At 55.3% G+C, this 57,671-nt stretch carries 53 protein-coding genes (2 of these 53 only partly in view); 37 read left to right on the top strand and 16 right to left on the bottom strand.

The features are described from left to right. On the top strand, positions 1-656 hold the 3' portion of the coding sequence (gene sucD, locus HNQ65_RS02820; RefSeq protein WP_184337953.1) for a succinate--CoA ligase subunit alpha. It extends 253 nt beyond the left edge of the window; only the last 656 of its 909 coding nucleotides appear in the window; its start codon lies beyond the left edge, outside the window; it ends in the stop codon at positions 654-656. 313 nt (positions 657-969) lie between these two features. Here sucD and HNQ65_RS02815 read toward each other — a convergent pair whose 3' ends face one another. The 14 genes from HNQ65_RS02815 to HNQ65_RS02750 form a co-directional block, all read right to left on the bottom strand. After that, positions 970-1,347 (bottom strand): rhodanese-like domain-containing protein, encoded by a 378-nt coding sequence (locus HNQ65_RS02815; protein WP_184337952.1) that lies wholly within the window; start codon positions 1,345-1,347, stop codon positions 970-972. Between the two features lie 315 nt (positions 1,348-1,662). After that, positions 1,663-3,108, bottom strand: coding sequence for a cardiolipin synthase (cls, locus tag HNQ65_RS02810; protein ID WP_184337951.1), 1,446 nt, complete (start codon positions 3,106-3,108; stop codon positions 1,663-1,665). A gap of 120 nt (positions 3,109-3,228) precedes the next feature. Continuing rightward, positions 3,229-4,857, bottom strand: coding sequence for a PrsW family glutamic-type intramembrane protease (locus tag HNQ65_RS02805; protein WP_184337950.1), 1,629 nt, complete (start codon positions 4,855-4,857; stop codon positions 3,229-3,231). A 20-nt stretch (positions 4,858-4,877) separates the two neighbouring features. Then, positions 4,878-5,198 carry a hypothetical protein gene (locus tag HNQ65_RS02800; RefSeq protein ID WP_184337949.1) on the bottom strand — a complete coding sequence of 107 codons (321 nt, stop codon included), beginning with the start codon at positions 5,196-5,198 and terminating at the stop codon, positions 4,878-4,880. 34 nt (positions 5,199-5,232) lie between these two features. Further along, the gene (locus HNQ65_RS02795) at positions 5,233-5,706 is read right to left on the bottom strand and encodes a GNAT family N-acetyltransferase (protein ID WP_184337948.1); all 474 of its coding nucleotides are present in this window, start codon (positions 5,704-5,706) and stop codon (positions 5,233-5,235) included. A 145-nt stretch (positions 5,707-5,851) separates the two neighbouring features. Then, complete coding sequence (locus HNQ65_RS02790; protein ID WP_184337947.1) at positions 5,852-6,028, bottom strand: PEP-CTERM sorting domain-containing protein; 177 nt, start codon at positions 6,026-6,028, stop codon at positions 5,852-5,854. Positions 6,029-6,136: 108 nt separating this feature from the next. Beyond that, positions 6,137-7,033 (bottom strand): PrsW family glutamic-type intramembrane protease, encoded by an 897-nt coding sequence (locus HNQ65_RS02785; RefSeq protein ID WP_184337946.1) that lies wholly within the window; start codon positions 7,031-7,033, stop codon positions 6,137-6,139. A 36-nt stretch (positions 7,034-7,069) separates the two neighbouring features. Continuing rightward, positions 7,070-7,645 carry a DUF4112 domain-containing protein gene (locus tag HNQ65_RS02780; protein ID WP_184337945.1) on the bottom strand — a complete coding sequence of 192 codons (576 nt, stop codon included), beginning with the start codon at positions 7,643-7,645 and terminating at the stop codon, positions 7,070-7,072. A 151-nt stretch (positions 7,646-7,796) separates the two neighbouring features. Continuing rightward, positions 7,797-9,602, bottom strand: a complete 1,806-nt coding sequence (gene rho, locus HNQ65_RS02775) for a transcription termination factor Rho (protein WP_184337944.1) — start codon at positions 9,600-9,602, stop codon at positions 7,797-7,799. A 19-nt stretch (positions 9,603-9,621) separates the two neighbouring features. Further along, positions 9,622-10,371 carry a YebC/PmpR family DNA-binding transcriptional regulator gene (locus HNQ65_RS02770; protein ID WP_184337943.1) on the bottom strand — a complete coding sequence of 250 codons (750 nt, stop codon included), beginning with the start codon at positions 10,369-10,371 and terminating at the stop codon, positions 9,622-9,624. A gap of 377 nt (positions 10,372-10,748) precedes the next feature. Further along, positions 10,749-13,373, bottom strand: coding sequence for a tetratricopeptide repeat protein (locus tag HNQ65_RS02765; RefSeq protein ID WP_184337942.1), 2,625 nt, complete (start codon positions 13,371-13,373; stop codon positions 10,749-10,751). A gap of 54 nt (positions 13,374-13,427) precedes the next feature. After that, complete coding sequence (locus HNQ65_RS02760; protein WP_184337941.1) at positions 13,428-13,847, bottom strand: CBS domain-containing protein; 420 nt, start codon at positions 13,845-13,847, stop codon at positions 13,428-13,430. An 88-nt stretch (positions 13,848-13,935) separates the two neighbouring features. Next, positions 13,936-14,748, bottom strand: a complete 813-nt coding sequence (locus tag HNQ65_RS02755) for a PP2C family protein-serine/threonine phosphatase (protein WP_184337940.1) — start codon at positions 14,746-14,748, stop codon at positions 13,936-13,938. Next, complete coding sequence (locus HNQ65_RS02750; RefSeq protein WP_184337939.1) at positions 14,745-15,146, bottom strand: BUD32 family EKC/KEOPS complex subunit; 402 nt, start codon at positions 15,144-15,146, stop codon at positions 14,745-14,747. The genes HNQ65_RS02755 and HNQ65_RS02750 overlap by 4 nt, the downstream gene beginning before the upstream one ends. 214 nt (positions 15,147-15,360) lie before the next feature. Here HNQ65_RS02750 and HNQ65_RS02745 point away from each other — a divergent pair, with 214 nt between their 5' ends. The 5 genes from HNQ65_RS02745 (at position 15,361) to HNQ65_RS02725 (ending at position 21,917) form a co-directional block, all read left to right on the top strand. Beyond that, a complete protein-coding gene (locus HNQ65_RS02745) occupies positions 15,361-16,377 on the top strand; it encodes a glutamine synthetase beta-grasp domain-containing protein (RefSeq protein ID WP_184337938.1) in 1,017 nt (338 codons plus the stop codon). A 144-nt stretch (positions 16,378-16,521) separates the two neighbouring features. Then, positions 16,522-17,559 carry an Mrp/NBP35 family ATP-binding protein gene (locus HNQ65_RS02740; protein WP_184337937.1) on the top strand — a complete coding sequence of 346 codons (1,038 nt, stop codon included), beginning with the start codon at positions 16,522-16,524 and terminating at the stop codon, positions 17,557-17,559. Positions 17,560-17,746: 187 nt separating this feature from the next. Then, positions 17,747-18,286 carry an RNA polymerase sigma factor gene (locus HNQ65_RS02735; RefSeq protein WP_184337936.1) on the top strand — a complete coding sequence of 180 codons (540 nt, stop codon included), beginning with the start codon at positions 17,747-17,749 and terminating at the stop codon, positions 18,284-18,286. 23 nt (positions 18,287-18,309) lie between these two features. Next, positions 18,310-21,423 carry a vWA domain-containing protein gene (locus tag HNQ65_RS26495; RefSeq protein ID WP_221306021.1) on the top strand — a complete coding sequence of 1,038 codons (3,114 nt, stop codon included), beginning with the start codon at positions 18,310-18,312 and terminating at the stop codon, positions 21,421-21,423. A 113-nt stretch (positions 21,424-21,536) separates the two neighbouring features. After that, entirely contained in the window at positions 21,537-21,917 is a 381-nt protein-coding gene (locus tag HNQ65_RS02725) for a RidA family protein (protein WP_184337935.1), read from the top strand. 55 nt (positions 21,918-21,972) lie between these two features. Here HNQ65_RS02725 and HNQ65_RS02720 read toward each other — a convergent pair whose 3' ends face one another. Further along, positions 21,973-23,646, bottom strand: a complete 1,674-nt coding sequence (locus HNQ65_RS02720) for a formylglycine-generating enzyme family protein (RefSeq protein WP_184337934.1) — start codon at positions 23,644-23,646, stop codon at positions 21,973-21,975. A 134-nt stretch (positions 23,647-23,780) separates the two neighbouring features. Here HNQ65_RS02720 and HNQ65_RS02715 point away from each other — a divergent pair, with 134 nt between their 5' ends. From HNQ65_RS02715 to HNQ65_RS02675, 9 genes are read left to right on the top strand one after another with little or no spacing between them, the layout of a single operon-like run. Further along, a complete protein-coding gene (locus HNQ65_RS02715) occupies positions 23,781-24,533 on the top strand; it encodes a WcaF family extracellular polysaccharide biosynthesis acetyltransferase (protein ID WP_221306020.1) in 753 nt (250 codons plus the stop codon). Next, complete coding sequence (rfbA, locus tag HNQ65_RS02710) at positions 24,530-25,417, top strand: glucose-1-phosphate thymidylyltransferase RfbA (protein ID WP_184337933.1); 888 nt, start codon at positions 24,530-24,532, stop codon at positions 25,415-25,417. The genes HNQ65_RS02715 and rfbA overlap by 4 nt, the downstream gene beginning before the upstream one ends. After that, complete coding sequence (gene rfbB / locus HNQ65_RS02705; RefSeq protein WP_184337932.1) at positions 25,414-26,445, top strand: dTDP-glucose 4,6-dehydratase; 1,032 nt, start codon at positions 25,414-25,416, stop codon at positions 26,443-26,445. The genes rfbA and rfbB overlap by 4 nt, the downstream gene beginning before the upstream one ends. Then, entirely contained in the window at positions 26,445-27,272 is an 828-nt protein-coding gene (locus tag HNQ65_RS02700; RefSeq protein ID WP_184337931.1) for an ABC transporter permease, read from the top strand. The genes rfbB and HNQ65_RS02700 overlap by 1 nt, the downstream gene beginning before the upstream one ends. Before the next feature lie 11 nt (positions 27,273-27,283). Further along, complete coding sequence (locus HNQ65_RS02695; RefSeq protein ID WP_343076543.1) at positions 27,284-28,327, top strand: glycosyltransferase family 4 protein; 1,044 nt, start codon at positions 27,284-27,286, stop codon at positions 28,325-28,327. Further along, positions 28,324-29,580: an ABC transporter ATP-binding protein gene (locus HNQ65_RS02690; protein ID WP_184337929.1), complete on the top strand. Its 1,257-nt coding sequence runs from the start codon at positions 28,324-28,326 to the stop codon at positions 29,578-29,580. The genes HNQ65_RS02695 and HNQ65_RS02690 overlap by 4 nt, the downstream gene beginning before the upstream one ends. Before the next feature lie 11 nt (positions 29,581-29,591). Further along, positions 29,592-30,533 carry an FkbM family methyltransferase gene (locus HNQ65_RS02685; protein ID WP_221306019.1) on the top strand — a complete coding sequence of 314 codons (942 nt, stop codon included), beginning with the start codon at positions 29,592-29,594 and terminating at the stop codon, positions 30,531-30,533. Beyond that, entirely contained in the window at positions 30,530-31,510 is a 981-nt protein-coding gene (locus HNQ65_RS26940; protein WP_221306018.1) for a glycosyltransferase family 9 protein, read from the top strand. The genes HNQ65_RS02685 and HNQ65_RS26940 overlap by 4 nt, the downstream gene beginning before the upstream one ends. A 57-nt stretch (positions 31,511-31,567) precedes the next feature. Next, positions 31,568-32,722: a glycosyltransferase family 4 protein gene (locus HNQ65_RS02675; RefSeq protein WP_184337926.1), complete on the top strand. Its 1,155-nt coding sequence runs from the start codon at positions 31,568-31,570 to the stop codon at positions 32,720-32,722. Here the strand turns inward: HNQ65_RS02675 and HNQ65_RS02670 are convergent. After that, positions 32,719-33,447, bottom strand: a complete 729-nt coding sequence (locus HNQ65_RS02670; protein ID WP_184337925.1) for a glycosyltransferase family 25 protein — start codon at positions 33,445-33,447, stop codon at positions 32,719-32,721. The two genes, HNQ65_RS02675 and HNQ65_RS02670, sit on opposite strands and share 4 nt — an antisense overlap. A 104-nt stretch (positions 33,448-33,551) precedes the next feature. Between HNQ65_RS02670 and HNQ65_RS02665 the strand changes: the two genes are divergently transcribed. The 22 genes from HNQ65_RS02665 to HNQ65_RS02560 all read left to right on the top strand — a co-directional run. Continuing rightward, positions 33,552-34,340 (top strand): glycosyltransferase family 2 protein, encoded by a 789-nt coding sequence (locus tag HNQ65_RS02665; protein WP_184337924.1) that lies wholly within the window; start codon positions 33,552-33,554, stop codon positions 34,338-34,340. Positions 34,341-34,348: 8 nt separating this feature from the next. Then, on the top strand, positions 34,349-35,647 hold the full coding sequence (locus tag HNQ65_RS02660) for a polysaccharide biosynthesis protein (protein ID WP_184337923.1): 1,299 nt from the start codon (positions 34,349-34,351) through the stop codon (positions 35,645-35,647). A gap of 39 nt (positions 35,648-35,686) precedes the next feature. Next, entirely contained in the window at positions 35,687-36,475 is a 789-nt protein-coding gene (locus HNQ65_RS02655; protein ID WP_184337922.1) for an FkbM family methyltransferase, read from the top strand. Between the two features lie 35 nt (positions 36,476-36,510). Beyond that, positions 36,511-37,392, top strand: a complete 882-nt coding sequence (locus HNQ65_RS02650) for an FkbM family methyltransferase (protein WP_184337921.1) — start codon at positions 36,511-36,513, stop codon at positions 37,390-37,392. Beyond that, positions 37,392-38,588, top strand: a complete 1,197-nt coding sequence (locus tag HNQ65_RS02645) for a glycosyltransferase family protein (RefSeq protein WP_184337920.1) — start codon at positions 37,392-37,394, stop codon at positions 38,586-38,588. Before HNQ65_RS02650 ends, HNQ65_RS02645 begins: the two co-directional genes overlap by 1 nt. 4 nt (positions 38,589-38,592) lie before the next feature. Continuing rightward, positions 38,593-39,528: a hypothetical protein gene (locus HNQ65_RS02640; protein WP_184337919.1), complete on the top strand. Its 936-nt coding sequence runs from the start codon at positions 38,593-38,595 to the stop codon at positions 39,526-39,528. 25 nt (positions 39,529-39,553) lie between these two features. Then, complete coding sequence (locus HNQ65_RS02635) at positions 39,554-40,390, top strand: methyltransferase domain-containing protein (RefSeq protein WP_184337918.1); 837 nt, start codon at positions 39,554-39,556, stop codon at positions 40,388-40,390. A gap of 24 nt (positions 40,391-40,414) precedes the next feature. Beyond that, entirely contained in the window at positions 40,415-41,440 is a 1,026-nt protein-coding gene (locus HNQ65_RS02630) for an exostosin domain-containing protein (protein WP_184337917.1), read from the top strand. Then, a complete protein-coding gene (locus HNQ65_RS02625) occupies positions 41,437-42,327 on the top strand; it encodes a hypothetical protein (protein ID WP_184337916.1) in 891 nt (296 codons plus the stop codon). The genes HNQ65_RS02630 and HNQ65_RS02625 overlap by 4 nt, the downstream gene beginning before the upstream one ends. A 172-nt stretch (positions 42,328-42,499) precedes the next feature. Then, a complete protein-coding gene (locus HNQ65_RS02620; protein WP_184337915.1) occupies positions 42,500-43,147 on the top strand; it encodes an FkbM family methyltransferase in 648 nt (215 codons plus the stop codon). Between the two features lie 135 nt (positions 43,148-43,282). Further along, positions 43,283-44,296 (top strand): hypothetical protein, encoded by a 1,014-nt coding sequence (locus tag HNQ65_RS02615; RefSeq protein ID WP_184337914.1) that lies wholly within the window; start codon positions 43,283-43,285, stop codon positions 44,294-44,296. 7 nt (positions 44,297-44,303) lie between these two features. Further along, positions 44,304-45,491, top strand: a complete 1,188-nt coding sequence (locus tag HNQ65_RS02610; protein ID WP_184337913.1) for a glycosyltransferase family 4 protein — start codon at positions 44,304-44,306, stop codon at positions 45,489-45,491. After that, the gene (locus HNQ65_RS02605; RefSeq protein WP_184337912.1) at positions 45,488-46,561 is read left to right on the top strand and encodes a glycosyltransferase family 4 protein; all 1,074 of its coding nucleotides are present in this window, start codon (positions 45,488-45,490) and stop codon (positions 46,559-46,561) included. The genes HNQ65_RS02610 and HNQ65_RS02605 overlap by 4 nt, the downstream gene beginning before the upstream one ends. Before the next feature lie 331 nt (positions 46,562-46,892). Next, the gene (locus HNQ65_RS02600) at positions 46,893-47,579 is read left to right on the top strand and encodes an FkbM family methyltransferase (protein WP_184337911.1); all 687 of its coding nucleotides are present in this window, start codon (positions 46,893-46,895) and stop codon (positions 47,577-47,579) included. Positions 47,580-47,949: 370 nt separating this feature from the next. Then, complete coding sequence (locus HNQ65_RS02595; RefSeq protein ID WP_184337910.1) at positions 47,950-49,422, top strand: hypothetical protein; 1,473 nt, start codon at positions 47,950-47,952, stop codon at positions 49,420-49,422. 6 nt (positions 49,423-49,428) lie between these two features. Next, the gene (locus HNQ65_RS02590) at positions 49,429-50,325 is read left to right on the top strand and encodes a glycosyltransferase family 2 protein (RefSeq protein WP_281382049.1); all 897 of its coding nucleotides are present in this window, start codon (positions 49,429-49,431) and stop codon (positions 50,323-50,325) included. Beyond that, on the top strand, positions 50,315-52,618 hold the full coding sequence (locus HNQ65_RS02585; RefSeq protein WP_184337908.1) for a glycosyltransferase: 2,304 nt from the start codon (positions 50,315-50,317) through the stop codon (positions 52,616-52,618). Before HNQ65_RS02590 ends, HNQ65_RS02585 begins: the two co-directional genes overlap by 11 nt. A 13-nt stretch (positions 52,619-52,631) precedes the next feature. Next, positions 52,632-54,449: an asparagine synthase (glutamine-hydrolyzing) gene (gene asnB / locus HNQ65_RS02580; protein ID WP_184337907.1), complete on the top strand. Its 1,818-nt coding sequence runs from the start codon at positions 52,632-52,634 to the stop codon at positions 54,447-54,449. Between the two features lie 6 nt (positions 54,450-54,455). Next, a complete protein-coding gene (locus tag HNQ65_RS02575; RefSeq protein ID WP_184337906.1) occupies positions 54,456-55,646 on the top strand; it encodes a glycosyltransferase in 1,191 nt (396 codons plus the stop codon). A 25-nt stretch (positions 55,647-55,671) separates the two neighbouring features. Next, entirely contained in the window at positions 55,672-56,679 is a 1,008-nt protein-coding gene (gene gmd, locus HNQ65_RS02570) for a GDP-mannose 4,6-dehydratase (protein WP_184337905.1), read from the top strand. A 6-nt stretch (positions 56,680-56,685) separates the two neighbouring features. After that, positions 56,686-57,621 (top strand): GDP-L-fucose synthase family protein, encoded by a 936-nt coding sequence (locus HNQ65_RS02565; protein WP_184337904.1) that lies wholly within the window; start codon positions 56,686-56,688, stop codon positions 57,619-57,621. A gap of 3 nt (positions 57,622-57,624) precedes the next feature. Beyond that, positions 57,625-57,671 carry the 5' end (the start) of a glycosyltransferase family 4 protein gene (locus HNQ65_RS02560; protein ID WP_184337903.1) on the top strand. Its footprint extends 1,171 nt past the window's final position, so only the first 47 of its 1,218 coding nucleotides appear in the window; it begins with the start codon at positions 57,625-57,627; its stop codon lies off the right edge, out of view.

Below are 57,671 nucleotides of genomic sequence, written 5' to 3'. Positions count from 1 at the left end.
CCATTCTCGAAGGCGTGGATGCCGGTCTGGATCTCGTGGTGGCCATTACCGAAGGCATTCCTGTGAATGACATGATCAAGGTCAAGGCCGCCATGAAGGGCAGCAAGACCCGCCTGATTGGCCCCAACTGCCCTGGTCTTGTGACCCCTGGTCACGGTGAGAAATCCCACGGCGGCTGCCGCATCGGCATCGCTCCAGGGTACATCCACAAGCGTGGCAACGTGGGCGTGGTCAGCCGCTCCGGCACCCTGACCTATGAGGCGGTGTGGCAGCTTACGACCCGTGGCTATGGCCAGAGCACTTGTGTGGGCATCGGTGGCGACCCCGTGAATGGCACCAACCACCTCGACGTGCTGAAGATGTTCAACGACGATCCGGAAACCGAAGCGATCATCATGATCGGCGAAATCGGCGGCAACGCCGAGGTGGAAGCCGGACGCTGGGCCAAGGACAACTGCAAGAAGCCCATCGCCGCCTTCATCGCCGGAGCCACCGCTCCTGCCGGACGCCGCATGGGCCACGCTGGTGCCATCATCGGCGGGGCGGACGACACTGCCGCAGCCAAGAAGCGCATCCTTGCTGAGTGCGGCATCGCCGTTTCCGATTCTCCTGCCGACATGGCCACCACGCTGCTGAAGCGCTGGGGCAAGCTGTAAGCTCTGTTGGATATCTCAGCGGTCTGAAGCTGAGTCTGCACCTTTTGGCCGGCATCTGTCTGGCATCGTGGGACGAGTGTGGCGATAGCCCGCTCGTCTTTTCGTTTCCACGTAGGAGTCCAGGCCCTCGTAAACAGTCGGTTTGGAGGCAGGCTAGGCGGGAACACGAACCGCCTTCGAGGCCAAACAAGCCCAGCCTGCACAAACACCTTGGTGTACTCATCCGGCGAAAGATCGCACCATTAGGTGCATAAAAAACCGGGTGGCAGATTGTGGCCTGCGCACCCGGTGGGGTAAGTCGAGGAAGAGAGAATTACTTCTCCAGAGATTCCTTGGCAGCCTTCCAGCCGGAGATGCCGGCGGAGAGATGCTTCACGTTGGTATAGCCGAGCTTGTTGGCAGCGTTGGCGGCAGCTTTGTAGGCGCTGCAGGCAGGGCCGCCGCAGTAGGCCACCACGAGGGCGTTTTTGTCAGCGGGGAGCAGGCTGGCGAGGCTGTTGCCCTGGGTGGCGAAGTCGATGGCGGTGGGCACATGGCCGGCCTTGTAGGAGGCGGCGCCGTTCACGTCGATGACGGTCACCTTCTTTTCAGCGATGGCCTGCTTGAGGTCGGCGATGCTGATGTCCGGGAACTCGGCGGCGAAACCGGCGGTGGCGGCGAGGGCGACAACAAGAGCGATGAGTTTCTTCATGATGGTATCTTGGATGGTTAGAGTTGGAGGGTGCGCTTTAAATCTGTGCGCGTCAGAGGCTCCGTCTTCCGGAGCAAAGGGGGGGAATGGTCTAGGGTACGGTACAGGGTCTGGATGAGATGCGAAGGCGGTCCGCTTTATTCCCGAAAAAAGAACTTTTTACATAGCTGACGACCAAGGCTCCGCAATGTGGGCGGTGATGGCTGAAAATGATCTGTGGCTCTGGGGGCATTTGGCGATGGGGCGGCTGCGTCGGTCGGGCAGTCTTACAACGCTCTTAAATACGGACGGCTTTGCCAAAATATGCAAAAGTTCTCACAAGAGCGGGATGAAGAGCCGGGCAAAGCCATTGCGCAGGCGCTGGGAGACAGGGGTGGCGTCCAGCATGTCCTGGGTGATCTCGCGGCTGTGTGCCAGCTTGGCGTCCATTTCTTCAGCGAGACGGCGGCAGAGTTCGGCATCATGGCAGGCCAGATTGAATTCGAAGTTGAGGCGCAGGCTACGAGGGTCCCAGTTGGTGGAGCCGAGGAAGGACCAGACGCCATCCACCAGGAAGATCTTGGAGTGGTCAAAGGGGGCTGGGGATTCGTAGATGCGGCAGCCGACGGCGAGCAACTCGGGGTAGAGCGTCTGCGAGGCCCAGCCAACGAAGGGGATGTTGTTGGCTCCGGGGGTGAGGATGGTCACCTTCACTCCACGAACGGCGCACAGCCGGAGAGCGGCCATGAGAACCATATTGGGCAGGAAGTAGGGGGTTATGATCTTGACCTCCTCCCGGGCTGCATTGAGCGCGGCAAAAAACGCGGCAGGCATCACCTCCAGGTCCTCGTCCGGGCCGTCCACGATGCCCAAGGCGCTGGTGTTGCCGGTGGCATTCAGCTCGGGGAACCACAAGGGGCCCTCAAGCTGCTCCAGGGTGCAAAAGGCCCAGTCCTCGGCAAAGACGCGCTGGATCTGCGCCACACAGGGGCCGGTGACTTCGAAGTGTAGATCGTGCACGGGATGTGATGGCTGGCGAGAGACCATGTTTCCCTCCCGGATATTCATGCCGCCGGTGAAGGCGGTACGGCCGTCAACCACGAGGATTTTGCGGTGGTTGCGCAGGTTCATGGTGATCAGGCGCAGGATGAGGCGGCTGGGCATGAAGCGCCGCACGGTGACGCCGGCTTTTTCGAGAGCCTCGATGACGGGAGGCCATGAGTAGCGGGTGCCGGCATCGTCCACCATCACACGCACCTGCACACCGCGCTTTACGGCTGCTGACAGGGCTTCCACAAATTCTGCGCCGATGCCCGTGGCCTCGAAGATGTAACTGGCCAGGGTGATGCTCTGCTGTGCGCTGCGTATGACCTCCAGCATGCGCGGCATGGCCTCGTCTCCATTGCGGAGGATTTCGAGGTGGTTTCCGAGTGTGAGACTGAAGCGCGAGATGCGGTCCAGCGTGCGTGCGAGCTGCTGGTGCTCCTGCATGGTGCAGCTGCCCGAGTCTGTGATGGGCAGCGGATACTCTGGGACGGGATCGTGCCAGGGCTCGTGCATGCCACTGCGATAGCGCCGGCCGCTGCGGCGGAGGATGTTAATGCCAAGAAAAAGGTAGAGAAGCGGGCTGAAGAGGGGCTCCACCACGATGAGCGCCGTCCAAAATGCTGCCGAGCGATAGTCCCGATGCCGCAGCAGCAGGTGCCCCAGAGCCAGCAGTGCGCCGATGATGGAGACGAGCGCCAGTGTGTCCGTCCAGAAGGTGTGCAGAAACCAGCTCATGATATGGCCACCAGCATGCGTGGAGTGTTGCGAAGGGTCAAGTGTGCCAAAAGCGGCTCTTTATTTCCACAGGGTCTGCTGCGTGAGGAGGGGCATTCCAGCTCTCAATGATGCTGTGGATCATGTATTTTCAAACCGCCTCCAGTAGAGCAGAGCAATGGGGACCATGCTCAGGCATTCCTGCCCGGCGGCGGCCACGCCACCCATGGTGCGTGTGCTCCAAGCCCCGAGTACGAAGGAAATGGCGATCAGCACGGCAGAGCCCAGCGTGAAAACTGACAGAGGTGAGATCGTGCGCCGGGAGGGGTGCGTCTCAGTGCATAGCAGGTCGATGAAGCGTGCGGCACTGAGCACCAGCACGACGATGGAAAGCCAGCGGATGTCCGGGCTCTCGCTACCGGAGAGGTAGTCGTACCCGCCGTGCGCGGCCACGGCCAGCAGGAAGGTCATGATGAACTCCTCTGCATGCGCAAAGCGTGTGAGCAGCATGTGGTAGAGGCTGTGCGCACAGATGCCGGTGAGGGAGATGTGGAGGAAATTGGCGGAGAGAAAGCGGGTCCAGGCCACGCTGCCACCGAAGTCCTGGTAGTAGCCGATGTTTTCCTCCAGAGAAAAGCCCAGGCCAATAAAGGCTCCCGTCAGCAGCGCGAGCCCGGGCGTGCGCCGCCATAGCAGCCATGGCAGAAAAAGGGAGAAGAGCAGCAGCTTGCAGCCTTCTTCACGCAGTCCCACACCCGTGAGGTAGTAAAGCAGGTCATGAGGAAAGGGGGCCTCAGCTGTCATGCCCTGCACAAATTCCTGATAGGCCAGTATGGTGAGCGTGGGCCACACGCTCAGGATGCCTGCAGTGAGCGCACCCATGGGGCGCAGCCAGCGCCAGGGCTCGGGCTCGGTGTGCTGCACCAAGATAAAATACCAAAGCGCCGCTGCAAAAAAAGCCAGTGCCAGCATGCCGTAGGGGATCTCGTTCAGGCGCTGCCGCAGCAGACCCCGCCACTGCAGCCACACATCTCCCAGCAGGGAGCCTGCGTGGTGCTGCAGCCACGGGTGGCACTCCTCGATCCACCCCGGCTGTGCGGCGATGGCGCGAAGCAGGGGCAGATCCCGCTGGGTGATGGCGAGGCGCAGGGCCTCTTCCCGCGCGCTAGCTGCATCCACAAAGTGGAATCCTTCCTCATAGAAGGCATGCGCGGCACCCGGCAGGTCGTGCAGACGTTTTTTGGTGCTGCCAAGAAGCTCGGCAGCCAGCATTAACGGCGGTTTGGATGCGGCCTGTTGCGTCAGCGTCCGCAGCGCCTCCGCATCCCCGGCCAGCGTTGCGGCCAGAAAGCTGCGGAAGAGGCCCGCCGGAGAATCCGTGCTGGCATGCAACTGAATCAGATGCGCCAGCTCATAGCCGCCGAGCATGCCCGTCTGGCTGAAGGTCTGGTAGGCAGTGACGTCGCCCTCGTCCGTGAGGGCTGGGAGCTGGTCCAGAAGCAGCCGCAGCCAGCGGGCAAAGGCCCGTGGTTGCGGCGCGCCTTCCTGGCGCAGGTAGTTAAATTCTTCCTGCAACTGGCTCAACTCCGGCGTGATGGCGTGCACAGCGGGCGTCTTGCCCTGTGGCATGCTGCCGACCACGATGACACATGCGATGATGACGCCGCTGGCGATGATGCCCGCCGCCGTGCGCAGAAGGAACTGACGATCTCGTGAGAGGCGGTGGGTGCTGGCGCGCCAGCCGTGGTGCCAGGGGGGCTCTTCGCTCATGCAGCAAGGGGGGCGGGGGCTCAGGAGTCCGCTTTTTTCCACCAGTCCGGAGACTGCTCCCAAGGGGCACGTGTGTCCGGCTCCTGCTCCTGAGCGGTGGTCTGACGCTCCTGGGAGGCTGCTGCCTCCTCTTCTTCCAGCTCCATGAGCAGCTGCATGTGGGGCTCCGGCTTGGTGGTGCGCCGCCAGATGAGCCAAGCCCACATGGCAAAAGCCCCCAGCAGGAAGAACAGAGTGCCCAGTGTGAAGAGGACAAACCAGTCTGAGGCCTCCGCCCACTCCCTGGGGATCTTCATGGTGCCACCTTCAGGCCTGGAAAAGAAGGGGTTGAGCGAGTGCATGAAGGATAACTGCGGCCTGCGTGGCTGCGAGGATTCAATTTTCGTTAAAAACCAGCCGCATCGGGATCATCTTGGAGAACTGGAACCCGTGCTGCTGGAAGAAGGACTGTGAATCTGCACTGATGCGGTCTGTCAGCAGCGTGATACGGCGGAAGCGCTTTTCCCGGGCAAACTCGATGGCGTGCTCCAGCAGCCGCCCGCCATAGCCCTGGCGGCGGTGCTCCGGGTGAACGATCACGTCTTCCATGATGAGCACCAGCCCACCTTCGGCGGTACTGATGGTGAAAAGCAGGTTGATCATGCCTATCACCTTGTGGTCGGTGCGAAGCACGAAGATACGCCCACGGTTTGGCTGCTCCAGGATGAGGCGAAGGCCGTGTTCCTGCTTGGAGCGGTCTGGCTTGAAGTCCTCCTCCTCGCTGAACAACGCCATCAACAGCTCCACCAGCTGGGGGAGGTCTTCAATGGTGGCGGGCTCAATGTGGGGTTCGGTGTCAGCTTCAGGCATGACCTTCAGAATAACGGGCCAGCGACCAATGGCAATTCATACAATGGGCTCGTTTTCCCTTGAGTTTTCTTCAGCAGCAAGAAAAAGCCGCATTGCATTTTGGTTCATGCAATGCGGCCAGAACAGACAGGGAAGCCTTTTTGGATTAACGGCGACGGCGGGCAGCAAGACCCACGCAGCCCATGAGGAGCAGCATGGCGTGTGAAGGCTCGGGGACAGCAGCATAGAGGTTCATGCTAGCGTCCGGGGCGATGCCGGTGGCTTCAGCCGCAGAAGCTGCCGAAGCGATGGCAAGTGTGGCGAGGGTGAGGATGTATTTCATGAGTGAAGGTTAGGGGGGAGACATGATTCCAATTCATGCCGATTTAATAATTTTATGAAAATCTTGATGCGAAGGCAATAAAAAATAAAGAATATCCTTATCTTTATGTCATGCTTTCCGCTTTAGACGTGAAATTGGAGCCATGACGATGGCGGTGGCAGTCACTACTGGAAGAAAAAGCAGGCATTCCCTAGCACAGATCCAGAGGGCTTCCGAAGTGCCCCAGCGCTGCCAGGTGATGCCCAGCGAGAGGGTGTACTGGATGGCGGCTCCCAGAATGAACCACAGTGCGACACGTGGCTGCATGGAGCTGGTGGGTTGCAAGTGCTGATAGGTGCGAAAAAAGCTGACTATCAAGGCGATAACCACAGCCTGAGACAGCCAGGAGGTGCCGCCCGCCCTCAACCATGCCCAGGTGCTGGCAGGGGCCCAGTCATAGAGTCCGTGTGCTACGACCACGCAAAAAAAGACAGTCCAGAACCAGGCCCATGGCCGCGAGTGGAGGCGGGCTGCCATGAACGCCGCTCCACAGAGGGCGGTGGCCGTCATGTGCAGCGCCGTGGTGGAAAAAACGCGACCCACCAGCAAAGTGGGTTCCGCATGGCCGCCGAAAAACCAGCGATTTTCCGCCGTGGCAAAGCCTAGGCCTACCAAGGCTGCTGTGAGCAAGGAGCTGCGCGGAATAGCTGGTTTTGGGGACAGCCAGAGCAAGCATGGGATGGCGAAGAGGAGCTTGAACAGTTCCTCGCGCAGCCCCACATCCTGAATGAAAAGCATGAGGGTGCGTCCGCCAGAGAGCTGCTGCAGGGCCGGGGCCAGAGCAGGGTGCACGGTGACAAGATACCAGCCGACCGCACGGAAGCTGCACCACCCTGCCGCCAGTGGGAGCAGCGGCCAAAGCCAGCGCCAAGGAGCGCGGCCAGGGTAACCCAGCAGAACGAGTACTCCGTACCAGATGGTCAGGCCTGAGAGTGTGGCGGCATTTTGATAGAGCATGTCACTCATACTAGAGTGCAGTGGAGCCGCCGCCAATCCAGTTCATCAGCGCATGCCCAAGGCATGCAGCACCGCCTGCACAGCTGAGTAAAAGAGCCAGGCATAGAAAGCCCAGCCGACGATGATGAACGTGGCGACCATGCCTGCCAAAATGAGCAGGCCGAGGTAAAAACGCAGCGTGCTGCGTTCCACCTTCGCACTATGGCCAGCCTGCCAGGTGTGCAGCAGGTGGAGGTTGCGCGAATTGGATTTGAAAAAGATGGAGGCCAGCGCACCAGCGCCAGGGATGAGGCCGAGGAGGAAGTTTGCCCCCATGTTGAGCGTCATGCGCAAAAAGACGGGAATGGAGACGCCACTGCGCAATGCCTCGATGAGGATGATGAGCCCCGCGCCTGATGCCACGGTGTCTCCCACGCCAGGAAACAGGGCCAGAATGGGGTCCAGCCCTATCCGCACATTGGTGCCGGGCAGGCGCAGGAGTTCATCGAGATACTTTGCCAGGATCCTTGCTGTCGCACGGTCGCCGGGATCGGCGCTGGCTGCGAGCTTTGCCGCGATGGGATTGATCTGCGCAGGCGGCAGAACCTCGTCCACTTTGAGATCAGGCGTCGGGGCAGGCATGCGTACTGGATACGGGTTGCACGCCTGGGTGACAACTGGAAGAGAGGACTGGAATTGGAATCAGGGTGCGCGCCAAGAAAGGGCGGAAGCCCGAACGGTAAACGCAGAACCTGACTGATCGAAGCTGATGATGAAAGGCAGAGGGGCCTGCCTAGCCCTTGCTGGGCAGGTCCACGAGCATCTGTGCGTTGTTGGGGTAGCGCTCCAGCAAGGAGATCACACGCTGGATGGCTTCCACGGGCTTGTGCCCGGCCAGGCCACGGCGCAGCATGTGGATTTTGTCCAACTGGAAGGGCTGCAGCAGCAGTTCTTCACGACGCGTGCCAGATTTGAAGATGTTCACGGCAGGGTAGATGTACTGCTCGGCGATCTTGCGGTCCAGAACCAGCTCCATGTTGCCGGTGCCCTTGAACTCCTGGAAGATCACATCGTCCTGACGGCCGCCGGTTTCGACCAGCGCGGTGCCGAGGATGGTGAGGGAGCCCGCGGTGCGCGTATTGCGCGCAGCGGCAAAGAGGCGGCGGGGGATCTCGAGCGCGCCCACAGCCAGACCACCGCTGCCGGTGGCACCGCCCTTGGCGATGTTGTTGAAGGCACGGGCCATGCGGGTGATGGAGTCCATGAGCATGAAGACGTGCTCTCCGCACTCCACGAGGCGCTTGGCGCGCTCGATGGCAAAGGAGGAGATGCGTGTGTGGCTCTTTACGTCCTGATCGTTGTTGCTGGCGAAGATTTCCGCATTGGGCAGGACGCGTTTGAACTCGGTCACTTCTTCAGGGCGCTCGTCCACCAGCAGGATCATGAGGTGCGTGCCGGGATGATTCTGGAGCACAGCTTCGGCGATGTGCTGCATGATGGTGGTCTTGCCAGCGCGTGGCGGAGCCACGATGAGGCCGCGCTGGCCGCGACCCACTGGCGTCATCATGTCGATGACACGGGTGGTCAGGCGGTCCTTCACCGTCTCAAGCTGGTAGCGCTTGTTGGGGTTTACCGCCTTGAGTTCTTCGAAGAGCGGCAGCTCGCGCATGGCCATGGGGTCACGGCCATTGACCTCGGTCACTTCTGTGATCTGCGGGCCGCGCGCGCCCTTGCACTGCACGCCGGAGACCTGCATGCCTTCGCGGAGGCCGTATTTGCGGATGAATTCAGGGGCGATGAAGGCATCCTGCGGATGCTGGGCGAAGGAGAGTTCGCGACGACGCAGGAAGCCGTATCCCTTGGGGGACATTTCCAGAATGCCGTTGGCAGGCTCGGGCGGGCCGAGTGGCAGCGGGGGCTCGGGCTCGTAGTGCTGGCCACCGTGGGACTGAGGGCTGCCGCCATTGCCATTCGGAGCGCCGTGGTCACGGCCGGAACGGCGCTGGGAATCGCGCTCGGCGCGGCGCTGCTTCCAGCGTTCAAACTTGGCCTTGCGGCGTTCTTTGGCCGTCATGGGACGCGGCTGGCCGTTTGCGTCCAGGACAGTGTAGCGGGAGAGTCCGTTGTTTTCAGCGCCAGGGGTTCCGGGCGTCGTGCCAGCGCCAGCTTCTTCAGCCTCGTCGTCATCGGCATCCGCCTCTGAAGCATTTTCAGCTGCTGCAGGTGCGACGGCGGCCTGAGGCACAGGTGCAGCGGCCACGGGGGCAGGGGCTGGAGCAGGTGCGGCAGGAGCTTCGGCAACGATGGCAGGCTCAGGGGCTGTTTCGACTATTGCAGGTGCGGCGGCTGCGGGCGCCGCCTCCAGGAGGTTCAGCTCGGGTGCTTCTGCATCAGCCGTCTTTTTCCGTGGGGTCTTGCGTGCCACCTTGGCCTTGGCTTTTACGGCGGGCGTTTTTTCTTCCTGCACTTCCTCCACTGCGGGCGCCGCTTTGACTTTGGCGGTTTTCTTTGCAGCGGTCTTTTTGACGGCTGCTTTTTTGGCCGGAGCTTTGCGCTTGGGCTTGGGGGCTTCGAGCTCGGCGATGTTTTCTTCAGACATAAGCGGGATGGAAAGGGGATTAATCGAGCTGATCGGCAATTGAGTCGTCGATTTCAAAATTGGCGTGCACGTTCTGCGTGTCGTCGTAGTCGTCGAGAACGTCGTAGAGGTTGACGAGTGCCTTGGCGGTGGCCACGTCGCTGATGGTGATGGTGGTCTGCGGCTGCTGGATGAGCTTCTGAGAGCGTGAGTTGAGCCCTTTTTCGCGCAGAGCACCTGCCACCTGGAAAAGCTGGTCTGTGGCGGTATAGACGACCCAGTCGTCGCCGTCTTCCTGGATGTCCTCGGCTCCTGCTTCCAGGGCGGCTTCCATGATCTGATCCTCAGTGCCTGCAGCTTTGTCGAGGCGGATTTCTCCAAGGCGCGCAAAGAGGTAGGCCACGCTGCCAGAGTCCGCCAGAGTGCCCTGATTTTTGGAAAGCAGGACGCGGATGTCGTTGAAGCTGCGGTTGCGGTTGTCGGTGACGACTTCGATCATCATGGCGACACCGCCTGGGGCATAGGCTTCGTAAACGACTTCCTCGATCTGAGCTCCGCCCAGCTCTCCGGTGCCTTTTTTGATGGCGCGGTCGATGTTGTCGTTGGGCATGTTGGCCGCGCGAGCCGCCAGGATGGCGCTGCGCAGGCGTGCGTTCATGTCAGGGCTGCCGCCGCCATGCTTGGCTGCGAGGGTGATTTCCTTGGCCAGCTTGCTGAAGGCATTGCCGCGCTTGGCATCCGTGATGGCTTTGCCACGCTTGATTTTGGACCATTTATTGTGGCCTGCCATGATGAGAACGATGTCGGTTGGGAATGCAACGGAAGGTGTGCGGCCATGTGCCGACCTACCGTGCGGTGGGGTTTGGGAAATGTGGGGGGCGGGGGGGAGAGCGGCATCGCCGCGATGTGTACCGGAAGGAATGACGGCCACGCAGCAGCTGCGGGGTCGCGTTTCAGCAGCACCAGGCTGGGAAACTTCGGCAATCCTGCCGGGAACAACACCAAGTGTTCACCAAGTTGAGAGAACTTGGAACGGAGGAGAGTGTGCGAGATGCCGGGCCAGGATGCAAGATGTTTTTCACAGGCGGGGCTAAAGAATGCTGTAGCAGCACATACGCCCGGACTCTCCGTGGCAGCAGGGAAGGTTCCTTTTTAACGCAGCTTTCCCTACCTTGATTTTTTCTTCGTGCCTTTGCTCCCTCCTTTGTCGGACGCTGATGTGGGAGCGGGTTTGTCTGCAGGAGGTGATTCCATTTTCAGCACCTTGGGAGGTGTGGGAGCGGGGCCTTCCCAGAGGAAATGCTCCAGGCGGATCTTGGTAGCACGATCACGCGCCTCGCTGGAGCGGTCTCCCGGGCGCTGGGCTATCTGCTCTGCCAGACGTGCGGCTGCGTCCCACTGGCGGGTGGCTTCGAGCAGGTCCACGCCAAAGAAGCCTGCTTTTGAAAACCAGATGTAGTCAGCCGGACTGGCGGGCGGTGTCATCTCTGCGGCGCGCAGGACATTGTAGCAGGCTTCCAGCGCCTCAGTGTCGCGACGGGCATCATGATGCACGGATGCGAGGGTGAATCCGGCGCGGGCCTTCCACATGAAGGACAGTGAATGATCTGCGAGGAAGGCATCCAGCAGATCGGCGGCTGCGTCCAGGCGAGCAGGTTCGGTCTTGCCCAGCAGGAGCAGGAGTTCGGCCTTTTCACACTGCGTTGTGAGGCGCTGCTCATGGTCCAGTGCTTTCATGGCCAGCACCTGATCCAGGGCGGTGAGGGCGGCCAGATGATTGCCCTGCAAGCGCTCGGAGAGCGCCTGCTGACGGCGTGCGGCCACAGCCAGCGGTCCATTTTTCTGAGCCAGTTCATCCCAGATCTCCAGAGCTCGCGCACGACCTTCGACGCTCATGACTGATGTGGCGGACATGGCGGCGAAGTAAAGGGCGGTATCTGCGTGCGCAGTCTCCGGATACTCCTTGGCGATGATCTCAAACTCCGTGCGTGCGTTGGCGTAATCCTCCAGGCGGTAGTAGGCTCCGGCGATCTTCATGCGCACCTCTGGAAGGAGGGGGCTTTTGGGCCAGGCTTTGATGAAATCTGCGGCATCAGCCACCAGTGATTTGAGCTCTCCCGAGGCATCCTTGATCCAAAGGCGGGTGTAACCGATGCGCTCACGCTGCGCAGGAGAGAGCTCGGCGGCGGTGGTGGCATTGTCGAGCGCCTTGCCTGCTTCATCTATGCGTGGCGGAGCGGAGAGCAGCAACCATTCTGCCAGCGCGATACAGCCATCCGCGAAGCGCTGGTGTTTTGGATAAGTGCGGATGAAGGCACGCAGGGCCTTCTCGGTCTCGGGGCTGCGCCTTGAGGCGAGGTAGAGGGCTTTTTCCAGTTCCAGCGTGGCTGCGGAATCTCCGGTGTCCTTGCCAGCGGAGCCATTGGTCACGACCTCCAGCTGGCCCAGCAGGCTCTGGTAGAGTGCGGAGTCGCCTGCGGAGACGGCGGCTACAGCAGCATTAAAAAGTGCGCGCCTGCGCTCGGTGAGGGTGGCGGCCACATTGGCGGCGCTTTGGAAAATTTCCATCGCCTGCTTTGCCTCGCCGCGCCTGAAGAGAATGCCGCCTACGGCAAAATCAACCGGTACCGGGGCGCCGCCAAACTGCCTGCGCCAGGCATCTGCAAGCGCCAGCACCCGGTCATCCGTGTGGTGGCTGGCGTAGAGCTCCATGGCCAGATGCATCGCTTCGCGGTAGCGTGGATGAGAAGGATTCATCTGCAGCAGGGCCTCGAGCATGCCAAGGGTCTCGTCATCCCGCTTCTGAGCGGCCAGCCATTGGGCGGTCAGGTAGAGGGCATGCCCGCGAAACTCCGCCGTGGCGGCTGCCAGCACCGGTGGTGGATCCGGCTGCTGCTGGGCGGTGTTGCCAGAGGAGACCCAGCGAAGCACCAGCTCTGGCAGCGTGGCTTGAGAAGAGGTGGCCTGGTGGATGCGGTTGAGCAGATCAAAGGCCTCCGTCCACAGACTGGTGTCTGCGGTGGTATCGAGAAATTTGAGCAACAGCTCCTGGGCCTCTGCTGCGTGGTTTTGGCGCAGCAGGGCCTCCATCTGGAGCAGTGTGGCGGCCTGATGCATGTGCTCTCCGCCAGCCTGGGAATTTCTCACCGATTCAAGGATTTGCTCTGCCTGCGTGATTTGCCCGCTCTGCAGCAGTGCGCGTGCGCGGAGGAATCGTGCGGGGGCACTCTCGTCTTTTGACGAAAGGCCGGCAGGCGCCCTGTTTTCGTCGAGGTCGATTTCGCTGAGGAGCAGCCGAGCGCGGGATTGCAGTGCGGAGTCTGATGATGTCAGCAAGGCCGAGGCCACGCTGCGTGCCTCGGCGTTTTCCCCCATCGAGGCCAGTATCTGGGCCAGAAGCAAATCGCTGCGGGGATGTCTGGCTGAAGCGCCCTCCTCGGACAAGGCGGTGCGTGCAGCAGTCAGATCTCCGATCAAGGCAAGCGCCTGTCCGCGCCAGAAGAGCTCATGATCGAGGTCGTAGGCATCTGCTAGTGCCAGAACGCGGGCACCATCATCGGCACGCGTCCATGCCTCGGCGGCAAATGTAGCCAGCTCGCGCGTTTCCACACGGGTCCAGCCTTTTTGCTTGAGCAGGCGCTCAGCTTTGACCCCTGCCACACCGGGCAGTCCGTCTGCCAGAGCCTGATGTGCCGAGAGGTATTCGGAAGTCTCCGACAGCCCCGCCGCGCTGAGTGCGGCAGGAAGAGCGAGGATGGCTGCGGTGATGAATAGACTCCGAGGCGTAGGCATGCTGCGGCGACCCTATCTCAGCATTGGGCGCACGGCAAAGAAGAATGCTGCGCCTCAGAACTGATCGAGCAGATACTTGATGATGTCCGTAGAGGTCACGATGCCGACGAGTTTGCTGCCAGAGACAATCGGGACGGAGTGGAAGCTGCCGCCTGCGAGGATCTCCGCCGCCTCACGAACGGTGCCGGTTTCCGCCAGAGTGACAGGGTTTTTCTGCATGATCTGCTCCAGGGAAAGGGTGTGGTCCAGCGTGGCGTCCACGGTGCGCTCGTCAGTGTGGAAGGCATCGCCAAAGCTGACGCGCAGGATGTCGCTCCAAGTGATGATTCCGACGAGCTGGTCGCCGCTGACGACGGGGATATGATGGACGCCGTGCTGGCGGACGAGGGCGCGCACCTTGGAGATCGGGTCACCGTGGTGTGCGGTGACCACGTTGCGGGACATGATGTGGGAGATGGGATCGTTGCGTTTCATGGTTGGTCATGAAACATGCAGCCGATGCCCGGGCGCTGCTCCGCGCCGTTTGGGGATGGGTGGCCGGATGTTGTGCGGTGATGGATGATCAGAGGATTTCCACCACAACCGCACTGGCATTGTCCCGGCCGGATTCTGTCACGGCATAGTCCACGATGGCCTTGGCATCGTGCTGCGCCAGCATGTCTCCCAGGCGATGGTCCCAGATGCCATCGATCACGCCGTCTGTGCAGAAGAGGAAGCGGTCGCCGCGCTCATACTGCACGGAGCCCACCTGCGGCTCCAGGTTTTGGCTGCCAGCACCGAGCACCTGCGTGAGCACGCTCTTGCGAGGATGGGTGCGTGCCTGCCGTTCGTTGATCTCGCCCTTGCGCATGAGCCAGCCCACGTAGGTGTGGTCATGCGTCAGCTGCTTCATTTGTCCGCCTTTGGGCAGCCAGTAGATGCGGCTGTCCCCCACATGGGCAAAGTGCATCCAGCCCGGGGTGAACCAGCCGAGGCTGAGGGTGGCCCCCATGCCACGGCACTCTTCGTAGTGGCGACCCAGATGGAGAAGGTCTTTTTGGATGGAGTGGAAGAGCTCGATGAGCACATCGCCATAGCCCACGGTCATGTGCTGTGCAGACTGCTTGAAGCTCTTGGGCAGAAGCCGGGTGATCTTTTCAGCCGCGATCTTGCTGGCAAATTCTCCGGATTTTGCGCCGCCCATGCCATCGCTCACGGCGAAGACAAAGTCTCCGGTGTCCAGGTGGGATTCGCCGATTTTGCCCAGGTAACGCATCTCGCGGGCATCGAAATTGAGAGCCAGGAAGGTGTCCTCATTGTTTTGACGTACACGGCCGGGGTGGGTCATTCCGGACCAGTGAATGTGTGAAGCTGTTGCAGGTTGGGTGTCGCTCATGCGGCAGGAGGCGGAGACGGGGCGTCGAGAATGGTGGCGAGTTCGAAGTCGATGAGGCAGAACCGGCCGTCGCTATGGCGATAGGTCACGTTTCTGGTGAAGGGATCCTCATGGCGCACCCCGTAGTCACGTTCCAGGCTGCCGAAGAGATCCTTGAGCTTGGCCTCGCTGATACGCTCGACCACCGAGCCGCAGTTTGTCGTTACGAGATAGAGCTGGTCCGGGTGGGCCTCCAGCACTCGTGGTACATACTCGCAGCCGCGTTCCTCCAGCACCTTGAGCACCTTCACCTCGTTGGCGAAGCGGTCCGCGGCATTGGAGCCGCGGAAATATTTGTGCACACGGCCGTCGTAGCCGATGCGGACGAGGGCGCGCTGGGTGTTTTTGGCTTCTTGCATGGTGCGGAGTACTCTTGGGTGCATGCACCCGGGGTGCAAGTGTCTTCAGGTGGTGGATAAGAGAGGCTAGATAGGGCCGTCACTAGGAGGATAAAAATGCAAGATGTGGAAAATTTGTCTCGCGTCTGGCATGGGAAGTGCTCTTTTCGAGGCCGCCAGTGCTCGGGGCGGTTTTACCGCCTCTTTAATTGGCGAAAAACACACACAAGCAACCATGGCCAAATACAAACTCGAATACATCTGGCTGGACGGTTATCAGCCGGTCCGCAACCTCCGCAGCAAGACCCAGCTCAAAGATTTTGCCAGCTTCCCCAAGCTGGAAGAGCTTCCCGATTGGGGCTTTGACGGTTCTTCCACCCAACAGGCCCCTGGCGGCAGCTCTGACTGCGTGCTGAAGCCTGTGGCCGTGTATCCTGACAGCAGCCGCAAGAACGGTGTGCTCGTCATGTGCGAAGTTTACAATGCCGACGGCACCCCTCACTCCTCCAACGACCGTGCCACGATCCTTGACGATCCGGACGCCTGGTTTGGTTTCGAGCAGGAATATTTCCTCTACCAGGACGGTCGCCCCCTTGGCTTCCCTGAGAACGGCTATCCCGCCCCCCAAGGCCCCTACTATACGGGTGTGGGCTACAAGAACGTTGGCGACATCGCCCGTCAGATCGTCGAAGAACACCTTGACCTCTGCCTTGACGCAGGGATCAATCACGAAGGCATCAACGCCGAAGTGGCCAAGGGTCAGTGGGAATTCCAGATTTTCGGCAAGGGCTCCAAGACCGCTGCCGACCAAGTGTGGGTGGCCCGCTACCTGCTGAACCGCCTGTGCGAAAAGTATTGCGTGGACGTCGAGTACCACTGCAAGCCTCTGGGCGCCACCGACTGGAACGGCTCCGGCATGCACGCCAACTTCTCCACCAAATACCTGCGCGAAACCGGCGGCGAGCCCTACTTCCTCGCCCTCATGGCCCAGTTCGAGAAGAACTGCATGGAGCACATCGCCGTCTATGGTCCGGACAACCACATGCGCCTTACCGGTCTGCATGAGACCCAGAGCATCGACAAGTTCTCCTGGGGTATCGCCGACCGCGGTGCTTCCATCCGTGTGCCGCACAGCTTCAAGAAAAACGGCTGGAAAGGCTACCTGGAAGACCGTCGTCCGAACAGCCAGGGCAATCCTTACCAGATCGCCTCCCGCATCCTCAAGACGATCTCCGAAGTTCCGAAGCCCTGATCGGCTTCAGAGTTCTGAACTCTCCCCGAACGCCGCCTGGAAACAGGCGGCGTTTTTTTGCGCCGTGCCTAGGCGCTCTTTTTCATTTTTTGCTTATCACTTTTTGACTTTTCACGCTACGTCAGGCGTATCCCAACCCCTCCCATGCCCACCGAACAAGACATCCGCACCGCCCTTGGCCAAGTCCGCTACCCAGGCTTCAGCCGTGACATCATCTCTTTTGGGCTGGTGAAGGGCATTCAGATCGAGGGAGCCAATGTGACCGTGGAGATCTCCGTGAGCACGCGTGACCCCAACATTCCCCGCCTCATCCATGAGCAGGCCATGGACGTGCTGAAAAAGGTGGCTGGCGTGAAGGAGGTGAAGCTGAACTTTGACATCAAAGACCCTCCTGGCGCAGGCACTACCGCGTCTGAAAAGCTCGGCAAATCCAGCATTCCCGGTGTCAAAAAGATCATCGCCGTGGCCTCCGGCAAAGGCGGCGTGGGCAAGAGCACCGTGGCATCCAATCTTGCCATTTCCCTCAGTCAGAGCGGTTTGCGTGTGGGGCTCTGCGACTGTGACCTCTACGGACCCAGCATTCCGCTCATGTTTGGCACGGACGAACGCCCCTACCAAAATGACGAGCAGCAGATCATTCCTGTGGAGAAGTACGGTGTGCAGCTCATCTCCATGGGCTTCCTGCTGGATGATGGCTCTCCCGTGATCGTGCGTGGTCCCGTGGCGACGCGCTACACACAGCAGTTCCTCCGGCAGGTCGCGTGGGAGAATCTTGATGTTCTCGTTCTGGATCTGCCGCCCGGCACAGGGGACATTCAGCTCACCATTGTGCAGACCGTGGCGGTGGATGGAGCCGTCATCGTGACGACTCCGCAAGAAGTGGCTCTCATTGATGCGCGCAAGGCGGTGGGCATGTTCCAGAAGGTGAATGTGCCGATCCTGGGCATCATCGAAAACATGAGTTATTTCCTCTGCCCCAGCGACGGGCAGGTGTACCACATCTTTGGCAAAGGCGGCGGTGAGCACGAGGCGAAGCGTCTTGGCGTGCCGCTCCTGGGGCAGATCCCCATTGAGATGCAGGTGCGTGAATGCGGCGACCAGGGGCACCCGATTGCGCTGGAAGATCCGGCCAAGTCCGCCACTTCCAAAGCCTTCCGCGAGATTGCGGAGCAGCTAAAGTAGCGCTCGGTCTTCAGCATCATTAATTCCTCAAGCCGCACCCGGCTCAAACAGGGCGCAGAGATCCTGCCGGATGTCTGCGCTTTTTTCTGAAGCGCTGGGCCTGCCTCTTACGATCATTCTCGCCTTCTGGGAAAATATTTTCCAAGATGCCGGGGACTCAGCCGTGATGCCCGCTGAACACACCCACATGAGTGACTCGCACGATCTCTTCCTCGAAACTCTGCAGCGCTACGAGCGGCCCCTCATCCGCTATGCGCATGGCTACACGAGCGACCTGGAAGACGCGCGGGACATCGTGCAGGACGTGTTTGTGAAGCTCAGCCAGCACATCGCCACGCTCGACAAGGAACGGCTGGCCCCATGGCTCTTCACCGTGTGCCGGAATCGGGCGCTGGACCACCAGCGCAAACATCAACGCCTTGTCGTCATGGAAACTGAAACTCTCGATCTTGAAACGTCCGCTGATCCAGCGCCGAATGACGCGATGGAGCAGAGGGAGACGGCCACGGCGCTGCGTGAGCTGATTGAAACGCTGCCGGTGAGGCAGCGCGAGGCGGTGCGGCTGAAGTTCATCGCCGGGCTGGACTACCAGCAGATCAGCGCCGCCATGCAGACCAGCATCGGCAACGTGGGCTACCTGATCCACCACGGCGTCGCCGCGCTGAAAACCAAATGGCAGGCCCTGGAGCAGCCGCAAGCGGCCAGACTGAAACCCGCCCTCGCCTAATACCCCTCTTAGCTTTTTAGATCATGAAACCGGAACAAATCACCGCGTGGGCGCTGGATGAAGCCAGCCCCGAAGAATGCCAGCATCTGGAGGCGGCCCTGCTTGAAAATCCCAAGGACAAACTCAAGGCTGAAGAAACCAAGGCCTTTTGCGACTTTCTGATCAGCGAACTGCGCGATGACTCGCTGGCGCTGACTGATAAGCAGCGCAGCGAACTGAAGGCGCAGCCTGTGGTGAAATCGTCTCGACCATCTTCTGTGAGCGGAACGTCTGCACTCAAACCACCTGCGCCCCGCGTCACGCGCTGGAATATGGGTATTATTGTGAGGCTGGCCTTGGCGGCGTGTTTAGTGCTGAGCGGGTTTTGGACATGGCAGTCTGCGGCGTCTCGTCGGCATGAGGCCTTGACGCATGAGATGGCAGTCGCAGACAAACCGACTGTCAGAGTCAGTCTGCCCAAGGTGGTGGATGTAAAGAAGCACTCCAATGTGGAAGCTGCGACAAGGCAGGCTGGGAAAATCGTTCCATTGGAAAAGCAGACGGCTGTCGTGGCAGGCAAGCTGCCGGCGCCTGCAGCACCGCAAACAGTAAAGGTCTCAAGCTCTGTGGCTTTGAACAAGAATCAGGGGGGGGTGACCACCCGCGATGTGGGTGAATTAAAAAGACTGCAGGATCAAATGGCTTACGAGTTGAGTTTTGTGGGAGAAACACTGGTTCCCAGTGGTCAGGTTTCGAGTGCCGCTCAGAGCATCGGCACTGCCACAGCTGGCATGCAGCCTTCGAACGGAAAGCTAATGCAGAGTGGAACGGGGTTGGTGACTTTGAACGGTATTTCCAAGCCCAGGAGAGTCTCAGAAAATGTGCTCATGGAGGGAGGAGTGGAAACAATAACCAATGGTCTGCTGGGCCATAGCGCCACTGTTGGTTTGATTAAAGATCCGACACCGATGGCCAAAGCTAGTGCAGGTGTTCAAAGCCTTGCAGACAGCACTTTGGACAAGGATCTGAGTCTGACGACAAATGCGGCCAATCTTCTTGTTTCCGGGGTTTCTGGCGCGGCAGCCGTTCTTCCTTCGATTCCCACCCCGCATGGCTTGCTAGAAACTGGCTGGATTGCTGCTTTGAGCGGAAGTGACAGACTGATCAAAGATTATGCCGCTGACGTGGGTGGATCGTATCTGTATGGAAACACCTTTGCCTCTTTGTCTGCTACAAACGCTTTCAGCGGTGCCTTTGCCATCGATGGAGGATTTTTGAGCCAGACCTCCTGGATGCCTGCAATGTTGCAAGCTGGTGCGGCTGCAGATGTGAACACCTTTGGCAGTACGGCCCGGGCCCAAGCTGGCGGTTATGTTTTTAATTCAGGCGCCATACTGACTTCGAGCGCTGCTGTCATAAATGGGGGGCAGATCGTGAGGTTTGACGCGAACCCCATTCACGAGCCCGAGTTAGCTGCGGCGAAGAATTCCAACAACAACGCATACTTCAAACTCGAAGGCTATGTAGAAAAAAAACCTGCAAGTAGCAGTAAAGCCCTGGCTTACACGACAGGCGGCGTCCCCGTAGCGCTAATCACGCAGCCACATCCCGATATCAGCTATCCTTCCCACGATTCGACTTCGAGCATCGTCTCCAAAGAGATGTCGCAAAAGCAGGAGGTCGCCACGACTACACGCAAAACCGATGCCTCCGGAGAATCTTATTCCCGCATCGTTGAAAACGAGATGAAGGAGGTGGCGCGGGAACCGCTGTCGACGCTTTCCATTGATGTGGACACGGCCTCGTATGCGAATGTGAGGCGGTTTTTGAACCAGAACATGATCCCGCCGCCGGATGCGGTGCGCATTGAGGAGCTGGTGAATTATTTCCCCACGGAAGAGGAGGGGCCTGCGCATGGTGCCAAGGAACCTTTTGGCGTGCGCATTGAACTGGCGCCATGCCCATGGCAGCCGGTGCATCGGCTGGCGCGAATCGCCATCAAAGGACGTGAGATGGACAGGAACCGCAAATCCAGCAATCTCGTTTTCCTGGTGGATGTCTCCGGCTCGATGAGCGAACCGGCGAAGCTGCCGCTGGTGCAGCAGTCCCTGCGCATGCTGGCTGAGCAGCTCGGGGAAGGGGATCACGTAACGATGGTGGTCTATGCTGGCAGCAGCGGTGTGGTGCTGCCGCCCACGAGTGGGGAGAAGAAAGCGGAGATCCTGGCTGCGATCGACCATCTCAGCGCTGGAGGCAGCACGCATGGCAGCGCGGGGATCAAGCTGGCCTATGAGCAGGCCGTGGCCGGGTTCATCAAGGGTGGTGTGAACCGCGTCATTCTTTGCACGGATGGGGACTTTAACGTGGGTGTCAGCTCGCCGGAAGAACTGGAAAAGCTCATCAAGCACAAAGCAAAGACGGGTGTCTTTCTCAGTGTGCTGGGTTTTGGCAGCGGCAATCTGAAGGACCGCACCATGGAAACCCTGGCCGACAAGGGCAATGGCAACTACGCCTACATCGACAGCCTGAGCGAGGCGCGCAAAGTGCTGGTGGAGCAGATGAGCGGCACGCTGGACACCATCGCCAAAGACGTGAAAATCCAGGTGGAGTTCAATCCCGCCCTGGTGCGCAGCTACCGCCTCATCGGCTATGAAAATCGCCTGCTTGCCAAGGAGGACTTCAATGATGACACCAAAGACGCAGGAGAGATTGGCGCTGGGCACAGCGTGGTGGCATTGTATGAAGTGGTGCCTGCTACGCTGCCTGCTGGCGCAGAATCTCGCCCCGCAGTGGACAGTCTCAAGTATCAGACCCCTGCCGTCGTGCCTGCTCAACTGGCGAAGGCTGCCCAGAGCGGTGAGGTGATGACGGTGAAGCTGCGCTACAAGGAGCCGGACAGTTCTCTGAGCAAGCTTATCGAAGCTCCAGTCAAGGACGAAGGACGGACGCTGACCGCCAGCAGCTCGGAATATAAATTCAGCGCCGCTGTAGCCGGATTTGGCCTCCTGTTGCGAGACTCCGCGTACAAAGGCACCTTGAGCTGGGAAACCGTGCGTCGTCTGGCCATTGATGGAAAAGGCGCTGACAAGCTCGGATACCGTGGTGAGTTTCTACAGCTCATCGACAAGGCTCGTGGGCTCAAGGAGACGCAGAACTGATGGGGTGAAGGGAGGGGGTATGGGTTAAGACATCAAGTCATGACTTCTGGTCATGCCTGATCCTTTGGCCTCTTCCCCTTGAAATCCATCCGGCGCTTCGGTATGGGAGCGGCATGGAACTCATCAACAATACGCCAAACGTCCCTGCTGCAGTCGGCCCCTACTCCCAGGCGGTGAAGCAGGGGGGATTGCTCTTCTGCTCCGGCCAGATCCCTATCGATCCAGCGGCGGGCAAGATCGTGGCCACTGATGTGGAAGGGCAGGCGGTTCAGGTGCTGGCCAACATCCGAGCCTTGCTGGAGGCCCAGGGGCTGGGCATGAGCTCTGTGATCAAAGCCACGGTCTTTCTGCAAAGCATGGCTGACTTCCCCAAGGTGAACCCGCTTTATGAGGCCGCTTTTGGAGGGCACAAGCCTGCACGTTCCACCGTGGCAGTGGCAGGGCTGCCCCTTGGTGCGCTGGTCGAGATCGAGGTGATCGCGGCGCTGGCCTGAGGTGACTCTGACGGCAAAGCGCCAGCCGACTCGCTGGCGCCATACTGGTCAGAGCTCACGGGGTGCCAAGATCAAGAACGCAACGGAAGCCCAGATCGGCGCGCGCTGCACTCTTGAGAGCGTGGCTTCGTGCTGATGTCAGCAGGGCGTCTTTGTCGTGGCTAAGCCAGTTGCCGCCGCGGATCACACGCTCCTCAGCAGCACCGGGCCAGGCGTCTTCACACCATTCCGAGACATTGCCGCCGATCTCGTAAAGACCCAGGGGGTTAGCGCGAGCGCTGTCCACAGGTGCGGTGTACGAGTAGGGATCGTTCGCGCCGGGGATCTTGGAGGCGTCCAGGTTGGCTGTGAGCGCCGGGGGCTTCCAGTCGTCAGCCTTGGGAGTCCACGGATAATGCGTTTTGTCTGAAAGGTGGCGCTTGGCGGGGTCTGATCCCTGCTCGTTTTTGAGGCCTGCGGCGAGGCTCCACTCGGTGTCTCTGGGAAGGCGGTAGGAGGCTGTGGCTGGGATGAGCTTGCTGGCGCGGTCTTTCTCCGTCAGCCATGCACAGAAGGCGGTGGCATCCTCCCAGGAGACACCGGCTGCAGGGTGATTGCCGCCCAGGAGGAAGGACGGTTTCTGGCTCCAGACACGGTTTGTGGCGCGCATCCAGTTTTCGTAGTTCTGCACGCTGGTCTCGGTGGTGCAGACAAGCACCGGGCTTTTTTCCTGCAGGGGGACAAACTTCATGCCCAGGGCGTTGAGGAATGTGCTGCCATCTGCGACGGCGGGTTTGAGACTGGCGGGATCAGGGAGGCCTTCGTCGTCTCCTTTACCCTGCATCTTTTTGCGCAGTGCCTCCACGGCGGAGGCATCCACCTTGCGGCTTTCGGTCATGGCCTTCATGCGCTCTTCCAAGGCCTGCTTTTTCTCAGCATCTGAGGCTGCCAGCAGGCTGGCGGTGCGGCGTTTGTCCTCAAAGACGCAGCGGAAGCCGATGGTGGGTGCACGCAGGTCTGCAGGCGCGACGTATTGGTAGGCAGAGGTGAGGCACTCGGAGCGGAAGTAGGCCCAGGAGCCACCACGCAGCACTCCATTGGGCTGGGCGCGCACCTCCAGGGGCTGCGTCCACTCCCAGACATTACCGGAGAGATCGAAAAGCCCCTCGGCGCTGGGGGGGAAGCTGCCGACAGGGGCGGTGTAGGTGTAGCCATCTTTGTATCCTGGAATTTCGCCATCGGCCAGATTGGCTGTTTTGGAGCTGGGCGGCCAGTCCTCGCCCCATGGATAGATGCGATCATCCAGCAGACGCTCTTCAGCGGTGAGGCTGTTTTTTTTCCGTCCGCGGGCCAGGCCCACCGCAGCATCCCACTCCTCGGGCGTGGGCAGGCGGTAGCTCTGAGTGCCATCGATCAGACGCTTTTCGCGTTCTGTTTCCGTGAGCCAATTGCAGAATGCCACGGCGTCCTGCAGGTTAACCCCCACGACTGGGTGCTCCGGAGACTGCTCAAAGTGAGGCTGATAGGTCCAGGGATACTTCTTGTGCCGCAGAAACTCGTTCCACTCCGACAGACGGGTCTCCCATGCTGCAAACTGCACAGTGGTGCCAGGAATGCTGATAAATTTGGCTCCCAGGCTGCTGGTGTGCTGGGTGGCTGCTTCTGACTGAGGGGCGTTCTGTCCAGCTGCGATGGAACAGGCTAGCAAGCAGATGGTCAGAACTGGCAAAGACGAGAGAGGCGAGCGCATGGGACTGGAAAACTAAAGGGAAATGCATTCTGCTTCACCCAAAAAATGAGCGTCGCAGCCAAGATGATATGCTGACATTGCCGGTGAAGAGTGTCACATTCCAGCAGTGATTCGTGTCAAACTGTTAACATGCGTTGGAAGTTTATTCTTTGCGCTGTGAATCAGCATGGTACAGTCACACTCCTTTTTCTGGAAAATGCCGCTCCAACCCCGGCAGAGCATCTGGCCGCCAGGCAGGCGACCAATGGCGGCAGCTTGGCTGGAATTTTGATCGTGAAGCGCCAAGTGCCATGAGGGATCTCTCCGCCTTTTCAGCCTCAGACTTTGACCGTGGGGCACCCCGATGGAAAGAAGCAGCATGGCTGGCCGCCAAGTGGTTCTTTTTCCAGACCTCCGTGCCCTGGCCTTCAGCGCTGCGTGTTGCACTGCTGCGCATCTTTGGTGCCAGTGTGGGCAGAGGGGTTGTCATTCGGGCGAATGTGAATGTCTCATTTCCCTGGAGGCTGACCGTAGGAGATCACGTGTGGCTTGGGGAGGAAGTCATGATCCTTAGTCTGGCACCGGTGAAGATTGGGGCGAATGTGTGTGTGTCTCAGCGCGCTTTTCTGTGCACGGGATCGCATGATCATCAAAAAAAGACTTTCGATCTGGTGGTCCGCAGCATCGCTCTAGGTGCTGGCTGCTGGGTAGCTGCCCAGTCGTTCATTGGTCCAGGGGTTGAGGTGGGAGCTGGCAGTGTGGTCAGTGCAGGAAGTGTTGTCATGAGTTCGATTCCTGCACATGTGCTAGTTCGAGGAAATCCGGCGCAGGTGGTGAAATCTTTGGAAGCAGCGGATATGAGAGCTGTTTCTGGTGAGAGTGCAGACTTCCAAAAAGAACGGGGATGAAAGGCGTCATTCTCGCAGGCGGCGCGGGCTCGCGCCTTTATCCGCTCACGCAGGTGGCCTCCAAGCAACTACAGCCGGTGTATGACAAGCCGATGGTCTATTACCCGCTCACGGTGCTCATCGCTTCGGGCATCAGGGAGATCTGCCTCATCACCACCCCGCAGGACCTGCCGCGGTTTAGGCAACTGCTGGGAGACGGCAGGCAGTGGGGCGTCGAAATCGAATACCGCGAGCAGCCGCAGCCAGAAGGCATCGCCCAGGCGCTTTTGATTGCGGCTTCGTTTATTGGCGACCATTCCGTGACACTGATCCTGGGAGACAACATCTTCTTTGGCGGCGACGCACTGCCACGTGCCTTTGAGGAGTTTCGTTCAGGCGCGACGATCTTTGCCTACCACGTCAATGACCCCGAACGCTATGGTGTGGTGGAGTTTGATGCCCAGGGATGTGCGGTGTCACTGGAGGAAAAGCCTGCCCAGCCGCGCAGCAACTACGCCGTGCCAGGTGTCTATCTCTATGACAATGACGCCGTGCGGATCGCCCGCACCCTGCGTCCTTCAGCCCGAGGCGAACTCGAAATCACTGATGTAAACAAGGAGTATCTGCGCCGTGGTACACTGCGTGTGCAGCGCCTGAGCCGTGGCACTGCCTGGTTGGATGCAGGCACCAGCAGCAGCCTGCACGAGGCCTCCGCCTATGTGCAAACCATTGAAAAACGCCAGGGCATGAAGCTTGGATGTCCGGAGGAGGCGGCGCTCTACCGGGGATTTCTTTCCTTGGATCAGTTTGAAGTGCTGCTCGGAGGCATGCCGCGTTGTGAGTACCGAGATTACCTTTCCGAAGTGGCCGCCGAGGTGCGCCGCGTTGGCCTGAAAAGTGCATGAATCTTCTCGTCACAGGCGGTGCGGGGTTCATCGGCTCCAATTTTATCCGTCATGTCATCGACAGGTCTGAGATCTGCAGGCTGGTCAATCTGGACTGCCTTACCTATGCGGGACATCTCGCCAATCTCGATGGCATTCACGGAATCCATCCGCGTTATGCTTTTGAGCAGGTGGACTTGCGCAACAAAGAGGAAGTCTGCCGTGTCGTCCGACAGCATGAAATCACGCATGTGGTGCATCTGGCGGCGGAGTCGCATGTGGACCGCAGCATCGCAGCACCTGCGGATTTCATCTCAACGAACATCACCGGCACCTTTAACCTGCTGGAAGCCTGCCGTGGCGCATGGTCTGACGCACCTCATGCTACAGCGCGGTTTGTACATGTCAGCACGGATGAGGTCTATGGCTCCTTGGGGGCTCATGACCCAGCCTTTACGGAAAGCACACCGTGTGCGCCGAATTCCCCCTACTCGGCCAGCAAGGCAGGGGCCGACATGCTGGTGCGCAGCTACCACCACACCTACGGCCTTCCGGTGGTGACGACGCGCTGCTCCAACAACTACGGCCCGAATCAGTTTCCTGAAAAGCTCATCCCAGTGGTCATTCAGAGCGTCCTGGGCCGCCAGAATGTGCCTGTGTATGGCGATGGCATGCACGTGCGCGACTGGCTGTATGTGGGAGACCACTGCCAGGCGCTGTGGTGTGTGCTCACGACCGGAGCCGCTGGCGAGACGTACAACATCGGCGGAAGCAACGAGCGTGCGAACCTGCATCTGGTGCAGGTGATCTGTGATCTTATTGATGAAATCCAGCCGGCCGCAGGAGGGAATTCACGCAGCCTCATCAGCTTTGTGCCCGACCGTCCGGGGCACGACCGCCGCTATGCGATCAATGCGGGCAAAATTCAGTTCGAACTCGGGTGGACCCCTGCGCACACCTTGGAAACAGGACTGCGTGAAACTGTGTCCTGGTATCTGCAGAATCAAGACTGGCTGCATGCCGTGACAACAACGACGACGACTTTCTAATGGAAGAACTGGTCATCGAAGCTGGACAAGCGAGGGCAAATTACTGGCGCGATCTCTGGCGTTTCCGTGAACTGCTGGCTTTCCTGGCATGGCGTGATCTGCTGGTGCGTTACAAGCAGACCGCCATAGGCGTGGCGTGGGCACTGATCCGCCCGCTGCTCACGATCCTGGTGGGAGCTGGTATTTTTGGCGGACTGGCAGGACTGCCTTCAGATGGAGTGCCTTATGCGGTCATGGTCTGTGCTGGCATGCTGCCGTGGTACTTTTTCAGCAGCGCCATGAGCGAGTCTGCCAACAGCCTGGTGGCCAGTTCCAGCCTGATTTCTAAAATTTACTTTCCGCGTCTGATTCTGCCGCTGAGCACCATGCTTGTGGCCTTGGTGGATTTTGCCATCTCTCTCGTCATTCTGGCTGGCCTGATGGCCTGGCATGGAATGATGCCCACGTGGCGGCTGCTGCTGCTGCCAGCTTTTGTTCTACTGGGACTGCTGAGCGCCATGGGGCCGGGGCTGCTTTTCACCGCACTGAATGTGAAATACCGCGACTTCCGCTACATCGTGCCGTTTGCCGTGCAGTTCGGGCTTTATGTCACCCCGGTTTTCTATAGCACCAGCCTGGTGCAGGATAAGCTGGGGAATTGGGGGCGGATGCTGAATGCCCTCAACCCTGTCGTGTGTGTCATCGATGGCTTCCGCTGGGCCATCTGCGGAACGGTGCCGCTTCATTGGCAGAGCTTTCTGGTCTCCTCAGTGCTTGGACTGGTGCTGCTGGTGGCCGGTGTCGGCTGCTTCCGGCGCGTGGAACGAACCATCGCTGATATCATTTGAATCCACCCCCGATGTCTCCTCCAAGGCTGCTCTGTGCCTGGACTCAGGATGATGTTCTGGCTCAACGTTCCGGATACCATGTCATCGCAGACTACCTGCCTGCAGAAAAAATGGTGGAACCCCGTCGGGATCCCTCCGGTTTGGTGGCGAGATGGCGTACGCGGCTCATGCGCCGTCTGTGCTTCTCCCGCTGGTGCATGGGGGGGAGTATGGCGGTGGATCGCAGATTGCGTGCGGAACTGCGCCAGGGTTTTCAGGGAATCATTCACTATCTCTGGTGCGACCGCGATTTTGCCTTCCTGGATAGAGAACCAAAACGGGCGGGGGTCAGCCTTGTGGGCACCTTTCATCACCCGCCCGATCAATTGCGGGAGATTGTCCGCCGCCCGCAGGGACTGCGTGTCTTTGACGCCATTATTCTCATGAGCAGCACTCAGCAAGACTGGTTTTTGCAGCAGGGAGTTTCCGAGAAACGCCTGCACGTGATACCGCATGGAGTGGATACGGCCTTCTTTTCTCCTCCTGTAGCGAGTGCAGGGGGGGGCGGTGTGCGTCATGTGCTGGCTGTGGGTGCGACCGGGCGCAATTTTCCGCTGCTGAGGGAGGTGGCGGCCCACTTTGGGCAGAGCCCGGATATCCGCTTTGTCATCATTGGGCCGGAGCATGAGAGAGCCGCCTTTGCAGGCATGCTCAATGTCACGTATCGCACAAGGGTGCCAGATGAGGAACTGCTGAACTGCTATCGCAACGCGGACTGTCTTCTGCACCTGACGACCCAGGCTACGGCCAACAATGTGATTCTGGAGGCTCTTGCCTGCGGCGTGCCAGTGATCGCCCAGCGAGTGGGTGGTGTGCCCGAATATCTGACCCATGAATGTGCGGTGCTGACGGAACCCGGCGACTTTCCCGCGCTGGCGCATGCGCTGGAGTCTCATCTGGCCAATCCAGCTAATGTCCGCCGGATGTCTGCGGCAGCGCGACAGCATGCGGAGTCGCTTTCCTGGGAGCGTGTGGCTGCGCGAACGATGGAGCTCTACTTGTCTCTTCAGGCATGAAATCAGAAGGGTCATCAGGTGGCTGCTCGGCGAGTGCCATCTCCGTCTCAGGGCTGGGAAAAAGGTACCAACTGGGGACTTCGCCACAGCAGGGCTACCAACGGCTCAGCGAGTCGCTGCTGCAATGGGTGCGCAATCCTGTCAAAGCCTTGAGCGGAAGCAGGAGTGAAGCCGAAGATTTCTGGGCGCTGCAGGATGTTTCCTTCGAAGTGAAGCAGGGGGATTCAGTGGGCATCGTGGGACGCAATGGCGCGGGTAAAAGCACGCTGCTGAAGATTCTCAGCCGCATTACGGAGCCTACGACCGGGCGTCTGGTGCTCCGTGGGCGTGTGGCATCGCTGCTGGAGGTGGGGACGGGTTTTCATCCGGAACTGACCGGGCGTGAGAACATCTACCTCAACGGAGCGCTGCTAGGGATGCAGCGCAGCGAGATACGATCCAAGTTTGATGAGATCGTGGCTTTTGCTGAGGTGGACAAGTTTCTAGATACTCCGGTCAAACGCTACAGCAGCGGCATGTATGTGCGGCTGGCCTTTGCCATCGCGGCGCATGTGCAGCCGGACGTGCTGATCGTGGATGAAGTGCTGGCCGTGGGAGATGCGGTGTTTCAGCAGAAATGCCTGGGACGCATGAGCGAGCTCTCCAAACGGCAGCATACGACGGTGCTCTTTGTCAGCCACCAGATGGAGGCGCTGCTGCGCCTGTGCCAGCGAGGAATTCTGCTGCATCAGGGGCGCGTGGTGGCGGAGGGTACAATGGAGGCGGTCTCGCGCGAGTACCACCGGGCGTTTGCCAGCGGACGGACGAGTGCAGACTGCCGCACAATGCAGCGGGCTGCTTTTCTACGTGGGCAGGCGGTCATTGATGAAGTGGAGCTGGAGGCCAATGGCGCAGGCGTGCCCTTTGCGCAGCGGCTGATCTTCCGTGTGTACATCTCACGCCGAGGCGAGGCGTCTCAGATACATCTCTGCTGGGCTATTTTTAGCGCTGGTGGACATGAGGTGGCTTCTTCCAGAGTGGCGCTGCCAGATCAGAGCAGGGGAGGGCGTTTCTCAGTGCCGCACCTGCGCCTGGCTCCAGGGCGTTATTCGGTGAATTTTGGGATCAAATCTGAACGCGGAGATGAAGATCTGGTGGAGCATGCGCTGATGTTTGATGTCATGGCCAATGAAACCTCTGCTGAGGTCTGGGCTGACAGCATCCGTGCCAGCACGATCCCCGAGACAGAACTGCTGGAGGTGCTGCCTGCGTGAATCCTTTTTCGATGATCAGCCTGCCGCTCAATGTCCGGCTGGAGCGTCTGCTGCGGCGAGTGCCGCTGCTGCGCCGACATGCGCGCCGCATCGCCTCATGGAGCTTTGTTCCGCACGTGGGGGCCTTCAGGTATGGCCGGGACCGAGTGGTCGAGTTCAACGGACGCAACTCGCAGTTTCACGCTTTGTATGATCTGCAGTATCAGGCAGGCTACGAACTGGAGACCTGTGTACTGCTCTTTGCCTTGCTGAAAGGGGCAGGTGCCTTTGTGGATGCGGGCAGCAACTGGGGGTATTTTGCCCTCTTTGCCTCGGCTCTGCCGGCTTTTGCGGGCAAGACGTTCTGCTATGAACCCAGTCCCACCACCTATGCCGACCTGCGTCAGTGCATCGCGCAGGCGGGGCTAGATCAGCGTGTGGTGGCAAGAAATCTCGGGCTGGGGGCTGCTGCCGGACGACTTAGCATGGTGGAAAGCGATGGTCTGAGCGGGCTGGCCCGGCTGAGCTCTAACATTGATGGGGCGCTGGTGCAGGTGACAACGCTGGATGACGAAGCCATCGCGGAGGTGGAGGTGATCAAGATTGATGTCGAGGGCATGGAACTGCCGGTGTTGCAAGGTGCTGAAAAGACGATTCGTGAACAGCGCCCTTGGTTGATCGTGGAAAATTTCCTCCACCATGATTCTCCCGACGAAACGCTGAGGCCGATTCGCTGGATGAAAGATCATGGCTATGAGGTGCTGATGCCTGCAGCCTGTGTGAAACACGGAGGCACCCTCGTGCCGCACCACTATGGCAGCCCGCCGCCTGCTCATGCAGGTGATGTGGACTGGAATCAGATGCAGTTCATGCGAATCACGGAGGAAAACCGGTTCATGTTTCCTCATCAGCTCAACTTGCTTGGCTGCCCACAGCAAAGGCTCTCGGAGCTGCCGGGCCGGATCATTGTGTGAAGACATGGATCAAAGCATTTCCTGCATGGCTCAAGTTTTTGCATCCCCAGGTGCTGCGAGGCCGCCTCATCATAGTAGAGCGCAACGGCGGGCTGGGAGATCTGCTATGCCTTTTTCCGGCTTTGGGAGCTCTGCGCAGGCAGCAGCCGGGAGCACGAATCATGGTGCTGACATCGCAGGTGTTTGTGGACTTCGTGCGACAGGCAAAAGTGGCCGATGTGGTGCTGGCATCGGACACACGGGGCATCGCATGGCTGCGCAGGCTCGCGCGCCCATTGTTCGACTGCCATGCCTTGTTGCCGGACGAAATGGTGCCACCTCTGCCGCGTGGGCGCATTCATCTCATGGAGGAGTTTGCGCGAATTCTCGGCTGCGCTGGACAGTCGCTGGAATATCCGCGCATGTGCGTATCTCCCAAGGCACAGGCGCGCGTGCGCAGACTGTTGCAGAAGGCGTGTCTTGGCGACCGGCCTCTAGTAGTGGTGCACAGCGGGCCCACGTGGGCGGTGAAACAATGGCCCGTGAGTCACTGGCAAGAGCTGTGTGTACGCCTGCAAAGCGAATACGGGGTGACCGTCATCCAAACCGGGGTGGACAGCCATTCCGGAGATCCTACGGTGTGTGCACCACGCATTTCCGGGGCTCAGGATTGGATCAACAGGCTGAGTTTGGAGGAAACAGCCGCTCTGCTCGCTCAGGCGAGACTTTTCATCGGCGTGGATTCTGGTCTGCTCCATCTGGCCAATGCTCTGCAAGTGCCTGCTGTAGGATTGTTTGGCCCGACCGATCCAGCCTGCTTCATGCCGCCAGATCGCGTGGGCAGGGCGCTCAGCGATGCCTCTCTGCCATGCATCGGCTGCCATCACCACGCATCCGGCCCGCTGCACTGGCGAACCGGCTGCCCGCAGGATGTGCAGTGCATGAAAGGGCTGAACGTGGATCTGGTGCTGCAACGCTGCCTGCCGTTTCTTTTGTAACTCTGTTTTGCTTTTGAAACCGCGGAAACATGAGGCCGATTTTGAGTGCGTATTCTAATGGCCATACACTGCCTGCCAGCCGGCGGAGCGGAAAAGTTTTTCACCACTCTGGCGTGCGCGCTGGCGCCTCGGCACGAGCTCCACTGCTACATTCCGTGCCGACAAGGAATGGATGCCGGGATGATGAAGAGGCTGGCAGGGATTCCAGTGAAGTCGATTCCGCTTTTCAATGACTTTGGCTACAAGGTTTTTTTCAAGCTCAGGCAGATGATCATGGCCCGCTTTCCGAGCATCGACATCGAAGCACGCGTGCATGCCTTCGTGCTGCGCAGGCTGAGAAGACGCTGGCCCTTTGATGTGGTGAATACACACCTGTTTTACGCCACCCGCTTCTGCTGCGAAACCTTTGCGGAGGATAGTGTGCCCATCATCGAGTCTGATCACGGGCACTACGCCTTTCTCGAAGCCAAAGACATGCCGCAGGCACGTTCCATTTTCGGTCGGCTGAACACCTTGGTCTGCCCATCCAGCGCCAATCTGGAGTTCAGCCGACGCTTTCCCTGGAATGACAAGCTGAAACGCAGTGTGATCCCCTATGGCCATGAACGACAGGTGCCAGCTCGCGAACGTTCCGCACAGCCAGCGGTCATCACTCTTGGGATGGTGGCCCGAGGGGTGGTGTGGAAAGGCTGGAAAGAGGCGCTGGCTGCGGCCCGAGTGGTGCGGGAGCGGGTAAAGGCACCGTTTCGGCTCGTCTTTGTCGGGGCGGGCCCCTGTGTGGATGAGATCGCCATGAGTCTCTCGGAAGAAGATCGCCGCTGGATCGAGATCACCGGGCATCAAGATGAGCCGGAAAAATGGATCGCAGATTTCGACATTGGGCTGCTGCCGACTTATCTGCCAGGAGAGAGTCTTCCGAATTCGATCATCGAATACCTCTCGCATGGGGTGCCCGTGATCGCGACGCCCGTGGGTGGCATCCCAGAGATGCTCTCTACGCCACAAGGACCTGCGGGTATCCTCGTGGAGCAGGAACCCGATGGCAGGGCAGGGGTGTCCAGCCTGGCAGAGGCCATGACTGCCCTGATCACCCAGCATGATCTGCGAGCCCAGCTTTCAGCCAGGGCAAAGATGGCGGCACGCAGGTATGACCTAGGCTCTTGTGTAGAGGCCTATGAGCGAGTGATGGCCGAGGCTGTCCGATCGAACTAAGCGTGATTTTTTGCAGCAGGATTCAGATGAGGGTCTTTCATCCAGCTTTCAAACGCCCCCTGTGTGACCAGCGGAGGCTCTGCCCAGTAGGAGTGAATTTGCAATGCAGCGCCAGCCGCATTCAGAAGCCAGTCGATCGGTCGATCAAATGGCGGCTTCGCAAAATGGCTGGCCAGCACACGCTCAGCACAGTTCGGATGGATCAGGTAGGCCTCGGTGCAGCGGGAGCAGCCACCGCCACCCCACAGCAGGCCTGGCTTCCAGCCGCGCCAGTACGTCCTCCTGCCTGTACGCCGCAGCCACCACGGCACGTGCAGGGAGCAGCCCAGGCCCACGTAAAACAGATCCCACCTGGCGGGAAGCTCTGTGAGGCAGGCTTCCAAAGCAGAAACAAAGCCGGGGCGAATCAGCACATCATCTTCCAGGATCAGGTGCCAGGCATCCGGCTCTGCAGCGACCTCTCGATAAACCGCCAAGTGCTTCAAGATCAGCGAGATCGAGCCTGCCGCAATCGACTGCGGGTCTCCCCAGTCACCGCGATCGTAGGCGCCGTTCGCCAAAACGTCCTCGCGGTCATGCACCGTCACCCACGCGACAGGAAAACGATCAAGCCCATGATCCCGCAGTGCCTGTTCCATGTGCATTCGCCGCTCCTTGAGACGTGTGTAGTGAATGACGTGCACACGCAGGTTGTCCGGAGTCAATTGAGTGGCTGTGGGTTGCATGCGCGTCATCTGAGGAGTGTTCTTTGCCACACGCGCGCCTTGCATCCAAATGCAAAAGCTGCTGTGCAGTCACTTTGGCTGGCCGTTTCAGACTAATCGTAGGGATGAGTAAACCTGCGCTCAAAAAGCTCTCAGTAGTGATGCCAGCCAAGGATGAAGCAGGCTGTATTGTCTCTACAGTCAAGCATCTCAATCTGGAATTAACCCTGCATGCTGTTCCGCATGAGATTCTTGTCGTGGATGACGGCAGCACAGATTCGACTTGGAATCTGCTACAGGATCTTCAGGCATCAGTGCCTGAACTCCGTCCCATTCAGAACCAAGGACGCTGCGGGTTTGGCTGCGCAGTGGCCCAAGGATTGGATGCCATATCGGGGGATGCGGTGGTCATCATGATGGCGGATGAATCTGACGATGTGCGCGATGTCGTGCGCTATTGGAAGCTCCTGAATGACGGATGGGACTGCGTTTTTGGAAGTCGCTTCATCAAAGGTGGCGGCGTCATCGACTACCCCTGGCTCAAGCTTCGACTCAACCGCCTGGCTAACCTGCTGATCCGCCTGGTCTTCAACATCAAGCTCAACGACACGACCAATGCCTTCAAAGCGTACCACAAAACAGTGATTGATGGCTGTCGGCCGCTTCTCTCACCGCATTTTAATCTAACCGTCGAACTTCCTCTAAAGGCGATCGTGCGCGGCTACACATGGACAGTAGCACCCATCACCTGGAGAAACCGTCACACCGGTGTCGCCAAGTTAAAAATCCGTGAGATGGGAAGCCGATATTTTTTCATTGTTGCTTACGTGTGGCTCGAGAAGTATTTCAGCCGTGGGGATTATAGGCGGCTGTCTGAGAACTCATTGAGTCAGAGTGGAATTGCTTCGCGATAAATAAAGGCGTGCTTTCGGAGGTCATTAAGGTGTCTTTAAATTCGCTGTCCGCTCGCCTAAAGCACTGGAAAAAACCACTGTTTTCTTTTGCGGTTGGGCAGCCAGCCGTGCAGTTTTTAAATCTCCTTACGGGCTTTTTTTTGCTGCGATGGCTTGATATAAAAGAGTTTGCCATGTTTAGCATGGCGTTCGCGTTTCAGAGTGTGGTGACTCAATTGTCTGATCTTGGATTTTCCGGTTCTATTGTCTCTCTGGCCGGCGAGCGAGTGCACGACAGGTATGTGCTAGGAGGCTATTTGCGTTCAGCTCGGTATTGGCGTTCTAAAATTCAGATCGTCGTTCTCCTGCTGGCTGCTGTGGCTTATCCAGCCGTTACTTGGGGGCAAGCATGGGGTGTCCTAAACAAGACCTTACTTTTTTTTACAATCATCCTTGGAGTAATGTTTCAAGGGTGGAATATGTACGGAGCTCCCTTGCTTGCATGTCGGGATTTGTTAGCCTATTACAAGCCGCAGGTTGCGGCTGCCTTGTTTCGAATTATAGCATGTACATGTTTCTGGAGTGTTGGTTGGCTGAACGCTTGGGTTGCCTCGCTTATTGCCGCACTTACGCTCGGTGTGATAGGTTTAGCCTATAAAGTTTCTTCTGTGAATTATGCAGAGGTGCTCAAAAAAAGTGAGCCTGAAAAAAATGCTCATATGTTACATTATTTGGCCCCTTTGATGCCGGGTGTAGTTTTTACTGCACTTCAGGCACAGATTCAGATGGGGGTTGTTTCTATTTTTGGCTCTACACAAAATATAGCTGAAGTTAGTGCGCTGGGACGTCTTGGACAGCTTTTTGTTCTAGCAGGTGCTTTTTCAAATGTTTTTGTTCAGCCTTATGTGGCTAGGTTGCCGCGGTTTTTGTTGTTAAGACGTTACCTTCAGATAGCAGCAATTGCTTGCATTTTTTCGATTGCAATTATCAGCTGCGGCATCTTTTTTCCCGGCTTGTTTCTTTGGTTTCTTGGCCCGAATTATTCAGGTCTTCAAAATGAAGCTTTTCTTACTCTAATCATTGGGTGCATCAACATGTTGGGAGGAGTATTGTTTGTTATGCATGCTGCACGTGCTTGGCTCTTTTGGTGGTCTCCCTTTGTTTATATTCCTACAATGCTGCTGACGCAGGTTGTTTGTATTTCGCTCATGGATTTGAGCCTGACTTCGTCAATCGTCTGGCTTGGCCTGATTATATCTGTTGTGTCTCTCGCTATTCAGGCGATTGCCGGGGTTTACGGTTTTAATCTAAAAACTAAGTCGCGCTAGAGTATGAGTTCAACATTAAAAACTTTCGTTTCACAAATAATGCTGTTCACCCGCTTGGGTGAAACGCTACTCCATAAGCTGACGTTTGTAGTTTTGGGAATTACATCGCTGTGGACAGTTCAGCGAATACTGCGTCGGATTGGTCCATTGCCGGAATCGCTTAGGCAACTGCGAGTTTGGCCGAGAAATATTAAAGGATTGAGTGTATGTCTCGATCCAACAGACATATCTCATATTATCATATTTAAAGAAATATTTGTTGATAAAATTTATGACTTGGATGGGGTTCCATTCGTGCCCGATTTGATTGTGGATTGCGGTGGTCATATAGGGCTATTCTCCTTGCTTGCTCGGCAGCGGTTTCCTAGCGTTTCAGCAATGGTGTTTGAGCCTAATGTTGCCAACCTTCATTATCTTCATTCCCAAGTTGAAGATAATAAACTTGATGTCAATATTGTACCAGCAGCTGTTTCAAATTTTGATGGAGAGGCTCAATTTCACGCTGGGTGTAGTTGTTCTGGGGGTATTCAAACAAACTCAAACTCGCCTTTAAATGTAGACAAGGTTAAAGTTGTTAACTTATGTCGGCTGTTGTCAGAGCTGCGCCCTAAGCTATTGATTTTAAAAATGGACATAGAAGGTGGGGAAGAAGTGCTGCTACCAGAAATCTTGCCTCTCCTGCCGCAGAAGGCTGCTATATTTTTTGAAACGCATGATGGCGATGCGAGTTGGGTTAAGCACAGTCGAAACCTACAAAATGCAGGTTTTATCGTCTCGCAAACATCAAATCGTGACCGCTATTGTGATGGTTTTGCATTGAGGGTATAAACGCATTGCGGATAATCCAATTTCTAAAAAAATTTATGCGTCTCTTGCTGAAGCAAATTCTTCCACCTTTCGTGCATTCGTTTGGAAAAAAAATCTATACTAGTTTTCGCGGGCAATTGCCGCTCGATCCTAAGGTGGAGCCTCTTAGGAAGGCGCATGATCTCTTAAATCGAGATTGTGATGATTCCGAACTTGTTCTGCGGCAGGGCTTGCAGTTTCGACTTCACCCGGAATCAATCGAGCCCTTTCTTGCATTTTGTTACCTCTACCCACCCATGGTCGAGGAGATGGATTCTTTCCTTAGATTGACTGCCGGTAAACGGCGCTTGTTAGATGTGGGGGCTCTGCATGGAGTGTTTTCGCTCGCTTTTATTGGAGCTGAGCCGGATCGTCGGGCTGTGGCGGTCGATGCATCGCCGATTGCCTTCGCCAGGCTGCTATACAACGTCCATCATAATGCGGCAGGGAAGGTGACACCTGTCGAGTGTGCGCTTTCCTCTCAGAATGGAGTAGTGCGGATGCATTATGAATGGGAGCATGCTGTGGCGGCCGGCGGGGATGAAAGAGGAACTTCGGGAGCCATTAGTGTAACAAGCCGACGCGGAGATGAGTTGTGCGATAGTTTGTCCTTTTTGCCAGACGTGATCAAAATTGATGTTGAGGGACACGAAGTTAAGGTCTTGAGAGGATTGGAGCCCGTCATTCTTTCTACACGCCCAACGATTTTTTTAGAGATTCATCCTGGAAGAATTCGGCAGGAGCAGGACACATTGGAGTTGCTTGTCTCCATGTTTGAGAGTTGGCATTACGAGGCTTTGCATTTTGACGGGAGGATTGCTGGCAACGAAGAGATATGTTGTCTGGTGACAGATGAGCGTCTTGTGCTGAGACCGGTCGAGATCAAACAGAGAAACTGATGAAGAAGGCAGGAAAAGCAGAATCGACCTGGTTTCTGGCTGAAATGGCAGTTTCCGAGCAGCATGGCGGAGGTGTTACCCTATGCCGTACATTCGGGCGTAATATGGATAATTTTGACGGTATGTTTTGCTTGTCAGATTTTCATGATGTAGCGCCCCATCTTCGCGAGCGTAGCGTCAAATGGATGCCTTTTTTCCGCTCTAATTTTTGCAGAGGTATCCTTGGCTGCCGCTTAAGCGAATGGTGCTTTCGACAGACCTGGGCCGAAAACTGGCATGCCCGCCAGTGTGCCAGGCGTATTCATGATTGGCTCCCTTCGGATGGTCCCAAACCGCTTTTTCTGACTTCGCCTCAGACGACGCTTGCCATCCGCACGATGGAAAAACTAAAGAGCTTGCGCTCTTTGAGTTATGTGACCTGGATCATGGATGACAACTGGGTGCAGGGAGATGAGCGCAGCAAATGGAGTTATTCTCCAAGGGTTGAAGTATTGCTAAGGACCCACCTTCGGAACGCGGAGATGGTTTTAACCATCAGTCAACAGATGGGAGAGCACTATAAACGTCTATTTGGCGTCGATTTTGAGGTTTTGTTTGCACCATCACCCAAAAATGAGATTCGTGTGCCTTTAGACTTTGTGCCAAACCGTAAACTTGCTTATTGTGGTTCTCTGAGTATTTGGCCAGGTGATGCGTTGTCTAGGCTGATCCCATTTCTGCCAGAACTTGGCTATAGCTTGGACATTTATAGTCATCATTCACTGCCGTCAAATTTGCAACATTCGCATGTGCGTAAACTTCCGCCGCTGCCCGCAGAAGACGTGCAGGCTACTATGAGCAAGTATGATGCGGTTCTGCTGCCAATCGGCTTCACTTCTGCCACATCAAGCTATACGAACTTCAATATTGCCACCAAGATGGCAGAGTGTCTCGGCAGCGGGACCGTGACAATCGCAATCGGTCCCGAAAATGCGGCGATGATTCGGTATTTTAGAACACATAATTTAGGGGTTTGTGTTTCTGACGTGAGTCTTCCGAAGCTCAGGCAAGCATTTCAATTGGTCGAGAGTCTGAAGATGAGAAACCAGCGTATCGAGAATGATCTCGCACATGTGCAGAGCCACCTGACACAAGAAAGAGTTTTCAAGCACTGGAGAGCAATCCGAGATCGGATTTCACCCACCTCTTATTTTTAATGATATGTCCCGTTCGCTCATTCTATCAGCAAATTACGCGGGAAAAAGCATAGAGCTTCCCGAAACGTTTCTCCGGAGTATTGCTTCCACGGCTACCAAATCAGATGTTGTTCTCATAGCCAATCATGGCACCCAGGGGGATCAAGCGCGACTGGAAAAGTTATTGGCTGGCGCGCGCATTTGGGTGCCGATACCCAAACAGCGGTACCGTGTATTCAGACGTCTTGCAAACACCTTTCGTCCTTTTGCTCGAATCGTGGCCGCGCAACTGCGTGAAGCATGGCGGAAGAGGCCCGAGAGACGGCCTTTGATTGAGCATAAAGCAGCCTACTTGCTCAATATCACATGTTCGCGCTATTTTCTAGCCCGACAGTTTTTGCTGCATTCGGATACTTACTATGATCATGTTATGCTATCAGATAGTCGTGACGTGGTTTTTCAGAGGGATCCCTTTGACTCGCTCTCCGATGGAGTGACCACTGGACTTGAGAGTGTTCTTGTCAAAGAACAGGCAGGTAATGTGGGATGGCTCCGTTTGCTATACGGTGATGACTCCAGCTTTCCGATGGAAAGTGTGCTTAATCAGAAGGTTATCTGCTCCGGAGTCACCTTGGGTGATACGGCTTCGGTAGCTGCTTATCTGGAGAAAGTTTGCGCGGAATTTATGGAGAGGCTCCCTCGCATGATCCATACTCCTTACCTTGATCAGGGAGTTCACATTGGGTTGCTGCGGACGGGGCGAATCGAGCATGCAAATATGGTTTCCAACGGTCAGGAAGAAATTGCCACGCTTGGAACAAGTGATCTCAGTGAATTTACGATCAATGATGAAGGATGTGTTTTTGCTGCGAATGGCAGACTTGTCAGGATTGTGCACCAGTACGACCGGCATCCAACTCTTGCACAAAAAATTTTGGCAAGATTTTCGTCAAACATGTGAATAGCAAAGACCAGCTTCTTTCCGCATGCATCCCATTATTGATAGAGTTCTTGTTCCACTGGATCGCTCGCTAGCGGTGGACTGGATTTGGCGGCCGATCGAAGCCAGCTTGATTCGTTTTGTGCGCGGACTCCAGCGCCGTAGAACTGCTGTGCAGATTCAACAGCTGTTGAAGCGTTTGCAAACTTACCCTGAGGTTTTGCAGGGTAAGTTTGCTGGAATGCGTTACGCGTCCATCGAGGCAGCCTGCAGCGCCATTTTTCCCAAGCTTTTAGGCACCTATGAAACCGAGCTAGATGAAGTTTTTGAATCTGTTTTTAAACGCAGCTACGATATCATTGCAGATGTAGGATGTGCTGAGGGCTACTATGCAGTCGGACTGGCCCGAAGATTTCCCACGAGCCAGGTTTATGCATTCGATATTGATCCTCGTGCGCAGCGTTTATGCAGAGACAATGCAAGCTTGAACGGTGTCAATGGCCGTGTGGAGGTGGGCGGGGGAGTGAATGCCGAGCAATTAGCTGCTACCGTCAGAGGACATCGTGCTCTGGTGATTTGTGATTGTGAAGGTTTTGAAGGCAGTTTGTTTACAGGGGATACGGTTGCTGCATATAGCATGTCCGACCTTCTGATCGAAACTCATGACTTTATCGAGGCTGGGCTCTGCAGTAGAATTAGTGGTTTGTTTTCTAAGACCCACCGGGTGCATGTGGTGCACAGCATTGATGACTTGCAAAAAGCACGCACTTACCAATGCAGTGCTGTGGATTCTCTAGACTTTGAAACCAAGGAACTGGCCTTTGCTGAAGGACGTCCGGTGATCATGCAGTGGCTGTATTTGACACCGCACGAAAATATTTGATGTGGCTTTCGTGCCTTATTTTGGATGAAAATTCACCTTGTTAGTGCATACTCTGCCCAAGGAGAAGCATCTGTTTCTGCATGGCTGGAAAAGTGCGGATATCTTGCCAGTCATCATCTTGTGCCGAGTCCGGCAGATGCAGATCTAATCCTTTTTGCAGAAGTCTATGCGGGTTTAGATCCTTACTTTTTTGATGTTCTAAGACATCCTGTTTATCGAGCCTATCGGCAGAAATGTGTGCTTTATCACATCAGCGATGTGACACAGACATTGTGCCGAACCATATCGCCATCTATCGACAAGAATCATCCAAACGCCCACACTCGGCGTTCGTTCAGCTATCTGGTGCGAGTACATGACAATCCTTACTTGGATGAGATTCCGGAGTCTCAAATCTTTTTAAAGGAGCGTCGTTACCTATTTTCTTTCGTTGGGGATCCTAAGACGCACCCGGTTAGGCAAAACTTGCTGGCTTTGAATCATCCCAGAGCGCTGCTGAATGCTGTTACAGGTTCTTCCGCCACGCAGATGGGCCTTGATGAGCGGGAACCGTTTCAGAAAGGCTATCTCCAAACCATTCTCGACTCAGAGTTTGTTTTGTGTCCACGAGGGATCGGGCCTGCCTCAATGCGTTTGTTTGAGGTTATGCAACTTGGTCGCGCCCCGGTGATCATCAGTGATGACTGGCTGCCTGTGTCAGGAATTGATTGGGAAGAATTTGCTCTTTTGGTTCCTGAAGCCCAAGTGGGTCAGATTCCTCAGCTGTTGGAGCAGCAAACGCACCGTGCGTTGGAGATGGGGAAGAGAGCTCGTGAAGTGTGGATGGAAAACTTTTCGCCACAGCGTGCTCTAGAGGGGCTTTTCAAGCGTGCCTTTGAGCTCGTTCAAATACCCATAACACGACGAGAACAAATAAGGGATGTGCTTCCGCTGTGTGCTCTACGGCATTGGCGAACATTGGCAGCCTGTCTCTGCCGCAGTTTGCAGCATGGCAATTGCGCTGGCTTGCCTCGGGCCAAAGGTGAGAAAGTGTCAGCAACTAAGTCATGAAACTGGAATTTATAGCCACGCTAGCAAGTCCTGAGGTGCGCCTTCGTTTTCTTGCCATGGAGCGTTCTTTGCGCGCTGTGGGTTGTGACCTGCCACTGCGTGTCATCCCCTACCATGAGGGGCGCTTCGATCTTCCCCGTAATGCGGAATGGTGGGAAGATGCAAAGCTTTGCGACTGGCTGATGCAGTGGAAGGCGCATCCAACGATGCGCAAGTACCAGTGTCTTTTGGAGAAAAACTTTCAATTTGTGGATTCTGATGTGATTTTTCTTCGCAATCCCAACGAAGTGTTGGCGGCATGTGAGGGCTTTATCACTTCATGCGGACATTGGAAATATCCCAACGAAACCCTCACGGCAGAGTCTGAAAGTCTTGTGTCTCAAAAATCCACAAACTGGCAGTTGAGCATCTTTAATACTGGGCAGTGGGCTTGTGACAGACGTCTCTATTCATTTGAGCAACTTCGTGAGCGCTGTGAAGCCGAAGGCTTCAGAAATACATGCCTGACCTTTCCTCATCATGAGCAGCCTGGCATCAATTTACTTGTCAACACAAGCGACGTAGTCATAAACAATGTGACTCTACCTCCGCTGAGGATGGAATCCACTTGGGCAGGTGATTACATTGACGCCCATTTTGAACGTTTCTGGGTAGACAATCAACGTAAGCCCTATCTCATCCACTGGGCTGGCTGTGACATGTCGAAAGCACGCCCCATTGATCGGCTGATGGAAGATTTTCTGCTGTCTGACGAACTCGATGCGTGGAGACAGGAAATAAGAAGTCGGTCTGAAAAGACGAAGGCCATAGAGCGAAGCTTGCGGGGACGTTTGCGCAGGTGGAAGCGCGCAGTAATGGCGGGCGCTCGAGAATTGAGCAGATCCTAAGCGATGTGCGCCTCCTGTTAGCCTGCTAAATTCAAACACATAAAATTCGATTTTTGTGCTCTCACGACTTAAAACTTTAATTCAAAGACGAATCGCTGCCAATCGACTTGGGTTGTCATTTCAACGTGCTGCTAGCTTTTGCACTCCGCGGCAAATAATAGATCGAAACGGAATGGTGACCGAACTGCACCTTCCGGCTGATGCGGGGACACGTGGGACTTTTATTGATATTCTTCTCGATGACGTCTATGGCCTTCATCGGCTTCCGCGATCAGTTTCAACCGTTATGGACATAGGATGCCATGCAGGCCTGTTTGCAGCACACGCCAGACTGACATGGCCGGATGCAGTGATTCACGGCTATGAACCCAACCCTCAAATGGGCCCGTATTGGAAGCGACAGGCCGACAGCTTTGGATACACGGTGTATCCCGAAGCTGTGGGAATGGTGCCAGGATTCGTTTCCATTCATGAGTCGAGCGATAGCGTCCATGCGCGGTCTGAAACAGTTGCTTCGAGCAATATACCGCAAGTTTCGTTTGGTGAGGCTGTCCATCGGATCGGTGGGAGGGTCGATCTTGTGAAACTGGATTGTGAGGGCGCTGAATGGGACATCCTTCGGGACGATGCTTCGTGGAAGCGAGTTCGCTTTTTGACCATGGAGTTCCACCTATGGGCTGGCTATACTCTAGAAGCCTTGAAGGAACGACTTCATGCGATGAATTGGAAGATAAACGGATGCTTTTATCAAGGCTCTGATTTTGGGATTCTCAGGGCTGAAAACATCGGTTTCAATTTGGATGCAAGCACCTTGGGGTGAGTTACACTTAAATGTCGTAACCTTGTCCTCAGATTCATTTTGAGGTTCGTTATGCGATCTGCACCTTCGTGTGCCATTCACATTTTACCTCATGTGCCTTCATCTGCATGTGGGGTTGCTGACTACGCGTGGAGCTTGGCAAAAAGACTTCGAGAAGATGAGCAGGTGGAAAGCATTTTTATTGGGGTGCAAAATGCAGAGGGTGGGGCAGGGCATGCTACAGTGGCCTTTCCTGCCGAAATTCTCCCATCACCAAGCTCTGCGGCTTTGCTTGAGGTGATCGAGAGACATCGAGAAAACGCTGCTTGTTTGATATTACATTTCTCTCCTTACGGATACCAAAAGCGTGGCGTTGCTCTATGGCTGGCCGAGGCATGGAAACAGTTGTCGAGTAATCTACGCATTCCGCGACGAATTGTCATGTTTCATGAAGTGGCTGCATCCAGTTCCCCTCTGCAAAGCGCATTCTGGCTCCGCCCCTTACAACATAGGGTGGCCCGCAGCTTGTTGTTCAACTCTGACTTTGTCATGACGAACTGTGAACTGAACCGTCGCGAAATTCAGCGCAGCTCGCGGTCGGTAAATGCAAACGTGCCGATTCTGCCAGTATTCTCCAATTTTGGTGAACCATCTGAAATGCGTTCATTTTCAGCCCGCGAGCGTCAAATCATCCTCTTCACCTCTAATCTATCCTCTCAACATGGCATCAAAGATATATGGAGTGAATTGCAAAATGCGGTCGTTCAGGCTGGAGCTCAGCGGATTGTGATGATTGGGAAAAGTGTTGTCATCCCTTCAGAATTTTCAGTCCCAGTTTATCAAACTGGTTTTCTCACGATGGAGCAGGTTTCGCAGATGCTTGCTGAATCCGCATTTGGATTTGCATTTGTCGGTCCTCAGCTTTTCGCCAAATCTGGTATCTTCGCCGCTTTTGCAGCTCATGGCGTGATCCCTCTTGTGCCTGTTCCAGACGCTACACTTTGGGATGGCCTCCGAGCAGGAGAGCACTATGTCCGCCCAGTGAAGATGTCAGACCTGTCTGATCCAGAAGCAATTCAGCGATCTTTGCAGTGCTGGTATTCAGGACATAGCCAGCGTGCGACTGCTCGACTCTTTGCGCAGCAAATTTTAACTCCTAGTATCGAGTAAAGCTGGCATGATTGATGTGGTTTATTCTGGCGTTCACACCGCCTTTGAATGTGCACTTGCCGCTCAAGAAATAGGGCTTTTGCGCGAATTTTATTGTTCCGTCTATGACGCCCCAGGGTGCTGGGGTGGGGCGGCAAGCCGCCTATTTGGCCGTGAGCGTTTGCGTAATAGGAGAATTGACGGATTGGATGTCAAATATGTTCATGAAAATCCTTGGCCATTGCTGGCGAATGCTCTACGCCAGCGATTCGGCGGTGATTTAGAGTCTATGCAGATGTTTGCATGGTTTGATAAATCCTACGCCAAGCATCTTCACAAATCTCCACCTTCTGCACTGGTCACAACAGAGCGTTGTGCACTGGAATCGCTTAAAGTAGCTCGTAGCCTCGGAATTCGTAGTTTGCATGATTGTCCACAACTGCATCCTGTTGCCTTGGATTTGTTGATGAAAGAAGCAGCTGATCGTGCCGGAATGAAATGGGAGGGTTTTTCAGACGGACCTGCAATGATCGAGCGCAAAATCGAAGAATATGCTCTGGCGGAACACTTGATGGTGTATTCTGACTTTCAAAAAGAAAGCTTTATATCTCAAGGTGTTTCGCCAGACAAAATTTTGGTAAACCCGTTATGGGTTGATGTTGATTTTTGGCACCCTCATGAGAAACCGCATTCCAAGCCTGTGAATTCTCCGCTCAAGCTGTTGTTCGTTGGAGAGCTCTCGTTCCGCAAGGGATTGCCATTTCTATTTGAGGCGTTGAAAAAGTTGAATGCACCTGTTCAGCTGACACTGGCCGGACGTCCTACTGGCCAATTTCCGATTCCAGACCAAGTTGGCAAGGCAAAGCTCAAAGCAGTTGGCGCCGTAACAAAAAATCGCCTGCGTGAACTCTATTCAGAGAGCGATTTAATGGTTTTGCCTTCAGTAGCAGATGCCTTTGGCTGGGTGGCTGTGGAAGCTATGGCGTGTGGTATTCCAGTGATTCTAACGGAAAATTGCGGTGCTCCGGTACCTGATCCTGCGTGGCGTGTGTCAGCACTCAATAGTAACGCCATTGCCGCCAAGCTACACTATTATCTGGATAATCCTGAAAAGCTCTCACTTGATGCTTCATTGTCCAGAGCATTTGCGCGGCAATTCACACCGAAACGTTTCCGGGAAACGATGAGAGAAGAATATTTCAAGCTGCTGGCATGACCCTTCGGCCGTGCTTCACACCGAATAAAGCTCTTTCTTCAATGCGATTGGTGGTTTATTCCCCGTATTTTCACCCACGGCTGGGAGGTGTTGAAACGGTCGTCCAGGTGCTTGCTACGGAATGGGTTAGCATGGGGCATCAGGTCACCGTTATTACTGATACTCCTAATCCTAAGCCGGATGTCTTTTCATTTTGCGTACTTCGCCGACCAGGTTTTCTAGCAACTGTTGCTGCATATAGAGCCGCGGACGTTGTTATTTTCGCAAACATTAGCTTATGGGGACTGCTGCCATTGTTATTTTGTGGTTCACGGAGACCATCTTGGGTTGTCACCCATCAAATTTGGTATGAAAATCCTGGGCATCCGGTCAAACTTCTCGACCGCATTAAAAAAGCGCTTGCTCATTATGCATCTGCCAACATTTCATGTAGTCAGGCTGTAGATCGGTTTCTCGGTCTCAACGGCTATGTCATTCCCAATCCCTACGACCAACAATTGTTTCGACTATTACCGGAGGTTCTGCGTAACCGTGATCTTGTTTTTCTGGGACGCTTGGTTTCGGATAAAGGCTGTGACTTGCTTTTGAACGCACTGGCTCATTTGCGTGAGCAAGGGGTTACTCCCAGCCTGAGTATCATCGGCTCGGGTCCCGCTCAGTTTGAATTGGAGGATCAAGTGTTGAAACTGCATCTTGACTCACAGGTCCGTTTTTGTGGAGCACAATCTGGTGAGGCGCTGGTAAGTCTGCTAAACGAACATCGCATCATGGTGGTTCCCTCACGGTGGAATGAGCCTTTTGGGGTTGTTGCATTGGAGGGTATTGCTTGTGGGTGCACTGTTATAGGCTCCAGTGGCGGGGGGTTGCCTGAAGCCATTGGCGCATGCGGAATCACTTTCCCGAACGATGATTATCGTGCATTGGCCGGTGTCATCAACCAAGTACTAAGGGGACCGCATAACAACTTGTCAGAGCCTGTCGCCACTGAAAAACATTTGGCTTTGCATGATTCTTCACAAATTGCGCGGCGTTATTTGCAAGTATTCCAGCAGTGCGCGCAGAAGACATAAACACTTAATGACTAAATTTATTGGTATAGTGAGTATAATGCAATGCCCCACACATGCAAGTAAGCCCATTTGGCAAATAAGGAGTGCTGGAACTCATTGTCGAAAGTGGCAGTGCGGCGGTCTGAAGGCAATGAGTGAAGATAGACTGGTCTAGATCAATTCACATGTCGAATGTAAAGGGCTTTGATATTAGACTTATAGTTATATTTTTTTATGGAAACATAATTAAAAACTCTCTAAATATCTTTCAAATCGAATGTAGATGTGGTTTTAAATTTCAATACCCTTACTAATGAGTGCTTTGGCCCAATGGCTTAGACGTTACCCTGTATTGTTTGATCTGCTTAATCGTGTCAATCGTCGTTGTCGAGATGCATCCCCTATTTACAGGGAGTTGAAAAAGCATCTGCCAGTCGGCAGTCCCTTCACTTTTCTTCAAATCGGTGCCAATGATGGAGTTTCTAAGGATCCCTATCGGGAGTTCATGATCCGTCGAAATGCCCGTGGTGTTGCTGCGGAGCCGGTTCCAGAATACTTTGAGTCTTTACGCAGGAACTATCGTTTTTATTCTCAGGTCATTCCTGAAAACAGTGCGATTGGCTATCCTGCTGGTCAGTTGCCTTTCTATACATACGCTCCTGAGTATCTTGCAACCCGCAAAGATTCTATGGAGCTTACTATGCTCGCCAGTTTCACGCGCGAAAAACTGCTGTCATCACTCAAAAGTAATGAATCTGCGAACGGATGTATTCGGGAAATCATCATTCCTGTATGCACAGTTGAGCAGGTGATGGAGCGTCATGGTTTTAACCGCTTCGACTGCTTGTTCATGGACTGCGAAGGCCACGAAGAAAACATCATCTCTAATCTTGAATTTGAGCGTGTAAATCCGCGCTTAATTGTTTTCGAGCACACTCATCAAGGTGAAAAAAATAAAATCATCGAAGCTCGGCTAGCTGAGCGAGGCTTTTCGTTTGTTCATCTTGCTTTTGATACCATAGCCAGCCGAAGATTGTGAGTGATTAGTTGAGGTCACAGATTGACGTTCAATAATTGAGGCGCGTATATGTTTAATATTCATTTTTCTCGCTTCTAGTGTTTGTTTGAACCTTCTGGGTTGATCTGGCACCTTGGTGATTAAGTGCATGCAAACATCTAGTTAAAAATAATATTTACAAAAGTATTGGTGAGTATATCTGAGGTATAATTTGTTGTTGCAATCGATATTCTTCAAGTTGTTTGTGTTTTCTACATCTAGCTCAGAGGTATTGATTAATGTGCTGAATTTTAATGTATAATATCAAATTTGATATGCAGCAGATCTAACTATCTGCATGCCCAGGCAATAACCTAGCTGGAAAAAATTTTAAAAAATTTAATTCTGAGATATGAAGCTTTCAATTTCACAGATGATGACATTAGGTGCTTTTGGCGCCGTAGTCATTATCTTTCTAGCCATGATGAACTGGCGGAGAGCGGTTCACGCGGCGCTCATAGTTGCGCTTTTAGAAGGTGCCATCCGCAAATGGGTCTTCCCCCAAGGGTCAGAGCTAGTGTACTTTTTCAAGGATATCATTCTGCTAGGGGCATACATTAAGTTTTTCATGTTTCCTGATCCTGATATTCGAGCTTGGCGTCTGCGAATACCTGGAACCTTCATTGCTTGTGTCTGTATAACATTGAGCGTTTTTGGGGCCGCAAACGTAAATATTGGTTCGCTTCTGCTGGCTGTTTATGGGTTGAAAATCTATCTCTATTATGTGCCATTGGCCTTCATGGTGCCGCTTTTGTTTCGCAATGAGCAACACATGACAAAGTTGTTGTTCAATTACTCTTTGTTCGCTATCCCAATCTGCTTGCTCGGAGTTGCGCAGTTTTTTGCTGGCCCTGATTCCCCTATAAACACTTATGCAACCAGTGATTTGGCTGGCGTTAAGGATGTGGCTACGTTTGGTGCAGGCGCTGCGGTGCGCGCACGAATCACTGGCACCTTTTCTTACATTGGTGGACACAATGTGTTTGTGCTTGTGTTTTTTATCATTTCCATTTGCCTTCTTACAGCTATGGAAGGGCGAAAGCGTATGTTATTATTATTTGGCAACCTGCCATTACTGTTGGGAAATGCCTTCATGACGGGTTCGCGAACAGCAGTTTTCAGTTTGGTGGCTGTTGGCACGCTTGTTGGCATGACTTCGGCAGTGAGCAGGGTTGGAAGAGCCAAAGGCTCTTTATTCTATCTAATCATGGGTTTCGCTGTGGCCAGCGCAGGCGTTGGAGTCTTCTTCAAAAAGGCCTTCGACGCGTTTGAGGTGCGGCGTAAGACAGCAGGAGACACGGTTCAAGGACGCGCCTATCTTCATCACTTAGCTGCTATTCGAGCTGCAGCTGAAGAGGTTGATCTGATGGGGTTTGGTATAGGAACCTCACACCCAGCAGCTCTTGGGATAAGGCGGGCGCTTAAGATTGCGCCGATTAAAAAAGAGTGTCCCTATTATGACAATGAAATTGGTCAGTGTCTCGCAGAGTTAGGATGGCCTGCTTTTATTATGTGGTATGCCTTTCGTGTGATGATGCTTATCCATTGTTTTAAAGCATTTAGTCTGACACAGCCTTCTATATTTCGTTCTCTCGCGCTCGGCTTTTTCTGCTATCATCTCCTGCAATTAACCAATCAGATGGTGCTGAATCATACGGCAAACATTTTTTTGTGCGCAACTTGGGGTTTTTGCCTCATCCCTCGAATGGAGAATTTAGTGAAGCGCCGTCCAGGCTCGCTGCAGATGTCCTCTCATCGTGAAGGTGCGCGACGGCAATGTATGACGCGCGAGAGTCGTCAGCAGCGACCAGCGCTCAGAGGGTGACAATCGATGAGTAATAGGATTGTGGCAATCTCTGTAGCCGTCCCGGCCTGCAGGCGTAGTGCTGAGTTGCGTTCGACTCTAGAGCGTCTGCATGCTTGTCATCCTGCTCCGGCGGAAATTCTGGTCCATTTGGATGGTAACGACAATAGCTTGCGCTCACTTGTTGAGACAGAATTTCCTTCAGTGAGGGTGCTGCACTCGGATTCTTTGATTGGCCCTGGCGGAGCTAGGAACAAGATGATGCAGGAGGCTCGTTATGATTGGGTTGCACATTTTGATGATGACTCTTTCCCACACGATGTGGATTATTTTGCAAGGGCATGGAGTTTGATCACAAGATTTCCTGATCTTGCTGTTTTTTGTGCTTCCATTCTTCCGTTTGAAAATCTGAATGAATCGGATTTTTGGCTGCAAGCCTACTATCCGGGGTGTGGCCATTTGATGAATCGTGCATGGTTTCAAAAAACAAAAGGATACCTGCGGCTGCCGGTAGCGTACAACCTGGAAGAAGTTGATGTAAGCATTCAGCTTTGTGACTTGGGCGGCCGGTGTCTGCAGTCAGGCATGTTAAGGGTTTTTCATGATCATCCTCCTGCTCCCAGAGAGGATGAACAGACTCAAGCTGCAATAATGATCAATACGATAATTTTTCCTTTGTTGCGCTTTCCGTTGCTCCTGCTGCCGCAGGCATTTGGAAGTGTCTTCCGTAGAATGTTTAGGCTGGCTCTATTGGGTGAGTGGATGGTTTTAAAGACCACATTCATTGAATTGCCATCTGCCCTTCGGCATTATTTGCCAATGCGCTTCCCTGTCCGATTCTCAGCAGCTTTTTCTTGGCTCCTGCTGCGCCACAGACCTGTTAGGATCAGGCCTGTTAGCTCCACCATGAAATATGAGTATTGAATCCATACATGTCTGGGTCCCTGGAATTCAAGATGGAGCTGGGGGGATTCAAGCATTCTCACGCGTCTATGTTCAAGCCCTTGTCGAGGCTTTCCCGGGAATTAAGATTCGAGTTTTTGTCAAAAATGATCTTCCTTCGGATTCAGATCCTCTTCGATTAAAGGGGGTGCAATTTGATTCAATGGCAAAGTATCCTCAAAGATTGCGGACTTTGCTGATGATGGTCATAGGGCTTGCTGCCGGTTTACGTGAGCGTCCGCGATGCGTGCTCACCACGCATCTTCACTTCCAACCGGCAGTCCGCGTGCTGCACTGGCTTTGCGGTATTCCTGTGATGAGCGTGTTGCATGGAATTGAGGCCTGGAATCTACGAGGCGGACTTCGTATCTGGGCCATGCGTGCAGCAGATCATCTCATGGCGGTCAGCAATCACACGCGGACGGTGGTGGTCGATTCTTATGGTCTTGATCCTCGTCGAATCAGCGTGGTGCCAAACACATTTGATGAAGCGAGGTTTACGATCGGTCCCAAGCCTGCTTACTTGTTGCAGCGCTATGGTCTAATGCCTGACCAACCGGTGATAATGACGGTGAGCCGATTGGTTGTAGCAGAGCGCTACAAGGGGCATCGTCAAATTTTACAGGGGTTGGACGGTCTACGGAAAAAGTTTTCGGGACTTCGGTACCTCATTGTGGGATCTGGTGATGACATGCCACTTTTGCGCGATCTCGTGAAAGCTTCCAATTTGGAAGATTGTGTTGTTTTTGCCGGGCATGTCCCCACAGCCGAACTCCCTGATCACTATAAATTGTGCGATGTTTTCGCCATGCCGAGCAGCAAAGAGGGGTTCGGCATCGTTTTTCTGGAGGCCATGGCCTCAGGAAAACCAGTGGTCGCTGGAAATTTAGATGGCTCAGTTGATGCTTTGGATCAAGGTCGGCTGGGACTGCTGGTAGACCCGCATGATTCAGTTGAGATCGCTGAAAAAATTGGCCTGGCCCTTGAGCAGAAGCCAACTGAGGCGCTATGGAATCATCCGAAAGAGCTGCGCGCAGCGGTGATCAGCAAGTTTGGTTATCAACGCGTTGGCCCGATGATGGCGGGGGTGGTTGAACGACTTATTCAGGATCCATCATTTGCTGCCTCCTCATCTGAAGAAATTGGTGGTCATGATATCGTTGCTCCCAAGCCGCATATTGTCATTTTGACTCAACTGACATCTCCTTATCAGGTTGAATTTTTCAATGCACTTGCCGCATCACAGGAATGTCACTTGGAGATCATTTATCTCACGAGTCAGGACAAAGAGCGGCAGTGGGCTTTACCTGGCATTTCTCACAGCCATCTCATTCTTTCCGAGACGCCGGATATGAAGCTTGATGCTTTGGATGCAATCCGTGTTGCGGATTTGGTTGTATTCAATTTCTACACCGATATTTTTGCTCTGAGAGCGATCAGGGAGCGTGTGAAAACGCGTCGTCCCTGGGTCTTTTGGGGGGAGCGTCCTGGCGCTTATCAGGCAGGCGTTTGGGGGGTCATTGCGCGGTGGATACTTCTCAAGCCACTGCATCGTAATGCGGCCCCGATCTGGGCGGTGGGGGATTTCGGGATTGAAGGCTACCGGCGAGAATTTGGCGGCAGCCGCAGCTACTCTAACATTCCTTATTTCTCCAATCTCAGGCGCTTCATGGAGTTGCCGTTGCGTTCTGCGCGCGTGCGCACATTTTTTTATTCGGGCGTCTTCTCACATCGCAAGGGGGGGGATATTTTGGCGGATGCTTTTACCCAGGTCGCTCAACTGCGCCCTGACGCGAGGCTTGTTCTCATGGGGGCAGGACCTCTCGAGGTGGCTTTGCGACGCCAGTTGCAAAGGTTTGCTTCCCAGGTGGTATGGCTTGGCTTTCAAAGCTGGGACGAACTTCCCTCCGGTTATGCGCAAGGTGGCATCTTCTGTTTTCCCTCACGCTACGATGGGTGGGGGCTTGCTCTGGTGGAGGCTCTTGCTTCTGGTATGCCCGCGATCGGAACGAACCGCACTGGTGCGGCCATTGAGTTTCTTTCATCAGGACATGCTGGACGATTAATTTTAGCAGGTGAAGCTGACATGCTGAAAAATGCCATGCTTGACCTGCTCAATCTGCCCGACAAAGAATTTGAGCGCATGCAGAATGACGCCCGCCGTGTAGTTTCATCCAATACACTAGAACAAGGTGTAAGGCGCTTTATGGCTTCTGCTTCGGATGTGCTGGAAAGGCATAAGGCGAGGGTGAAAATTCCAGTTCGATCGCTCTAAATTTAGCGTTATTATGTGTGGCATCGCAGGAGTGCTGAGCTCGGAAAAAATGGATGGTGGCAAGTTGTCAGCAGTTTTGCAGCAACTTATTGCTTCCTTGAAGCATCGTGGACCCGATGACAACGGCACCTGGATAAATGCATCGGGCACTGTCGGATTGGCGCATGTGAGGCTGGCCATACTTGATTTGTCCCCCGGTGGTCATCAGCCGATGCACACACCTGACGGACGTTTTCACATCACCTTTAATGGGGAAATTTATAACTTTAAAGAGCTTCGGAATGAACTGGAAAGAGATGGGGTGCCGTTTGCCAGTCACTCGGACACCGAGGTGCTTCTACGCTTGTATGAAAAACATGGCCTAGCCATGCTGCCCAGGCTGAGAGGCATGTTTGCACTAGCCATTTGGGATGAAAAAAACCGCCGTTGCTTTCTTGCAAGAGACCCACTTGGCATCAAGCCTCTTTATTATACCACGAGAGGCGGAAGGCTGGCGTTTGCCTCGGAATTGAAGGCTCTGCAGGTGTCTGGTTTTGCAGGCAGTCAGCTGGATGCTGAGGCATTGGTGCGGTACTTTCAAATGGGGTCTGTGCAGGAGCCGCACACGTTGCTGGCTGATGTCCATTGTCTTGAGGCTGGTCATTATTTGATATGGGAGCAGGGAAGATGTGCTAAAAGCTGCTACTGGCGTGTGACATTCACCTCTGATGAAATGAGTGGGGGGGATGCAGTTGAAACGGTAAAGCAGGGGCTGATGGAAAGCATTGACGCTCACTTTGTCAGTGATGTGCCGGTTGGGATTTTCTTGAGCGGCGGCATCGATTCGACTGCGGTGCTGGCACTGGCACGTGCGTCAGGGCATCACAAAATCAGCACCTTTTCCATCGGTGTTGATGATGCCGGTATGGATGAAAGCGCGCCTGCCGAACGCACTGCAAAACACTTCGGGGCAGATCATCACGCAATGCGTCTGAATGCCGAAAGGGGAGGGGAGTTGTTTGCCAGATTTCTGTCAGCCATGGATCAGCCCAGTGTTGATGGTTTCAACACCTACGCTGTTTCTGCTTTCGCGAGGCAGGGCGGTATGAAAGTAGTCTTGTCTGGCCTGGGAGGAGACGAACTCTTTGCTGGATACAAAAGCTTTGATGCCGTTCCTCGCCTTCATGCACTGAATCGTGCAGCACACTGCATCCCTCTGGCAGCTGGTATTGCTGGCTGGGCGTTGGAAAGAAATTTCTACTCTGCAAAACTCAGGCGTGTTGGTTCTATGCTGCGCCTCCCTCCCACAGTGAAAAATTCTTATCGAGCCTTTCGGGGCATACTTTCCTTCCACACGGCAAAGCTGCTGGCTGCACGATATTTGAATTGCTCGTACGATAGTCTGCCGGAGCTTCCGAATCATCATATCAAGGTGGAGGACATACGTAACGCTGTCAGCAAGTGTGAACTCACCCTTTATATGCGCAACCAATTGCTGAGGGACAGTGATGTCATGAGCATGTCACAGGGACTGGAGTTAAGGGTTCCGCTTGTTGACCGAGTTTTCTTTGAAAAGATTGCCAAAGTGCCGGCATCGCTTCGTCTTCGAGCAGGTAAACAGATGCTTTTGGATGCCGTTCCGGAGGTGCCTGAATGGATCAAAAACCAGCCCAAACGCGGGTTTGTATTTCCCTTTGAGAAGTGGATTGAGCAGCAATGGGGGCAGGAGTTTGCAGCTGCGACTCAAAAGCTGCCTTTCACAAACCCCACATGGTTTACACGCTGGGCTGTCTTCATGCTGGATCACTGGCTGGAACGTTCGGCCGGCCATGCGCGTGCTGCCATAGTCTGATCTGCCATGCGCATACTTCACGTCATGCCTTCGATGGCCCCCGCTTTCGGGGGGCCTGTCGCAGCTATTCATGTGATGGCCCGTGGGTTGCAGGATGCTGGTGTTACGGCGGATATCGTGACGGTGCATCCGCAGACTCGTTCGAGAAATGAAATCGAAGAAGCCCGTGCAGGGGTTAGCTGGCGATCTTTTCCACTACAGCTGGCTGGCTATGGAATTTCGTTGTCTTTGAAACGCTGGCTGCGGGCGCATGTCGGTGGGTACGATTTGGTTCACGTACATGGAGCATTCTGTTACTCCAGTTTCATCGCCCAGAGTGAAGCTAGGCGTGCTGGGGTGCCTTACGTCTTGAGACCCTTTGGAGTTCTCAATCGTTGGGGAATGGAGCGTCGCAAGGCATGGCTGAAGCGACTGATCTTTCGGTGGCTGGAAAAACCGGTGATGGAGAATGCGGCTGCGCTGCATTTTACGAGTGAGGATGAGGCTGCTGACGTGGCCCGTTTGAAGATCAAAGCCCCTGGTCACGTGATTCCGCTGGGCATCGATCTCTCACCCTATGAGCATTTGCCTTCTCCGCGTCTGTTTGAATCCCGCTTTCCTGATTTTGAAGCGGAAAAAACAGTGTTGTTCCTTTCTCGAATCGATGTGAAAAAGGGCTTGGATTTGCTGTTGCCGGCTTTTAAAAAAGTTCTCTCCTTTATAGGCGGCGTGAAGCTCATCATCGCAGGTGATGGCGATCAACTTCTAATGGCAAAATTACAAAATCAGGCTATTCAGCTGGGGATCTCAAAAAGTATTCTTTGGACCGGCTTTCTTTCAGGAGATACGCGTCTTTCGGTCATGGCCAAGGCCACAGTTTTTTGTCTGCCATCCCGGTCTGAAAATTTTGGCATGGCCCTGCTTGAAGCCATGGCCTCCGGAGTGCCATGCGTTTCTACTGATCAAGTGGCTCTTTGTGCCGAGGCGGCCAAGGAAGGGGCTGTTTGCATGACATCGGTATCAAAAGATGCTGTGGCAGATGCTTTGATCATGCTGCTGCAAGATGATCAGCGACTCAATGAGCTGGCCTCACGGGGGCAAGCCTACGCCGCAAAGAATCACTCCATGAGCGCCGTAGCCCGGCGGTTGAAACTGTTTTACGAGGGACTATGCAGCACATTACCGCGGCCTTCCGAGAGGAAATACCTCGAAGGGTGAACGCGACCCCATACAATTGATTGGCATGAAAAAAGCACTCATCACCGGCATCACAGGGCAGGACGGTTCCTATCTGGCGGAATTGCTACTGACCAAGGGATATGAGGTCCACGGAGTGATCCGTCGTTCATCCAGCTTCAATACAGGACGCATTGATCATATCTATGCGGATCCGCACTTGGAAGATGTCCGTATTAAACTCCACTATGGAGACCTCGCTGACGCCGTGCAGATGGTGAAGCTGCTCTATGAACTGCAGCCGGATGAGATCTACAATCTCGGGGCTCAGTCTCATGTGAAGGTCTCCTTTGATGTTCCGGAGTATACTGGAGATGTGGATGGGCTGGGCACGCTGCGCATTTTGGAGGCGATCCGAGAGTCTGGTCTGTTGAGAAAAACACGCTTCTACCAGGCTTCATCCTCGGAAATGTTTGGCAAGGTCCAGGAAGTGCCGCAGACAGAAAAAACGCCATTCTGGCCACGTTCTCCTTATGGTTGTGCCAAGGTTTTCGCCTTCTGGTTGACGGTGAACTATCGTGAAAGCTACGGGCTGCATGCTTCGAACGGCATTCTATTCAATCATGAATCTCCCCGGCGGGGGGAGACCTTTGTCACGCGTAAAATCACTCGGGCGGCTACTCGTATTAGAATGGGGCTCCAGGACAAACTTTATCTTGGCAATCTAGACGCCAAGCGTGACTGGGGCTTCGCGGGAGAATACGTGGAAATGATGTGGTTGATGCTGCAGCAGGATGTGCCGGATGATTATGTAGTGGCAACCAATGAAACCCACAGCGTACGAGAATTCTGCCAGGAGACTTTTGGACTGCTTGGCCTTGATTGGGAGAAGCATGTAGTGCACGATTCCCGCTATGAGCGCCCCGCAGAGGTAGACCTGTTGATCGGCGATCCCATCAAGGCTCGCAGGCAGCTTGGCTGGGAGCCAAAGGTGCGATTTAAGGATTTGGTCAAAATAATGGTGGATGCCGATCTCAAGCTGGCTGAACACGAGGCGAAGTTGAAGAGTCTCTGAAGCACGATGAAGTTGTTTATTTCCGGACACAAAGGCATGGTAGGGGGCGCGCTGGTGCGACGCTTTCAGCAAATTTCCGGCGTGACGATTGTTACGCGTTCTCGTCAGGAACTCGACCTGTCGGACCAGGCTGCTGTGGCTGCCTTCTATGCTGCGGAGAGGCCGGATGCTGCCATCATAGCCGCTGGAAAGGTTGGCGGCATTCATGCCAACAGCACCTACCCGGCAGAATTCATTTATGAAAATCTCGCCATTGCCAGCCATTGCATCCACAGCGCCTGGACTTCGGGGGTCAAGAGGCTGCTGTTTCTTGGCAGCTCATGCATCTATCCCAAGCTCGCCCCGCAGCCCATCACGGAGGACAGTCTTATCTCTTCTGCGCTTGAGCCTACCAACGAGGCATACGCGATTGCCAAGATTGCGGGAGTCAAAATGGCTGAGTATTACCGCAAGCAGTATGGTGTGGTCTATCACTCTGCCATGCCTACCAATTTGTTTGGCCCCGGAGACAATTATCACCCGCAGAACTCGCATGTGATGCCTGCTCTGATCAGGCGTTTTCATGAAGCCAAAGAAGAGTGCCGAAACGAGGTGCCTGCTTGGGGGACAGGCAGCCCAAGGCGTGAATTCCTGCATGTCGATGATTTGGCTGACGCCTGCGCTTTTTTGCTGCAGCTCCCAGATCCGCCAGATCTCGTCAATGTGGGATATGGGTCGGATATCACCATTCGGGAACTCGTGGAATTGGTGGCTGAGACCGTTGGGTACAAGGGCAGGATCGTCTGGGATGAATCCAAGCCCGATGGCACACCGCGCAAGCTGCTGGACACATCCCGCATCAACAGTCTCGGGTGGAAGCCGCGCATTCCTCTCAAGGAGGGGCTGGCGCAGACCTATCAGGCATTTTTGGAGGAGCTTAAATCCAATCGCCTTCGCAGCTGATTCATGAAGATCCTTCTGGTCAATCAGTGCTTCTTCCCGGACCATGTGGC

The organism is Prosthecobacter vanneervenii, assembly GCF_014203095.1.
Lineage (GTDB): Bacteria > Verrucomicrobiota > Verrucomicrobiia > Verrucomicrobiales > Verrucomicrobiaceae > Prosthecobacter > Prosthecobacter vanneervenii.
This window is presented reverse-complemented; position numbering and strand designations above follow the sequence as displayed.

Excerpts from the sequence above, each read along its gene's own strand:
- HNQ65_RS02815 (WP_184337952.1), bottom strand. The coding sequence starts at position 1,347 with ATGAAGAAACTCATCGCTCTTGTTGTCGCCCTCGCCGCCACCGCCGGT.
- cls (WP_184337951.1), bottom strand. The coding sequence starts at position 3,108 with ATGAGCTGGTTTCTGCACACCTTCTGGACGGACACACTGGCGCTCGTC.
- HNQ65_RS02805 (WP_184337950.1), bottom strand. The coding sequence starts at position 4,857 with ATGAGCGAAGAGCCCCCCTGGCACCACGGCTGGCGCGCCAGCACCCAC.
- HNQ65_RS02800 (WP_184337949.1), bottom strand. The coding sequence starts at position 5,198 with ATGCACTCGCTCAACCCCTTCTTTTCCAGGCCTGAAGGTGGCACCATG.
- HNQ65_RS02795 (WP_184337948.1), bottom strand. The coding sequence starts at position 5,706 with ATGCCTGAAGCTGACACCGAACCCCACATTGAGCCCGCCACCATTGAA.
- HNQ65_RS02790 (WP_184337947.1), bottom strand. The coding sequence starts at position 6,028 with ATGAAATACATCCTCACCCTCGCCACACTTGCCATCGCTTCGGCAGCT.
- HNQ65_RS02785 (WP_184337946.1), bottom strand. The coding sequence starts at position 7,033 with ATGAGTGACATGCTCTATCAAAATGCCGCCACACTCTCAGGCCTGACC.
- HNQ65_RS02780 (WP_184337945.1), bottom strand. The coding sequence starts at position 7,645 with ATGCCTGCCCCGACGCCTGATCTCAAAGTGGACGAGGTTCTGCCGCCT.
- rho (WP_184337944.1), bottom strand. The coding sequence starts at position 9,602 with ATGTCTGAAGAAAACATCGCCGAGCTCGAAGCCCCCAAGCCCAAGCGC.
- HNQ65_RS02770 (WP_184337943.1), bottom strand. The coding sequence starts at position 10,371 with ATGGCAGGCCACAATAAATGGTCCAAAATCAAGCGTGGCAAAGCCATC.
- HNQ65_RS02765 (WP_184337942.1), bottom strand. The coding sequence starts at position 13,373 with ATGCCTACGCCTCGGAGTCTATTCATCACCGCAGCCATCCTCGCTCTT.
- HNQ65_RS02760 (WP_184337941.1), bottom strand. The coding sequence starts at position 13,847 with ATGAAACGCAACGATCCCATCTCCCACATCATGTCCCGCAACGTGGTC.
- HNQ65_RS02755 (WP_184337940.1), bottom strand. The coding sequence starts at position 14,748 with ATGAGCGACACCCAACCTGCAACAGCTTCACACATTCACTGGTCCGGA.
- HNQ65_RS02750 (WP_184337939.1), bottom strand. The coding sequence starts at position 15,146 with ATGCAAGAAGCCAAAAACACCCAGCGCGCCCTCGTCCGCATCGGCTAC.
- HNQ65_RS02745 (WP_184337938.1), top strand. The coding sequence starts at position 15,361 with ATGGCCAAATACAAACTCGAATACATCTGGCTGGACGGTTATCAGCCG.
- HNQ65_RS02740 (WP_184337937.1), top strand. The coding sequence starts at position 16,522 with ATGCCCACCGAACAAGACATCCGCACCGCCCTTGGCCAAGTCCGCTAC.
- HNQ65_RS02735 (WP_184337936.1), top strand. The coding sequence starts at position 17,747 with ATGAGTGACTCGCACGATCTCTTCCTCGAAACTCTGCAGCGCTACGAG.
- HNQ65_RS26495 (WP_221306021.1), top strand. The coding sequence starts at position 18,310 with ATGAAACCGGAACAAATCACCGCGTGGGCGCTGGATGAAGCCAGCCCC.
- HNQ65_RS02725 (WP_184337935.1), top strand. The coding sequence starts at position 21,537 with ATGGAACTCATCAACAATACGCCAAACGTCCCTGCTGCAGTCGGCCCC.
- HNQ65_RS02720 (WP_184337934.1), bottom strand. The coding sequence starts at position 23,646 with ATGCGCTCGCCTCTCTCGTCTTTGCCAGTTCTGACCATCTGCTTGCTA.
- rfbA (WP_184337933.1), top strand. The coding sequence starts at position 24,530 with ATGAAAGGCGTCATTCTCGCAGGCGGCGCGGGCTCGCGCCTTTATCCG.
- rfbB (WP_184337932.1), top strand. The coding sequence starts at position 25,414 with ATGAATCTTCTCGTCACAGGCGGTGCGGGGTTCATCGGCTCCAATTTT.
- HNQ65_RS02700 (WP_184337931.1), top strand. The coding sequence starts at position 26,445 with ATGGAAGAACTGGTCATCGAAGCTGGACAAGCGAGGGCAAATTACTGG.
- HNQ65_RS02695 (WP_343076543.1), top strand. The coding sequence starts at position 27,284 with ATGTCTCCTCCAAGGCTGCTCTGTGCCTGGACTCAGGATGATGTTCTG.
- HNQ65_RS02690 (WP_184337929.1), top strand. The coding sequence starts at position 28,324 with ATGAAATCAGAAGGGTCATCAGGTGGCTGCTCGGCGAGTGCCATCTCC.
- HNQ65_RS02685 (WP_221306019.1), top strand. The coding sequence starts at position 29,592 with ATGATCAGCCTGCCGCTCAATGTCCGGCTGGAGCGTCTGCTGCGGCGA.
- HNQ65_RS02675 (WP_184337926.1), top strand. The coding sequence starts at position 31,568 with ATGGCCATACACTGCCTGCCAGCCGGCGGAGCGGAAAAGTTTTTCACC.
- HNQ65_RS02670 (WP_184337925.1), bottom strand. The coding sequence starts at position 33,447 with ATGCAACCCACAGCCACTCAATTGACTCCGGACAACCTGCGTGTGCAC.
- HNQ65_RS02665 (WP_184337924.1), top strand. The coding sequence starts at position 33,552 with ATGAGTAAACCTGCGCTCAAAAAGCTCTCAGTAGTGATGCCAGCCAAG.
- HNQ65_RS02655 (WP_184337922.1), top strand. The coding sequence starts at position 35,687 with ATGCTGTTCACCCGCTTGGGTGAAACGCTACTCCATAAGCTGACGTTT.
- HNQ65_RS02650 (WP_184337921.1), top strand. The coding sequence starts at position 36,511 with ATGCGTCTCTTGCTGAAGCAAATTCTTCCACCTTTCGTGCATTCGTTT.
- HNQ65_RS02645 (WP_184337920.1), top strand. The coding sequence starts at position 37,392 with ATGAAGAAGGCAGGAAAAGCAGAATCGACCTGGTTTCTGGCTGAAATG.
- HNQ65_RS02640 (WP_184337919.1), top strand. The coding sequence starts at position 38,593 with ATGTCCCGTTCGCTCATTCTATCAGCAAATTACGCGGGAAAAAGCATA.
- HNQ65_RS02635 (WP_184337918.1), top strand. The coding sequence starts at position 39,554 with ATGCATCCCATTATTGATAGAGTTCTTGTTCCACTGGATCGCTCGCTA.
- HNQ65_RS02630 (WP_184337917.1), top strand. The coding sequence starts at position 40,415 with ATGAAAATTCACCTTGTTAGTGCATACTCTGCCCAAGGAGAAGCATCT.
- HNQ65_RS02625 (WP_184337916.1), top strand. The coding sequence starts at position 41,437 with ATGAAACTGGAATTTATAGCCACGCTAGCAAGTCCTGAGGTGCGCCTT.
- HNQ65_RS02620 (WP_184337915.1), top strand. The coding sequence starts at position 42,500 with ATGGTGACCGAACTGCACCTTCCGGCTGATGCGGGGACACGTGGGACT.
- HNQ65_RS02610 (WP_184337913.1), top strand. The coding sequence starts at position 44,304 with ATGATTGATGTGGTTTATTCTGGCGTTCACACCGCCTTTGAATGTGCA.
- HNQ65_RS02605 (WP_184337912.1), top strand. The coding sequence starts at position 45,488 with ATGACCCTTCGGCCGTGCTTCACACCGAATAAAGCTCTTTCTTCAATG.
- HNQ65_RS02595 (WP_184337910.1), top strand. The coding sequence starts at position 47,950 with ATGAAGCTTTCAATTTCACAGATGATGACATTAGGTGCTTTTGGCGCC.
- HNQ65_RS02590 (WP_281382049.1), top strand. The coding sequence starts at position 49,429 with ATGAGTAATAGGATTGTGGCAATCTCTGTAGCCGTCCCGGCCTGCAGG.
- HNQ65_RS02585 (WP_184337908.1), top strand. The coding sequence starts at position 50,315 with ATGAGTATTGAATCCATACATGTCTGGGTCCCTGGAATTCAAGATGGA.
- asnB (WP_184337907.1), top strand. The coding sequence starts at position 52,632 with ATGTGTGGCATCGCAGGAGTGCTGAGCTCGGAAAAAATGGATGGTGGC.
- HNQ65_RS02575 (WP_184337906.1), top strand. The coding sequence starts at position 54,456 with ATGCGCATACTTCACGTCATGCCTTCGATGGCCCCCGCTTTCGGGGGG.
- gmd (WP_184337905.1), top strand. The coding sequence starts at position 55,672 with ATGAAAAAAGCACTCATCACCGGCATCACAGGGCAGGACGGTTCCTAT.
- HNQ65_RS02565 (WP_184337904.1), top strand. The coding sequence starts at position 56,686 with ATGAAGTTGTTTATTTCCGGACACAAAGGCATGGTAGGGGGCGCGCTG.